Origin of the sequence: uncultured Veillonella sp., assembly GCF_963522475.1 — a bacterium.
Lineage (GTDB): Bacteria > Bacillota > Negativicutes > Veillonellales > Veillonellaceae > Veillonella.
This window is the reverse complement of the sequence record NZ_CAUQYW010000009.1, coordinates 1-56784: the sequence shown is the minus strand read 5'-3', so window position 1 is coordinate 56784 and position 56784 is coordinate 1. Positions and strand designations below refer to the sequence as shown.

Below are 56784 nucleotides of genomic sequence, written 5' to 3'. Positions count from 1 at the left end.
AATTCGAATGTCTTTAATAATCACGACGAGCGCAATAATCAACAAGCTAATGACTAAACCCAACATGTTTCCTCCTAAAGTAATCTGTAATCATAAAATAATAATAACACTTTATATAATGTCGTGCAATAAACATTCTATAGATTTATTATATAAATTTTTAAAGTTTACCATATATAAAAACTATAGCAATAATAAATAATACACTACCTGTCTAATATACATAGAAAATAAAACGATAACAAACTAGTAAATAGGTAAAACAAATAAAAAATCCCTCACTGCCGTGAGGGATTTTAAAACATTATAGGATACCAAATAGCCACATACCAAGGGTACCACCCCAGAAATGAATTAAGAAACTAACCACAGAAATCGTCAGACCTACACGCCACCATGTTCCTTGTGGTACATAACCAGCACCAAAGAAGATTGGTGTTACACCAGAACTATAATGTGTCAATGTACAGCCAGGGCTATTCATCAAACCAAAGAGCAAAATCGTGAATGGAATTGGCGCCCCCATCGCTACTAAAATAGCTGCAAAGGCGGAGAATAAAGCTGTGATACGAGCTGTACCGCTAGCAAAAAAGTATTGAGAGTAAACAAAGGTTGCGGAGATAATAAAAGATGCCCAGAACCAATCAATCCCTACAAGATGTTGACTCACAAAATCTGCAAATACAGCTACAACACCTAATTTGCCAAGCAAGCCAGCCATACCTACGAGTGTGCCCATCCAGATAAGAATATCCCAACCTGTACGTTCACCAAGAATATCTTCCCATGTGAGAGCCCCTGTAACTACACAAGCAAGTACACCCATCATTGCAACTACGGTTGGATGTAACTTCGTCCAAATCGCTGTGGACCAAAGTAAAATACAAAGCACAAAAATAATAGCCACTGAAATTTCAGCCTTTGTAATAGGACCTAGTATATCTAGCTCTTTTTGGGCCATTACCGCTGCTTGAGGTGTCTCCTTGATTTCAGGTGGATAGATTTTATAAATAAACCAAGGCATCAAAATCATACAAAGTACACCAGGGATGACACCTGCTTGGAACCATTCCCACCACGAAATATCATAGCCAAATAATTTAGCACCTAATGATGTAATCAATAAGTTACCGCTACAGGCAGTCAAAAAGATAGTTACCGTTATGGTATTGATAGTGTGGGCCGTAGTCATCAAATACGCCCCTATACGACGTGCCGTATTCCCATACGGTTCAGAATCAAAGGCTAACGAAATATTTTGTACGATTGGGAAAATAATACCCCCTCCACGTGCCGTATTAGATGGTGTGGCAGGAGAAATAATAAGATCAGTACAAGCCAAGGCATAGGCTAACTTTAAAGAGCTAGTACCAAAGGCACGAATCAATGTATAGGCAATACGCTTACCAAGGCCAGAATTAATAATACCTCTAGAAAAGAATACTGCTGCTACGATAAGCCATACATTAGCTTCAGCGTAACCACCTAATGCTTGCACCATGGTAATAGAATTTGTTGCTACTGCCGCAACAATACCAAAGAGTGCCATAATGCCTGTTGGCCAAGGTCGTAAAATAAAACCTACAATTGTAGCCGTGAAGATAGCTAATAAATGCCATCCTTCAGGCTTAATTGCCTCCGTATGAGGCAAGAACCAGATCACTAATCCTACTAGTACCGTCAGGGCGGCGCGTGTAAAGGTATTCATAGAACCTCCCTATCAAACTATACATATCAATAGTTACAGTTGATTATAAAAAACTATATGGCGGTCATCACACATAACCGCCATATAAATTAGCAACTTTCTAAAAATTCTTTAATCTTTGGATTAGAGCGCAACGTATCCATCTCTTGAGGGGTTAATAATTTTACCTTGTCCCGATCTTGGTTAACCAAGCAAAGGAACCCAATATAATCTCCTTTATTAGCCCGGAATTGATGTATCGTTTTACCTGGAATTTCAATAAAATCACCAGCTTCTACATCATGGATTTCATCGCCTAATAAGACTTGACCCTTCCCACGGAATATCATAACCATATGTGTATGTTCATGATATTCTAGTGTGGAGTAACCACCTGGCAAGCATTCAAAATAGCGGAATTGGCATGGAATATCAAAGGCTCCATCGTATAAAACTTGACGTGTTACATCTTTAAAAGGGCTACCATCTTGCTTGTATACCAAGGTATCAACGCCATCCCACTTGAAATTTTTAGCATCAAACTTGCGTATCATTGTATTACCTCTTTACACAAAAAGGGCTGCATCGAAACAGTGTTTCAATACAGCCCTATCGGTTCGATTATTTAAAGAAACGTTTCAAAGTCCCTAATAAACCATGACTATGTTTTTGTACACCATCTGCAACGCTTTCTACTTCAAAACCTGTACGTTCAATAGCTTTTGTAATAACATCAACAGATACTTTTGCTGGATCAAAAGAAACAGTCGCTGTTTTCTCTGGCAAATTTACCTCTGCGCTCAAAACGCCAGGTAAGCCAAGGGATGCACCTTCAACAGTTTCTTTACAGTTATTGCACATCATACCAGGTACAGCAAATACCTTTGTTACAACGCCATTATCTTCACCGCAACCACAATCTTTACACATAGTGATACCTCCTATTAATCATTAGCTTCTTTATGTTTATCGTCGTTTTTAGCCCCTGCTGTTACGTCAATCGTAGTCGCCTTTTTAACGGCTTCTTTCGTTTCATCAACAGCTTTCTTAGGGCCGGAAATAGCATCTTTGAATTCATTGATGCCCTTACCAATTGCTTTACCTACTTCAGGTAATTTACCAGGTCCGAAGATAACTAAAGCGATCACTAATATAACTATTAATTCAGGTGTTCCTATAGATCCCATATGTATCTCCTTTATATTTACTAAAACTTACATCTTTTAGTGTACATCATTATAGGCCGCCTTGTCCACATACCAGGTTATGGCCTCTTGTGAAAGTACAGCACCAGGCAATGTGCGACCAATGCGTTTGTCCCACGTTAAATCTTCATAATCTTCGCGTTGATACAATACCTTTGTCAATGCAGTACGCTTACTTTCACCAGTTACAGTAAACCAAACAGCATCGGATTTAGCTAAGAACGAGAATGTCATAGAAATGCGTTCCCATACCTTGCCATCCTCAACAGCCACTACCTCTTGATTAGCAACACGCAGTGCGTGAGAGCCTGCAAATAATCCCGCCGTATGACCATCCTCGCCTAGATCAAGCAATGCTAAATCTAAACCAGATTTCTTACAAGCCTTGAGGACATTACGAACCTCTTTCTCATATTCTTCAGCCGCTTCCACAACGGTTTTGGAATCCGTATTGATAGGTAAGAAATGAGCAGCTCCCTTTGCTTTGCATAGCAAATGAGGTTTTACGCGATTAAAGTAATTATCCTCATGTGCTTGCGGTAGAAAACGTTCATCAGTCCACAAGAAGAATATGCGTTCCCAATTGAGGCGCTCAATATATTCAGGAGAGTTAAGTAATTCTAACAAACCATTTACAACAGTGCCCCCTGTAATACCCACAACGCATGTATCGGTACGGCTAATTTCATCATTGGTGAAAGTAATGAAATCCTCTGCCAAAGCTTGGACTACATCACTAGGACTGTCATAACATTTAATTGTATCTTGAGCCATGTAATAATGACCTCCTAAAACTATTCTAATAGTACTATTATATACACTTTTGCTTCATAATAAAAGCAAAAACCGATGTAACTCAATATATAGAGCCACATCGGTTCGAATTATATTAGTAACTGATTATAAAATACATGATATTTCATAGAATTACAAGAGAATAATTATTATTTTTGACCAAATTTAGGACGACGACGTTCTGTAAAAGCTCGTACACCTTCTTTAAAATCTTCAGAAAGGCCTAGGGAACATTGATTTTCTACTTCAAATTTCTTATATTCTTCCCAACCTACTAAGAAACTATTCCACATCATTTCTTTCATAACGCGGTAAGATTGCGCAGGGCCTTTGGCTAATTTCTCAACAAGACGTCGTGTAGCAGTCTCTAGATCCTCTGGTTCACACACCTTATATACAAAGCCCCATTCCTTACCTTTTTCAGCAGAAACAGCTTCTCCAGTCATAACAATATGCATGGCACGGTTCATACCAATGGAACGAGTCAACAAGAACAAACCGCCTGCATCAGGAACAAGACCTACATTTACGAAAGCTTGTATAAAGCGTACATTGTTAGCAGCTACTACAAAGTCTGCAGCTAACGCCATGTTGAACGCTGCACCTGCTGCAGCACCTTGAAGACTCATAATAACAGGTTTAGGTAAGCGTTTTATAGCCATAGAAATCTGAGCTACTAATTCTACGATTTCAAATAAAGACTCTGTATCGCCATCATTTACAGCACGTTCCATTTCTGTTAAATCACCGCCAGCAGAGAATACTTTCCCCTCTGCATTAATGAGCAATGCACGAACACTTTCATCATGATGTGCATTGTCTAAGACCTCAAGGATCTCCTTACACATTTCGATGTTAAAACCATTCGCCACCGCTGGACGATTAAATGTTAACGTGCCAATACCGTTATCTACTACGTATTGAATTGTATTATAAATCATATGAGTTCTCCTATATGAAAATCTATTATTCGAAAAATTTCGATTATATATTTCTATTATAGGGGAATTAAATATAGATGTAAATGTAATCTTATAATCACAATACTATGTACCCTTTAGCAACCCACGTTAGTATAACAAACCTTTGGTGCGTAAGTATCGCTCAGCAACATCATGAGGTTTCTGTCCTTCCGATTCCACCTCATAGTTCATATATGACATATCCTGATCCGTAATCGTATGTGTCAATTTCAGCAATACCGCTTCTAGCTCAGGATGCTTCTTTAGCACATCCATTCTAACCACATTACCACAAACATATGATGGATATAAATGTTTATCATCCTCAAGAACGACAATAGACGCATGACTCAACTGACCGTCAGTGGTAAATATAGGCATAGCATCCACATGTCCGCTTTTAATAGCCTGATATTTCAAACCTATATCCATATCTTTCGTATCTTTAAAGTGCATGCCATATACCCGCTGTAACCCCGAATACCCATCTTGGCGCCCGAAGAAATCATATTCTCCGCCTAAAATTAATTGTGATGAAACCTTCGCTAAATCTGAATATGTTTTCAAATTATATTTATTAGCAATATCCTTACGTACAGCCATTCCATATGTATTATTAAAACCGTACATACCGACCCATTTAAATTGATATGTATCCTCGTAAGCGCGCTGTAATTCATCAAATAAATCTTCACTATATTGCGTGTCTCGTTTTAGTACTGCATTCCAACCGGTGCCTGTATATTCAGGATAGATATCGAATTGACCGGACTCCATGGCCGGTTGAATATTAGAGGTTCCTCCACCCACTCCGGCTGTTACTTCAACAGATAAATCCGTATCCTGTTCAATAAGAAGTTTCAACATATCGCCCAAAATTAACTGTTCTGTCATCGGTTTTGTAGCTACGTGAATTACGTTGGTTTGTTGCGACGGCCACATAAACACACCAATACCACTAATTATCACAATTGAGGCTACAATACCAATACGTTTAAAAGTACGTTTGCAATGACCTCTATATAGTATGATTTTCTCAAAAAACCCTAACACACCATCTATAATCAATGCTAAAAAAGCAATCAATAAACTGCCAGCTACGGTCATAGTCGTATTATTTGTAGTAATACCTCGATAAATAGCTACCCCAAGACCTCCGGCACCAATAAAAGATGCTACCCCAGTAAGCGCTATAGTCATAACTAGCATATTTCGTATACCGACCATGATTACCGGAAAGGCTAAAGGCAATTCAATATATAGTAAACATTGTACACGAGATAACCCTAGTGATGTAGCTGCTTCTATCATTTCCTTATCAATACCACTTAACCCAGTATATGTATTTCTCACCATCGGTAATAATGCATATATCACTAGAGCAATCACTGCCGTTGCGTTACCAATCCCAGAAAAGGGAATCAAAAAACCTAGCATGGATATGGATGGTATGGTATACAAGAAATTAATAACCATCATAGTCGGATTAACTGTTCGACGATACTCGTTAAGTAAAATACCCGAAACTACTCCTAGAATAATAGCAATTACACTGGAAAGCAAAGCTATGCTAATATGCTCCCATAATAGACCTGAGAAAAAATTCCAATTCTCTACTAATAAATGATATATATTTTCTATCATACACCCTCCGATACTTAGGTAAATATATATTATGAAATATATTTATCGGTAAATCCTCAAATTCACCGGCATAAATAGTAAAGAAAACTCCACTAATTGCTACCGACTAACTCTAATACACCATCTACACTATAAAGTGCGATTTCTTGTATTTGCTTATCCAAAGTACCATCATCTAGCACGACATGATCAACACCATATTATTTTAGTATATCGATATTGAATAGCTTTCATCAATTCCATAGCAATATCTCCTATCATTTATAATACTCAGATTTCATATTATCCAAGATACGCTTTCTTTTATCATTACAATCATCATAACAGATAATTATTAGTGTCACCATAATCTAAGCAACCAAAAACACCTGCAGACATTGTCTGCAGGTGTAATAACCTGTTGTCCAAATATTAACGTTTGGAGAATTGGCTTGCTTTGCGGGCTTTTTTAAGACCGTATTTTTTACGTTCTTTCATACGTGGGTCACGAGTCAAGAAGCCAGCTTTTTTCAAAGATTGACGAAGTTCGCCATCTACGTCCAATAACGCACGGGAGATACCGTGACGAATTGCACCAGCTTGACCGGATGGACCGCCACCAGCTACAGTTGCGATTACATCGTATTGTTCAACTGTATTAGTCAAGTTCAAAGGTTGTTTTACGATCAATTCCAAAGTTTGGCGACCGAAATATTCATTAAGTTCACGTTTGTTAACAGTGATTTTACCTGTGCCCGGTACCAGACGAACTCTAGCAACGGAAGATTTTCTACGACCAGTGCCGTAATATTGTGCTACTGCCATTATATGTTCCTCCCTCTAGATTATCGTACGGAAATTTCTAAAACTTCTGGTTTTTGAGCTGCATGTGGATGCTCAGGACCAGCGTATACGTTTAATTTACGGTATTGTTGTGCACCCAATTTGTTTTTTGGAAGCATACCACGAACTGCCATTTCAACAACACGTTCAGGTTGTTTTTCAAGCATCATGGACAATTTAGTGAAACGGGAACCCCCTGGGTAACCAGAGTGACGGAAGTATTCCTTTTGTTCCAATTTTTTACCAGTTACGCGAATTTTTTCTGCGTTTACAACGATCACATGGTCACCAGTATCTACGTGTGGTGTGAAAGTTGGTTTATTTTTGCCCCGAAGAACTTTTGCAACTTCGGCAGCAAGGCGTCCTAAAGTTTTACCTTCAGCGTCAACAACATACCATTTCCGTTCGATTGTGTTCGGATTGGCCATAAATGTAGTTTTCATGCTGCATATCCTCCTAATAACGTCATAATTCTACCAAAATCAGCTTGTCCTTTGCTTCCGGGGCTAATGGAAACACGACTAAAGCTTACTCAAAATAGTATACAGATTTTAGTGTTCTATGTCAATTGTTTTTTACACTGTTATAGCCCTTTAACAGTGACATGTCATAAAGAAAAAACCACCCAATTCTGAGTGGTTTTCCCATAAGCGCCAAATTATTTGGAGTACATTTTTTATAGTCCTACAAAACCGCTTATTTACTATGTTTATAAGGCATTTAATTTTAAAAAGTTGAGTAACAGTTGAGTAACGCTTGAAATTTCAGAGCGATTTTAAGCGTATATATAATATATACTATTATATAAAATTACTTATGCTACTTAATAATACTCATGACTTCTTTTTCCAAAGCACTCGTATTATCAAAAATATTAAACCCTATCTCACGGATCAATTTCATTTGATAACTTTGCTCTTCTCTTGTACGTTTTAGACTAGTTAAATGTTTTAACATGCCTTTCATTAATGCTAACTCTGATTCCAGCTCTTCTATGCATTTTGTTGCTGTATCAGAATCTATAAATATTTTTTCTTCTATCGGCAATATCTTGGTTACTGGCGCTAACGGTTGCTTTCCAAAATACTTAGCAAGGGCTACATTAACAGTATCCGTATTATTGTACATTATTTTAGCCATTTTATATGCCGTAGGTTCTGTGAATACAATTAGCTTGGAAATAGCACTATGCATAAGAATATTGTTTTCATTCTTATAGGCAGATACTTCTTCCTTTTCCAATAGTTGATATGACAAGCCTTTATCTTTTAAATGCCATAGAATACTTGTTCTATTTCTTTTTACTATTTCTGCAAAATCACCAATGGTTATAACAGGTACACCTTTATATGTCTTACAATGTAGTTCACTTGGGTTTACAGGCTCTTCTAAGTAGCCTTGTTTTAATGTTTCTTCCATTTCATTGAAAGCTTCAATATATTTTAGCTTCCATTGTAATGCTTTCTTTCCTGTAAATCCCATAGCAAGGAGTGAAAATCCATCACGGTTCATTAAGTACATTGGCAACCGTCTACCATTGTAAGAATATGATTCTTTATGGAAAAATTCATTGGCCGAATTTTCGGCTGATAAAATATCTCTTATATTTTCTATAACATGCTTATGTTGTTTTCCAAAATGTTCTGCTAAATCTTTACTAGATACAACGATTTGATTATTATTAATTACTACTAATTTATTCATGATACTCTCCTTTTTCTTTAAAGGAACATAGCATTCATGATATAATATTTCATGAGGACTATGTTCTCTAACCTATAAGGTACAGTTTACTTTCCACGGTGCTCTGTACCTTATTTTTTTATGACCATTTCAATTCCCAATCTTACTACTTCACCTTTTGTAGTTTTTTTCTCTTTACAATATTTCTCTAATTGCTCTGATAACTCTTCACTAATTCTTATTGTTAAATTCTTTGAGTTTGGATTAGAAATTGTTGGTCTCCCCATTTTAGGCTTCATTTAATCACCTCACTTTATGCCTTGCATTTAATATACTTTATGTCTTGCATTTAGTCAAATAAACAATTTTTAAACTTTCATAATAAAAATAAAAACAGCCTATCAACCTAGATGTAATTCTAAGCTGATAGGCTTTTGTTATGTTATTCAGTTATAAACAAGCACTTTACAACTGTCAACTAATAGTTGATAGTTGCGTGTATCCACCATTACACGCTATGGAGATGTAGGGATCACTTCCTTAATGTTTGAACGCTACACCAATAATTGCACCGCCACCTAATACTTGAGACAAATTGCGTTGCATCCGTAACCGTTTAATGGTTTTCTTGTCGTTCTCTATTTGCCCTTTCAATTCGGTCAAAGAGTTCTGCATTTCGTTTAAGGTAACTTCTTGCTTCATTGATTGAAGCTTGGCTTGCGTCAATTCGTTCTCCAATTTGTTGATTGTATTGTGCGCTTCGGTCAACTCGTTCTTTTGCTTCATGACTAAGTTCTGAGCTTCGGTCAATGGAACGTTGGATGCTTCGATTAAGTTCAAGGCTTTCTCGTTGTTGCTTTTCAATTCGTTCCACTGTGTTAAGGGTATTGTTATCGTGGCTTCCTGTTGGTTCGTGGAAGATGTACCAGATGCAAAAGATAGAGATGAACACAATAACACCGATAATAAAATAGCGGTAAGTATGGTTATTAAATAATACTTTGATTTTGTCATACATATTTACCCCCTAATACATATAATTAACATCTACTTCTGCCCCTGCTACATATCCACTGTCACTATATTGCCAAATCTTAACATCTGGATAGTCACATTCTGTTGCGCCATATTGTGCACACCATACAGGAACACTTGGCATTTGACTATATGCATATGTTTCATCCCACAATAGGGAATAACCACTATATACACCTACATTTTGAAAGCCTGCGCTCCATAATGTATTTACAAATCGACTAATGCAATTCGTCATTCCTTGGCTTGTTAATGCACCAGCATTAATCATATTACGTAATTGTCGATGCTCCTCGTAGTCATACCAAATGCCATCTTGCAAATGGTAATCAGTATACCCATAACTATTGAGCGTGTTAATCACCCATTCCGCCTCTTGTACTGCGGTTGCCTCATCGTAAGCATGGCTAAAATAATATACACCAACTTCGAGGCCTGCATTTAATGCTGCAGTTATATGTTGCTCAAAGAATTTATCAACGTTATAGTTTTCACCTAATTTAATGATTACAAATTCATTGCCTTCTTCTTTGGCTTGTTGCATATGGCACTCATCATAATAAGGTGCTCCGTTTTCGTCCTCTTGCCATGCTGAAATATCAAATCCTTTTTTCATTCTTATCACTCCTTTCTACCATGTTTGGTAATGGTGGTAACTTAGGCTGTTCTTCCAATTTGTCAGGAATGCCATCACCATCTTTATCAATCCACAATGCAAGGAATCCTACTAATGCAGTTAAAACAGACGGAATAAAGATATGATCTATGATATTAATCCCAACATTAATCAACTTATTCATATCATCTGACACATATCCTTGAATGAACACCATAATATACTCAACCACTACTAACAAAATAGGCACTAGCATGGTAAATACTAGTGCCCTTGTAGCAAGAATACCTGTAGGGTGGAAGTTAGCCACCCTAACAGATTGATATGATTTTTTAACCGTATTGATGAGATTTGGTGGTATGTTCATGAAGTTCCTCCTTAATATCATCAACCCTATTATCAAGGGCATCAACACGCGCAGATAACTTAACTCGTTCAGCGTACTCCTTTGTTCGTTGTTCCCTTGATAGTTTAATTTCATCCTTTAAATCGACAAGCGTTTCATTAAGCTTATTCATACGCTCTGTGAATAGTAGATTATCTTGCATACGTTCTTCACTGATTCTAGTTAATATAGGCAAAATTAAAAGGCGGTAACTTGCACCGCCTATAATTGCTACGATTGATAATGTAGTTAGAATATCATCCAATTGAAATTGCCATGTCCACATAGACACTCCTTTCTTTTATAAATGGTCCGTTCCATTTGAAACTACCATTACGCCATTAGATCCATCAGATTGTAATGTATTTACATCCATCCATTGATTAAATCTTGCAGCACCATTAACCTTAATTTCTGTCGGTCCGTTGGCAGAGCCTTTAAAATTAATCGAGAACGGACTGTTTTGTTTAACATAGTTCTTGATGTTAACTTTTGTTGGGACAAAGTAATAATCAACAGGATTATAGGTGTGATTGTTTGGCATAGAACAATCAATTTCAAGAGTTTTAACATCGCTGAGTTTAGTTCTCAATGCATCAGGCATTTCTAGGCTAGTACCAGTCGGTTTAATCTTAATCGTAAGCTTACTACCTTTAAGAATAAATGTGGCAGCATCCCCCTCAAATGTTTCAGCCACTGCCGTTGGGTCGTAATCAGAAAGGTCTCGATTAACATTCACTTCCTGTACAACCTTACCTACCATATTAATATATTTAACATTAAATGTTTGTGTAGCTTTATCGATTGGTATAGCAGCAGCTCCATTGACAATCTCGACCGGTTCGCCATTATTAACTTGCGCTTTGTAATGGTCATATCCGGATACGACGAGTGTTACATCATCACCTTCAACCGAGCCAACAATAAATGGATGTGAGATATTGATGTTGTAATACGGTTTAGCAAAGTATGTAGTACTATTAATAGCTTGTAGAGCAGCCATCAATACGCCCTCAACTGTATTGTCTTTCACGAATACATTGTTCTCCAATAACCAGTCATGGGCTTTATCAACGGTAACAGAGGCGCTGTCTCCTGGGTCGCCTTTAGGGCCTTTAAGAGCGTTAAGCTGTTCTTGCGTAAAGTCAGAATATCTGAACGGCTCTCCTTTAGGGCCCGGTGGGCCTGGTGGACCTTGTTCACCATTTATTCCATCAATTCCATTTCTCCCAGGTTCGCCCTGTGGTCCTTGGATACCGTCTGCACCTCGTTGCCCAGGAGTCCCTGGTTCACCTTTCGGTCCAGGAGGGCCTGGTTCACCTTTTGGACCTTGTAGACCGTCTTTACCAGGAGGTCCAGGAGGTCCTTGAATACCTTGTTCACCATTACGACCAGGTTCACCTGGAGGACCGGGAGGACCCTGTAGTCCAGGGTCGCCTTTAGGACCTTGCAACTTAACGAGTTGAATATTGTCTTTGACTTTAATACTTTCGCCGGTGTCATTGATGTGGATGCTATCAACAGCAGAAGGTTTTAAATACACGTTTTCTTCGCTCATATCATTTCCCCCTATTACTGATGCCTTCAATTACATTAACTTGACCCTTAACAAGGCATTTAATAGGACGGTCGCCGTTCCATAAGAACAAATCCCATTGGTATTTGCCAGCTTCGAGCGTATTTGTATCTAAAGAAAGAGTGATTTTACAAGCTTCATCATCTTTCAAAGCATCAGTAGAGACGTTAATACTAAACTTCACTTTATATTCTTCGTCGTATGGATATTTACGAACACAAGCAAAGAGATTTGTCTCGTCAACAAGATTGTTGTATCCGATATTAAGAGAAATCACTTCCCCTTTAATTGCATCCAAATTATGTAGGACTGGTAGTTTCATCTTTGTGTACCTCGTCCATTAAATCATTATGGACACAGCCCTGTGTTGGGCATGTTCCGTCTTCGTTTAGTACTTCCCAACAATATTCGCAGAATTCCATTACTGGTACTTTACTTTCGCCAATAAATTTAGGCATATTACTGCACCTCCTTAATACGAGTTACCATTTCGGTATTTAACTTGATATATTGTGCGCTAATGGCTGTAGTAGGTTTACCCATTAATAACAATCTACGTTGTGCTTCTTCTAAGGATTTGAAGCGAGGTTCGTATTCAGATTTAATAGCGTTAATTTTATCTTCCTTTGTTGGAACATACGGATCAGGCGCAACGAATTGTCCGTTTACATACACTTTACCGGCCATGAATTCATCAAGCCACGCATCCCCATCTTCGGAATATACATATTGTGCATTTGGGTAATCGTGTTCAGCTTGCGCCATAATATCTTCACGACTCAACGTGTTATCACAAAGGGATGTAATTCGCTCCCCTTTGTCGTTTATTATAAATACATATTGATTCATAGTAGTATCCTTTCGGAGGTGAAATTATGCGCCGTTACGCCAATATTCTAAAACGTAGACAACGCAATATGATTACGTTAAGGCAACTATTTAACGAGTGGTTGCCTATCCACTCACAATATATTTCTGATAGCGCTGTTAAGTCTTATTACATTGCTTTTAAACACATATCCAACATATCGGATATGCCTATCACGAATATTCATTTCCAGAACCTTCAGAACGTGATTAATTCCATGCATGTAAAAGGACTTTCCTACTCGTCATGTAAGAAAGTCCGCACGTTGCTTAATCAATTATTTAATTACGCCATCATTAAAGATTACCATATCACTAATTACGCCCAGCACTTAAGCCTAGGCCCTAATATCCCAACGATTAAGAGAAAAGTATTTACTCGTCAACAAATCAACAAATTATGGGCGATAGATACATCTTATTCCCACATGATTTTAATACTGCTATACACAGGTCTCCGCATAGGTGAGCTTCTTAATTTACGCAAGCAAGACCTCCATAGGCGATCATCATACCTCATCGTAAGACACGCTAAAACGAAAGCTGGTGAAGGTCGTATTATCCCCATACATCACCGCATCATGCCCCTAATTGAACAGATATACTATTGTGTTGACGATTACCTATTTACTATCAGTTACACAACATTTCGTAAGCATTTCCAGAATATTATGAAGCAGCTTAACTGCAAGCATACTATCCATGATACCAGACACACATTTGCAAGTTTACTTGATTCCGTAGCCTCGCCTAATGCATTACGCTCATTACTAGGCCATAAACAAGGCGATATCACCATTAGGGTATACACCCATAAAACTATTCGTGAGCTACGAAAAGCTATAGAATTATTAAAATAACTCCCCAGTGGGGACTTTTATACAATTTGGCTTATAACAGCGATGTCAGTTTCCCAATAGCGTTCAGAACTGTGTTCAGCATATCTGGTAATGACACCAATACTGAGGGAGACCCTTTGGTATTGTCAATGAATTTTCTAGATAATACAAAATTCAAAGTAAGTGGTAGACGCATCCAAAGAGGTATCGGAAACATCTGGGGACACTGGATAGCCGTTGGGATAGCTTAGTACCCAGTGGGGAATTGGTGGTACTGATAATCAACAAAAGAGCACAGTTACATATCCTATACGATTTTCAACGGTATTTATAGTAGGTGCAATGGATGCCTTTTGGGAAGGTTCAGAGACACCTAAATATATATCGAATGTCGGTAGAGAAAGCAACAATACAAAAGCAGTATTTATCGGAAATGACCAATATGTAGGTAGCTATTATTGGTTCGCACTAGGAATTATCTAATTACCTATGATAATGAACATAATCTGATCACCGACACCTTGCTGTCCTCTATAATCACTATCTTTATATGTCAGCTGATTTCTAGCCGTTGATAAAATGATTTCAGAAAATGCATATTCTCCGTTATATCTATTAGCAGAAACAGCGATAGTTTTATTCCCAAATTCTATCGGATAGCGCACAGTCCAAGGCTTGGGTTGATTATAAGCATTAAATAATATCCACTGGGTATCAAGCCTTCCCTACGACTGCCCAAACAAAGCTACCTGTATCAGCTCTATTGGTTAAGAATCGGATAGTGGTTCTATTAGTTTGAGAGAAACCACTGTTCCAAGTAATAAAGCATTCTGCGCCAGAAGTAGCAACACTAACAGAGTCATCGGTAGCTAAGGCAATTAGTACAGTGACGCTAATCGGTAGCGAAATATCTTTATAATATTTATTGGCATCAAACCACGATATTCCCCACTGGATAGTGAAACCGTTGGCGAACTTCACGAAACCCGCATTAGCATCGAGTTTAGATGCCACGATAGCGCCTTGGCCGAGAAGATTTTTTATATCCTTCAATGTAGCAACTGGATTTTCTTGCCAGTTAGTTGCACCAAGGATTTTGGCAATCATAGCCGTAATCGCTGGATGAGATGAAATATCTGTGTTATGTTGCTTAACTGCTTCTGTTAACTGCTCACGTGTTACCAACGCACCCATATTAACAGTTAACGATACATTTCCTGTATTACTAAATACCATTCCGATGGTTAATTCTTGAGATACAACTACCGAGCCACTTTCTGCCGGCATTCTGTCCGGTTCAGGGTCCGTAAGGTATGCATACAATATTTCGCCTTTATCAGGATCTTGTGCAAATAACCCGATTTCAGACATTCGGAATGCTTCGTGCACGCCTGTATTAGTTATAACTGTATCAACACTTACAATTTTACCTTCTAGCTTAACTACAAAATTAGTAGTCTCCCATTTAGAGGAGATTACATCAGTTAATGCCAATGGATTCGTTGCATTAACACCACTACCGACTTTGATTTTCGTGAATGTCAGTTTAGTCTTGCCCGCATTTACCTTTGCTTGCAAAGCAGCACCAACATCAGTCATGGTTGCATTTGACCATTCTGCCATATATTCCTCCTATCTAACGCTATTATCTAGCGCTACATTAATCTTCGTTTTCTTTGATTCAACTGTGTAAGACGTTACATGGGCATTCAAATTAATACGCCATGCATTTGTAAAGTCACACTTGATATTCACTTTTTTAGCTACACCGCACCACCCGGCAAAATATTTATTGAAGTTAATTCGACGAATGAATTCAATACCATCTAACCAGGACCGTACATTCTTGGCGGCATTGATAGCGCGTATAAGCTTAACAATATCCGATTTACCGGTTAATGGCGCTGTAATGAGCGTAACCTTAAAATAATAAGGCTTACTTCCATACTCGAACCATTCTGCTATTTTCGAATCTGAATATATAGTCTGTACGGCTTTTTCAACAGCATATGGCGTGCCTTTATGGCGGTGAATATCAATTGAATTCTTCACCATTTCGCGTTTAGTCGCTATCGGTAGCCCGCTGTCATAGTCATCCACGTGTAATTGATATGCTAAATGATCAATTACACTCTCTGATTCAGTATCAATAGACGACCATAATAGTAGAGTAGATGTATTCATAAATTCGGCCAGCATATCGTCCCAAGTTTTAGCAAGGGACTTAATTGGTTCCTTATCGATTGAGGACGGAAGATGATCCGCACTAGAATACTTACTATCAAGTATCATTCTTCCTCACTTCCTGCTAATACTACAGCGATTGTATTAGCTACTGCTACTCCACTTTGCGCTGCAATAGGAGTAAATACGGGCGTCGTTACTTCAACACGTTTAATTCCTGCTACATCCATAAGCATTTGCACCAATCGGCTAGGCACTATATCACGGCCTAATTTTGACTTTTGCCATATTACATAATCATTGACCGCTTTATCTGCCTTAGCTTTTACTACCGTGGCATCAGCGCCTTTTTCAATGTAATACTTAGCGTCGATGTTATATTGCGTAGTAGTAGGTGCTAATACAGTCAGCTTATCAGTCAGAGGTCTACGTTTCTTATCAGATAAATAATCCGTAATAGTCTTGAGCAATTCTTGCCCTGGAAGTCCTCCTCCTGCTAATAAGGGATAAATATTAACCTCCCCTGGACGTGGAGAAGATACTCCTACATCTGCCACAAGGTGCGATGCAGATTTTGTGAAATATTCATACGCCCCTTCAGGTCCTGCTACAGAAAACGATTCTGGAGCCTCATGAATACGTTCGCGATACGATTCGTCATCCTCTGTATCCGAACCGCCTTCAGATAAAGTTATATTACGCATCGTATCCACGTAAGCTATAGGGTCAATGATTGTGCTTATCTCACCTGGCTTAAACCCATTGCCCCGCGCCCCGGCAATTTGTGCCTCAGCTTTTACAGAACCGCTGAGTTGTCCAGGTAAAATTACCAAGTCCTCAACAGTAGCAAAATATTCGCCACCTCCAGTAGATACCCTAGTCCCCTTTTGGATAATAACTGAGCTTGTACGTACTGCAGACAAGGTGGCCTGAAGCGTTGTGGTAGCTTTTGTTGCCTGTAGTCGCTCAACGGCGGCAGGAACAGCTCCTACGTGATCCAAGTTATCACCTTCTGCGTAGGCTAATAAATTTTGCTTTGCTGCATAATTGGCATCGTTTAATAATCGGATTATAATTTCCGAAATTACATTTAAAAATAAAGTAACAGGGTCGCCCTCTCCCAAGGTTCGCCCTGTTATTGTTGTGTAAATATCAAATACCTTTTGTTGAATATGCTCTTTATCTGTATTAAAGAATTCAACATTAGGTAAATCAGATAGTTTCATATAGTCACCATCACTTTCGGAATCAACGCACCATTTTGTGTGGCAGTAAATGATATATCACTAATTTTGGCACGAGGCTCGTACCGTTTAATTTGTTGAAATATGTCATTAGATAGATGCGCTTGAGCTTGATGGATAGGCATATCAATAATACGGCCATCAATACCAAACTCCCTATCTAGTGGCACACTTCCACGAACAGTAGAAATAATCGTTTGCACATTTTGCAAAATCTCAGCAACTTCACTTTCAGGTGCTAGCGATATCCTATTATCCGTAACTGGCTTAATTTCATACGTTGCTGACATAGCTAGAACCTCCGTAATATCGTATTAACCTTATTAAATGTATTACCATATTTATTAAGAAGAGATTTTTCCTCTACGGTGTTCTTGTCCGGATATTCTTCAAGGGTTAGAGATACCTCAATGGATTGTGTCTTACCGTAGGCATCTGTGAATAGATTATCTTCGCTCATAGACATGATTACAAAGTAGTTTTGACTAACAGGCTTACCGCCGATAATAAACGGCAATACGGCCCCTGTATCACGATACTTTCGCAACTTCTTAACAGTACTATCCGGAGATTGGCCAAGCGATGCAGAAATAAGAATCTTACAGGTAATCTGTTCTACGTCCGGACCACTAAATTGTTTAACCGGCTTTTCTAGCATCAAATTGTGCTTTTCCCATCTAGCACTACCTGAACGCGTTACGTCAGATACAGTAAGAACATTGTCTAATGCGGTATAGAATACTATATCCGCTAAATATCCGATATACATCTATACCTCCTATTCTGGTCCTGATGTTGTAGAACCGCCAGACACTACACCGCCATGAACATGATGAACTAAGGAAATACCATTAACCACTACATCTCCACTACTTGCACTAATTGATAAAGTGCCTCCAACATTGATCGTCATATCGCCAGGAACAGTGAGCACACGTTTACCATTATCTGCGCCGCCTGGAGTTGGATCCGCACTACTAAAGAATGTCCCAATAATGAATCCATCAGAAAAGCCACGACCTGACCGATTTGGTAGCATAATGCATAATACCTGGTCGTCGATAGCCGGCATCCAATAGTCCTTATCGTGTGCTGCACCTCGATTAATGACAGATAATGGTGCCGTTACGACACCTTCTCTATCGAGGCGCGTAACTACGGCTTTACCCTCTTCTGGAATTGTACTTGCTACATTTCCGATAAATATCATATCCGATAATGTCGATAATATAGAATCAGTAGCCATTTAAACACCTCCTTACATCAATCGACGTAGAATAATTAGACCCTAATGTATGTGTCGCTTTAGTAATTAAATAATTACCATCGAACACCCCAAACCCTTCGAGCTTAACAGTAACCGATGCCATAATAAGAGGATTCCCAGGAAAACTAAAAGACATTGTATCCGCTTCTTTATTAGCTTCTCTAAGCTTCTTCTTAGCAAGTCTAGTTGCTTCAGCCTTGTCTTTTACCTGCTCATTAACCTCTAATACAGCAAGGTACGTATGGCCCTTACGGTCAGGATCTTCAAATGTATCCTCAATTACAGTTTTCTTATCTTTGTCTGTATATTTCACATGGCATGCTCGATATACTTCACGAGTTTTACTTTTATACGAATAAGATATTGCCCTAGTAATAATCAAAGGTGGTTGTTCACCTTCTTTAGTTTGTACAGGTTGATATTGTCCACCTGGTCTACGAATTATAACTTTAGGCTTCACGTTTTCGTATTTGTAATCATCGAATATAATCAACTGCTCGGTGGATACCTTAAGAGAAAACCCCGCATCATTGCATAATTTCTGCAAGAATGCGAGGTCTGATTCAGCACTTTGAGAGGCATCTTTTAACGGTGGGTCAAAATCAGCGTCCCATACTAACTTTAACTTATTATCTTTTGCTTTTTCGGTAGCAATCGCTTTAAGCGTTGTATCTTTCCACGATTTGTCTTTCTTCTTCTCCCGTAAGTCAGTACTACCGATAATAGCGACACCTTTGATTTTGACTACATCCGGAAGGCTACTTCCTTCGAATTCATCGATTTCAAATTTGCCGATTGGTAACGTAAATTGTTCATCCCCTAATTTCTCCCATGCTACTGTATTAATAGCGACTTCTAGTAATGATCCTTTCACAGGATACCAATCACCGACCCACAGACGCCCCCTATCCTCTAATGAGATAGCCACGTCATCTACAGTGCCTGAAAGGTTATCCGTGAAAGTTACATCAAGAAGATATTTACTAATATCGTCGGTGATATCCTTTGACTCCTTACTCCCCCAATGTTGGTAGCCAATTGTACACCATGCCCGCCGTGCTAGCTTCGTTTGTGGGGTTAAATCCTTTTTCCATTTTTGGACCTTAGCTAGGCTCTTTTGTAAGCTCATAAACTATCGCCTCCATGGTGGTAAGAATTCAGGTAAAGAGTCAGCAGGAACATCTGGGCATGTTAACACAACACCTGCGGAAAATATCGCCGTATTACGGTGCTTTTGATTGGCTTCTAACAATAAATTGATATATCGTTCGTTACCATACACCTTATAGGCGATTAAGTCCCACATATCCCCTTGTATTGTTGTATAACTAGTCATAACTCAACCTCCGTTGCCCAGTGGTATAGCTACGCATCATTTGTTTAAATTCACGCATTTTAGCGTCTAATGCTGACATAATATCATCTATTGAGCCATTACCTGCGTTAATGACAGGTGCGAATGTGATTTGCACAGGCGATCCGCTATTACTACTAGCTGAAGTCTTAGGTAAGCTAGGGGCTAGAGATACAGTAGGTGCTGCAGCAGTCTGCGCTCCACTCACACCTAGCATTCGTCCAGCCGTTTGCCATAAATTCATAGCATTTGCACTACCATCAATAGGAACTACAACTTCTGGATAACCAGCTTCGCCTATCCATGATAATTCTGGGGATGTAATAACACCACCGTTTGCTCTCTTACCAACCTCTCCAGCTGCGGAAACGCCAACAGTAAAGCCTCCACTAAATTGAGCCTTAATGCTTTCCCATGCCCCTGCAATTGCGTTAGATACCGCACTCGGGATTTGACTTACCCAGTTTACCACAGCATTATAGGCGTCACTCGCCCATTGCTCTGCAGCCGCTACAAACGCCGCTCCGGCTTCTGCACAGGCACTAGGTAAGTTCACAAGGAAATTAATAACATCATTAACTAAATTACTAATCCAAGAAGTAGCCGTAGCGTACGCTTCAGAAGCAAACGAAATAACCGCTGATACGAATTCAGCCCCCAATGCAATCATGTAGGTAGGTAAATTAATTAAGAAGTTATAAATCCTATCAACCATAGCCCCAAAAGTAGTAACTGCGAAGTTATAACACTCTGTGGCAAATGATACGACGGCAGATATAACAGCAGTACCAACTTGTACCGCAATCTCAGGCAATCGCATAATAATACCTATAATAAATCCTACGGCCATACCAATATATGTTGGTAAGTTAAGCCATAAATTTACGAAGGCTATTACTGCCGCTTTCAACGCATTGAACACGCTTAGTCCTATTGATAATAGGCCATTTATCACAGTCATAATACCCGATATAATGGCGCTCCATGCAGAACTTAAAGCAGAACACACACTATCCCATATCGAACTTAGTCCAGAACATACACTATCCCAAACAGATGTTAAGGTAGCACAGATAGTATCCCAGTTAGTTACTAATAGGTATATCGCTGCAATAATCGCCATAATAGCAATCACCCAAGGCCCACCTATTAAAGCACTCGCCGCTTTGAAAGCACCCATTGCCGTTTCTACACCTTTAAAAGCTGTAGTGATTGTAGTAATACCCGATGCCAGTTTTGTAGCAGTACCATATAGTAAGGCTAATTTCAATCCATTTGTAACTACGGCTGCAATAGCTTCCTTATTATCCTTCATGAACGTTACAACAGCTTGTAATACCGGTATCAATGCCGGTAATATTTGCTGGGCAATCGGTATAAATGCTTGCGCCAATCCTAATGCAACCTGCGTAGCTTCCGCTTTCAGGATGTTCATCTGTAGCCATATTTCATGGAGTGATTTAGGATCTATACCAACACCTTTAATTTGTGATGCGGCTGCTTGTGCATCTGCGTAATTTTCAAAGACTTTAGTAAGCTCCATGCCTTTGGCACCTAGTGTTTCAAGCATGAATTCTTGGCCGCGCCCTTGTGCTACCGCATTTTGGTACCCTTTAGCCATTGCATCCAACTGTTGATTCATAGGCAATAATTTACCATTGGCATCGGTCAAGGACACACCAAATTGACTAAGATATCCTTGCAATGCTTCAGCACTTTTACCACCACCAGCCAAAGTCTTATCCATTTTGGCAAAAGATTTGGCAGCTACTTCTACATCCACACCGCTTAACGTCATAATCTTTTTAAATTGAGACGTCTCAGCAGTTGTCATATGTAGTTTATTGGACAATTGGTATAGTGCCTCGCCCGCATTTACAACGTTATCTATAATTGCACCAATTCCAAAACCACCGGCTGCGACCATAGCAAAATTTGCAAGCTTTCCTGTAACGCCACTTACTGCGGCGCTTGCACCTTGCGCGGCGGATGCTGCTCCTGCTAAAGGGCTTGCACCTCCCATTTTACTGATAGCATTTTGATGCGCGGTCTGACTTGCAATATTAGACCGCAACTGGGCCTGTCTTTGTAACATAGAATTCAGTTTTTGCTCAGCAGCAATAGCCGCATTTCTATCACTAACATTCCCTGACTTTTGTGAGACAGCTTGCAGTTTTCTGTATTGTGCTTGTTGTTCCTTGATTGCGTTTGATAGTTTGTTGAGTTCCTGAGATGCTTTTGATACAGAGGAGGATAACCCGCCGTCGAGTTTACCTTTAATGGCAATCGCCATTTCTAAGACTTTATTGGCCATTATTTTCTCCCTTTCATCGCTTTATTCTCACGCTCGATACCATCACTAATGAGCTGAACGTGGACTATGAACTCATCCACGTCTAGCTCTCGAATAAAGTAATCCATTGACGTGCTTGTGTATTTACTACACGTAATCGCACACTCTGTAAAATACCTTTCTAGGTCAGTTATTTTTCGGAATTGAGCAAAAAATTCTGTACCTCTAAGCACACTCTAGTGAAATCAGCAGCCGGAAGACTATAAATATCATCGACTTTACAACCGCATACAGCAGCTGCTACATGTGCTTGATACGTCATGGATAATGCAGGAACTGTGATAGTTTTATCTTCATGCTTTGCAGACTTCTCACATTTAATTAATGTATAACCGCTGATTCCTTCAAATTGTAAGGAATGCCCTGCTTTTACTAATTCAATACCAGTTGTTTCGTTCATAGTACTTTGTTTACTCATTAGTGATCGTCCTTTCTACAGACTAAATACCGAGTGCAGCACGAACATCGCCAAGGAAGTCAGTGCCATCAGAAATAGAATCCTTATATGCGTATTTATCGATTTCACGAACTACCTTGCCATTTTGTTCTAGTTTCAAATATGTGGTTTCGATTGTGTTCGTTGCATCAATTGTATTGCCAGATTCATATGTGCCGTTTTCTTTAGATTTAGCACGGCCACGAATAACAGCACGTGTAGGCACAATTACATATTTATCTTTACCGCTATCCCAACATTGGATAGCACCGCGTACTTCTAAACGCACGCCACGTCCACCTGTAAGGCGGTGTGTAGTTTCGGTTGGAGTGTTCCAAGTAAGTTTAGTTTCCATAGAAGAGTAGTGCCCAATAACTGGCGCTTCTACTTCACCTGCTATGCCCACACCTTTTACAGTTTGAGTCATTACAGATTCACTAGGTAATTCCACTTTGGCAACGCCTAAACAGTTGTCAGAACCTTCTTCATATACACGGAAGTCATTAAGCACTTCCGGCACTTGGTTGATAGATGCCATGATTAATTACCCCTTTCTATACTGTTTGAAATAATGTTTTGAAATAGGAAACATCGTATTCAGAAATACTTTCAATTTCTTGCGCTGGAATTGGAGGCGTACGGTATTTATGGAAGCGAATAATACCATTCAACAAGTCTGTTGTAGGGTTTTCTGCTTCTTTAAATTCAATACGACCGCCCAAAATAAAGCCTCGAGAAGTAAGACCGTTAAGACGGATTGTTTCACTATCAAGAATTGTTTTGATATTACGTGGCAAAACAGGCATATCCACTTTTTGCCAATACGTTAAGATGAATGTTTGGTCATCCCAATCATTGAAACGACGTACACAAATAAATGTATCCTTAACATCAGTTGTGCCTGGATATGCGCCTGTATAGTTGCCCCAAGATACCCAACCATTGATGTTAACAGCCGTCATAATACCTTGAGAGTTCAATAAGTTCGCTTGGGAATGTGTAAGCATAACTTCCTTACCATTAGCCAAACATAACCCAGTGATGTTCATAGGTTTATTAGAAGGAGATAGCGTAGGAATATCGCTATTAGATGCATCGCATTTACCCATAATGCCCATAATATGCGTAGACATATGGAACACATAGTCGCCATTGCGAACTTTTGGCCAACATACGACTTCGGATTCGCCTGTATAGCTATTACCTTTCTTCCATTCATAAGCATCTGTGTATTTAACAACTTGCGTAGTATCGATATCAACTAATGTTGTCGCTCTAAATAAGTTATTAATAACACGAGATTTTGCTTTCATAACGGATGCTACTGTAGGATTTTGAGAGAAACCCGGTGCAGCAATAAGACCTGGCACAATGCCGAAATGATGATAGATTGTATCAATCAATTCAAAGCCGGTTGCTTTATCGTTGCTATCCACACCGCCGATTACATTTCTATAATCAAAGTTTTCTACATCAAGTTCATCATAAGTAAGGTTTAAGGTAGTAGCTGTATCAAACTTTCCACCTTTTACAACAGAGATAACCAATTGATTTTTGTCATCAAATGCTGCCGTGTAATCTGTGTTAGCTACACCTGTTTGACCACCACTAGATACTTGTAAGGTATTAAGCAATACGGCTGCTTTTACTACACATTTCTTTTCTGCCAATGTAGCAGTTGTTGTAGTGGATTTCTTATGCTTAGCAGGATCCAATATATTAACAAATACGATTGGAGCTACACCATACAATTTGAATTGTGCATACATCGCTTCACATAATGTGAAATGTGCCCAATCTTCAGAGTAGCCAAGTTGTTGAACAGCTTCTTCCCAGCTGTAGCAGATGATTGGCTTGTTGACTACCGCACTAGGGTCTTCTGTAAGGTGTACAGGTGCAGTACCGAACACAACTGGAAGACCGGCAGTAGTTTGGACAGGAGCAATTACAGAGGTAGCTTGCTCACTTGTTTTGACGCCATGATAAAAGGCCATTTACTTCACTCCTTTATAATTTTTCAATGCGTTTACATAAAATACATTTAATTGCGTGCCTTGTGTTTTGACATCAATCATTGCCTGATTAAGCTCGTCTAAAGGCACGAATAAATGCATAAAAACAGGGTCTTCCGCTTCCGGCAGTGGCGCGCCATTGCTAAATACCATGAATTGATTTAGCCGGCTACCTCGGAAAGAAGGCCCAACATATACAACAGGGTTCATTGTTGTCTCCTATTCAATTGCTTTGTTATACGCGAATATCTCATTTAAGTTTCTACGAATAACTGGAATATACACTTCAAATTCAAGATATCCGACCCATTGAGGGTACGGTTGGTCATCAGGAATGGTTGTATTAACGGTATTATCCTTAATTTCATATTTAAGTGCTACTGGATTATCGGACAATAACCGCTCACGTACCGTCTCTAATAAGTGATACAGTCCAATATGTCCTTTAGTTAAGGCTTCATCATAAGTAGTCACCAATACAGTAATACCTACAGTTGAACTATCCGCATCACTAACAGAGTACGGATGCACTACTACCGCAGGGCATAATTTGCGCTTGTCTTCATTCTTATCCACTCTTGGTAAGAAACCGCTCCATACTCGAATAGGGCTCGTGGTAACATCACTGGTTTCATTTAGCTTGCGCAACTCTTTCATGAGATAGGTAGCAATGTCGTCTGATACGTCTAATGGTGTCATTAGTTACCTCCTAACGCGCGCTCTAATTCGTGATATAGGCGCTTTTCATACATTTCCATGCCTTCTTTTTGCATGGCATTCATAACAGTTTCATTACCAAACATTTGCGGTAAAGCCGGTCCATATATTCCCTTTAGTGGATATCTGTCCTTGCCTTGGCGTTTTATAAAGATACCGGATGTACTAACAAAGCCATTGGGCACCTTTGTTTCTGTACCTTTTTTAATCGATACAAACACACCTTTTCGCTTAAGTGATTTAATTTTGAAGTACTTTTGAGCGCTAGTATATCCACCTTTGATACGCATTTCTGTGCCATCATTCAATTTATTGATAGATACACCGGACTTTACAACCGATACACCTTTAATAGCATAGATATTCCGTAGTGCTTGCGTACCTGCTTTTCTTGCAGTCGTTGCAGCGCGCTTTGATGCGGCTTGGCAGACACGTCGAACTCTATCTTCTTTTAACGTTTCCAGTGCTTTTTCAATTGTTGCTACTGCACTTTTATCAAGTTCTAGCTCAACCATCCGTCAACACCGCCTCTAGCTTCTGCTCTTAATTCAATGGATACTAACCCATCTTCTTCCATTGCACTTTGAACGACGTAAACATCTCCGTCTAATCGGAATACGTTCCCCTGTGATGGAATTTCAGGGATGTCCGTTAATTTGCAATGCACAAATACAGACACCCCGTGCAATCCGTCATTTGATACGTGAGAGCCATTCGATAGGAATGACTCCCTCGCCGTTGGCGATTGGATAACCGCTTTAGCTACTGTGCCATTTAGATTATGCCCTTCGGCGAATTCGTCTTCATTAAGGAATACATCGTCAATATCGCTTTCTAGGTAATCTCTAAATCGCATTATTTTTTCACCGCAGCTTCCGCATCAACTTCAGGTAATTCCATTTCTTCTTCCGGTTCATCAGGAACGACTTCCAATGGCTCCGGTACTTCAATAGGATCATCTTCAGCAGATTCAAACTTTTCAGATTCAAGCAAGGATAACGCAATCGCTTTCTTTTTGATGTCGACTACTTCACCTTTGCCATACATCTCGCCTTCATGTGCTAAATAACCCTTTAATACTCTGATTTTCATAAGTAGGTTACCCCCTATTTAGTCTTAATAGTAGCCCAATCGTCGATAGTTTCAGGAATCAATACACAACGGGAGTATACAGACAATGTTAATTCTTGTGTAGCTTTATTAGCATAGTAGTAAGGAACATAAATACCTGCATATGTAGTGAATTGATTATCATCGTTAAGCAATGTTACTGCCGCATGTTGTTGACGACCACGACCTGGAACACCTAATACCGCAGCATCATCACCGATAAAGGATTTTAATCTGCCTTCATCATCTTGATATGTTTCAAGATATGCGTATACATCAATATTCAAGGACATGATACGGCCAACATAACGAACTTGTGGAGATAAGTATTCAGGCGCAAAGTTAAACATTGTCATGTTTTCACGATTAGGAATAGCCAACATTTTGTTGATAGCTGCATTATCAAGAATATATTTTTCAACATTCTTACCAACAACTAAAACAGTTGGTACGATACCTGCATTTTCCTGAATTTTTTCGGACGCCATTTTCAAGTCACCATAAATATCAGCGCCAGCTTGGTCCCATGCAGTAGTAGGTGTGATGTCTTGTTCAAATTCAAAATCAATTTCATCAGTTAGAACAGTTGCACCATCATCAGCATAGCCTTCAACTTTACATTTACCAGTGGTAAGCAAATCGGCCGCCATTTTGTTTTTACGATTGATGATTGTACCTTGCAAATAAGACAAATCTTCAGCTTGCATTTGTGCTGCACGTTGCGCAGGTGTCATTGTAGATACAATATTTTCCGCAAATGCACGTTGTTCTAGCTGCTCAGGATCAATTACTGTACGAGGGCCCATCATAGGTGCTTCATATAAAGCAATTTTAGAGCCGGCACGTTTAACATTTACACCAGATGCGCCACGAGATACAAAAGGTGCTAGAGTGCGACCACGTTTACGAGTTTCTACTGCGATTTTTTTAGAAGTTGCTACTGCTGGAACTTGTGGGAAGAAAGTATCGAGCAAGAAACTTGCCGGAGTTTTCATTCGTTCTACAGCTTGCATTAAAGATAACGTATCTTTGAAATCAATTGCCATTATATAGTTCCTCCTATTTAATGCTAGTTAAGAATAAGTGAGCGTCCTTGAAGTCCGCTTCATGATCATTAATTTTGTAAGCTTGGTCAACTACCAATACTTCACGATTAAAGCGACCAGAGACATATACAGTCACTACATTGTGATCAGTAGTTGTAGTAGTATCAGATACCACGATACCTGCAGGTTTACCGCTTGCAATTTTTTGGAATGTGCCAGCGTTATTTTCAAGAACTTGTCCGCGTTTGTACTCGCCAACTGCTGCTTTTACATTTTGAGTTAATACAGGCACACCGCCACCACCTAATAGGTAATCAGCTGCGACGCCATTTACTTGTTCGAAATACGCCATTATTTACCGCCTTTCTTAGCATTTGCATATGCTACAACTTCATCAACTGCACTAGCTTTAGCTACTGCATCATTAGTTTCTGGTGTAGATGCGCCTTGAGGTGCCACTTTATCTGCACCGGATTCCATTTGATCGATAACCAATTGTCGAATTTGGTCGACTACTTTGTTATCAGTTACAGGAATATCGGATACGGCGGAGATGAAAGGTGTTACTTCATCTACAGTTTTACCTTCTTTAACAGCCACATCTACTAAACGATTGATAACTTCATTGTTACCTTTTAGTGCGTTTAAGGTTTCAACGCGTTCGCGTTCTGCTGTTACTGCTGCATTTTCCGCAGATTCGTTTGTAGAAATACCGAGCAAACCTTTTAAGCTTGCCATGAATTGGTTTTCAGTCATAGGTTTCTCCTTACTTGTTAAAAATTGTTTGATTTTGGCTTCATTTTTGGCAGAATATTTGCAAGATACCTTGTTCACTATAACCATTCCGTTATTCATAACTGCACTATCTGTAATTGCCATATCTACTTCATCAATTAGGCCATAGGACTTCGCCTCGTCCGCTGTAAGCCACGTTTCGTCATCCATAAGTGTATTTATCTGCTCAGGTGTCAAAACATCGCTACGGCTCAAATAAACGTTTGCAATAGTTTGTTTAACACTTTCCAAATAATTCGCCATTTTAGTTAATCCGTCTGCGTCAAAGCTATCACCTAGAAATACAGATGGATTGTGAATCATGTAAAGGGCATTACTTGGCATGATCACCTTATCAGCCGCACATGCAATAATTGTAGCTGCACTTGCGCATAAGCCATCAATATGTGCTGTTACTTTTCCAGTATAGGCTTTGATCATATTGTGAATAGCTTGTGCTGCGAATACGTCACCACCTCCAGAGTTGATGCGCATTGTTAATTCATTACCATTACAACTAGCTAAGTCACTTGCAAATTCACGTGGTGTAATTTCATCGCCCCACCAAGAGGTCTCAGAAATATCGCCATACAAAATCAATTCGGATTGACCAGTACCATCTTGATTTACAAAATTCTTAACAGACCAGAATTTATTCATCCTCCTCACCTCCTTTCGCTTCAGATTTAGAGCCAACGGAAGGATTTACCGCATCAGCTAGCCCCATGCCGTATTTCTCCATGAGTTGCTTTTCAAATGCAAGTTGTGCAATATTTTCTTCAAGGTCTGTCCCTGTCATTTCAGCCGCCTCGCGTTCACGAGTAGAAACTCCATTCTCAACACGAAGGGTACTACCATTCATATCCTTAACAGGGTCAAGGATGGACATAGTTGGTCCAAACCAATCAGCATTGCACCATGCTTTTCGAATTAATGGATCATCAAAAAAACCAGGCGCTTCAATTCGTCCATTGGCTACGGCTTCCATTAGCCAAATCTCATAGATAGGCTGGCAGAAATCACGAGCGAACCACTTGCGCCGTAGTTTATACTCTTCCCACGCCTGTAGCATTGCTGCACGGCTCGCAGAATACGAGGAGTTGAAGTTCTTCATCAATACTTCGTAAGGCTGGTTAAGTGCAGCACCTACTTGTTTGATAAGTTGGGTACTAAATACTTCAAAAGTAGATTGGGCATTGGAAGCATCCACGCTCTTTACATCCACACCTTTCGGTAAGGCATTTAATGTGCCGGGCCCTAAGTTATACTCTGATACATCAACTACTGGTTCCGTTGGATCATCAACACCATTATCGGCCAACATATCATTTAACGACCCGGAGTTAGTAACGGCTTCAGTAAAGAATAGTGCAAAGTACGATTTAATAATCGCAGATGTAAGTTCTGCATTTGTGTACCGATAAACTTGCTTCAATGTTTCAATGACTGGGGCTAAATAAGGCACCCCTCTGTACTGCTCAGGTCTAGTATCGTTACTAATCTGTAATACATTTGGAATGCTTGTACGCTTTCCGTAGGCCTCAACCCTTGCCCATGACGTTAATATACTTGTAATTGGTTCGCCAGGTACCTGATTAGACACCCAGTAAGCTACAATTGCGCCGTCAGTATCAATTTCCACACCATTCAATATGCGATTTCCGTTATCTGAATTAAGTGCTTCAACTCCAGTTGGGTCGCCTGTAGCATACGTTGAAGTGGTGAGCGGGTTGCTTACTCTATTCCCTTCAATTAATTGAAGCCGTAATGTATATGGCATATCTGGCGTAGTGGGCTTACGTCTGAACACTGCAAAACTATCACCATCAGTAAGATACCCTTGATATGCGATACTTTGCATATCGTACAAATTATTTTTGCGATAAATATCACAGTCTTTTGAGTCTGCCCATAAATCGAACTCTGCACGCACCTTACGTGCCCACGCTCTGGCATCCTCTGCAGATATTCCCAAGATTTGAAATTTAGGTTTAGGGAATACATTGAGGCCTGCGCCAACGGTATGGGTAGTACTCGTGTTGATCGCAGCCGTGCCGACTGGTGTATTTATGGCTAAATCTGCAGACCTATCCCGCAAAGTTGATAGATTTGCGCCAATATCAGCCTTATAACCTAGTTTTTTAGGATTGTACCCCTTCAATGATTTGTTATTATGAGAGGCACCACCCTCACTATATCCGCTATTTTGAGCCCTCGGAGTGCCTATTTTAGCGCTAAATTTCTTGTTTTTTCTCGCCATTTTAGCCTCCTAATCTCTAAAAACTACCCGTTTTGATCTGTTTCCGCGCCCATTATCAGTGTCCATATCTGGTAATTTAGCACCCCGTGCCACTAAATCATCAATCATTTTTCTTACTTCAGCCAAATTTGCCCTTGTAAGAGTACGATTTCCGATTGTATAGCTTTGCCCGGTCAATATTGCTTCCTCAGCTTTGACGTACCATTCTAATCGCACATCAATCAGCCTTGGCTTTTTTGAATAACTAGTTGCCATACATCCTCCTAAATATCTGCTACTTTACTAGCTCTACGAACGCGTTTCCTCATTGGTTTCTTCCGCGGGTTAGTCGCTGTTGTAGTAGAATGGCCTCCGCCTTTGACTACTTCCGCCAATCTATCCCAGTCAGGATGGATTGAGTTCATACAAGCTAGGTTGTATACGCGTAAGTCCAAAGGTTCATTTCGAACTCCTGCAGTAGGTTCCCATATCTCGTGAATAACGCCCTTACGTTTTACTTTCTTTTTGTGTTCTGAAATAATCCCCTTGAAGTACAGTTCATCGTACCCTCTTGTTCCTAAGAATTCTTCATCCAACGGGAAATGAAAGTACTTAGCACCAGGTTCATCGATGGCTAACCGGTTCATTACCTGTTGTTTCCCATCGTCAACACCTAGCATCACAAGCGGAATCTTACTTCCTGAAGCTTTACCAATCTTATAATTTAACGGTATACCAGGTGTTCCGGCCGTACCTTTGATGGCAAATCGTTGCTTACTGAAGTTCTTTTCGCAATATTCATATACTTTGGAAGTGTAGTGACCGCCTGAGTCAATGAAAGCACGCGCTACTTTAAGGCCTGTGCCGTTCTTAAATCGGTATACCTTATCAAGCACCGCATCAAGTGCATCCCATGTTGCTTTATTATCAGGCTGACCTAAGATAACGCCCTTACAGATGCCCCAACATTCTTCACCATACCCCCAACCGGTGATTTCATACTCTAACCGATTGTCTTGTGTATCGACGGCACCGGTTAGCAGTAATACACCATCAGGAAGGTCTGCGCCGTACTTTTCACGGCGCCTAATGAATTGTTGATAGTCTTCGAATGCACCTTGTTGTGCATATGATTCACCGAAACGTGTATTCATAACTACCTTTTCACGAGTAGGGTCACCTTTAGCCTCTAGCCATTCCCTCATGATGTCATTCCATGTTAGCCACGGAGACGTGAATCCATTTACAAAAAAACTGCGTATGCCATTATGCAACGCAGCAGGGTTTTTCGATATGTACTTTTGAGGAACTTTCCGCATTTCGTCTTCAGAAAATGTAGATCCGCAATCTGGACACCGCCATTTTACATCACTAACTACTACAATCTTCCGACCTTTAGCGTCCTTATGTTCCTCTGTCTCACATTCCATCTCAGTATGTCGTATCAAGTGGTACTCACCACAATTAGGGCACTCATGTTGCCACTCTTCTTGTGTGCCTGTTTGATACTCTACATCGATTCGTGAACTACCTTCATTTGTTGGAGTAGAAAATAACCCCATGACCCTGTTCCAAAAAGTTGTCATACGTTTGGCAGCAAGGTCTACTGGGTCACCTTCTGTGCCAGCGCTATCGGGGAAGCGGTCTACTTCGTCAGCCAGTAGAACTCGCACAGGACGTGATGCCAATCCTGCCGGACTATTAGCACCGCACATGATAAGACGACCACCAGGGAAGAGTTTAGATAAGATTGTGTTCTTACCATCTCTTGTCTTGGCGCCGTCTTCTGATTTTGTTTCGTAGAATACTTGTGATAGTACTTTCGTATCACGGATCATCGGAGAGATACGAGACTTTGAATAATCTTGAGCCAATTCAATAGTCGGTTGAATCATCATGACCGCACATGGGTCAAGATGAGCGTATCGACCTAGCACATTATTCATTATGTCCGAGTTATGGGTAGGAATAAGATTACGGCCAGCTAGGAATAAATGTGTTGGACTATCGACTTCGATACACACTGTTGCACGATTCGTAACAGGTGTTATGGATACTATTTGTCTGCTAAAAGTTTCGTGTATCCATACTTTCGAATTTAACCAATAAATAATTTTATAAATTGATTTTGTTTCTAAGATAAAGGTGCCATCAGTATCTACATCAACATACCAATCATGATTTTCATCAGCAATTATAACTGCCCCGTCTGAAAACTTAACTTCATAGCAAGGTCTGTTATTCCACACTTCACTAACTGCTACTATTCGAACAGGATTACCATTTTCATCAAAAACTTGATCATTAATGGTTAAGTCGCCCATGCGTTTCCATCCTGTAGTTGTCATAATTGGTGTTTCTACATCAAGAGCCTTCCCGACCTGTGATGCTGACTTAACCACTACCCGATTGATACCAGGTTGCGTGAAAGCATCCATAATATCCTTTTGATATGGTGCTCTACTCGTTTTCCAACGCCCTGGTTCAGCAGAAAGGCCTTGTGATAGCATGCGATAATCGTCAGCCCATTGGCTAACACTGGTTTTTGGTAGTGGTTTTAGTCCCATTTTAGATACATATTGCCATAATTCTTTTGCCGTTTTCATGCTATCACCTCCTTTTTTGCATTAAAAAAGCGCCTAATTTGGCGCTTTTTCATCGTCTAATTCATCACTATCCATGAATAATGACGGCGTATATTCACTTAATTCAGATAATTTATCCTCAATTTCTTGCGTTAACAGGTTATATGCTTCCTCTTTTGTCACATTCTGTAGTTGTGGCGCCAGTTTTGTTGGCAATCCTAACAATTGAGTGCGCAAATTGACAAGCATTTCTGTCATAACCTGTTCTACAGTATCTGCTGAGTACACCTCGCCGTTCATTTTGGCTAGTTTCAACTCGGCAATCTTGCGTTTCGCGCGTTCATTTTTGGCCTTTTCAACCTCGAATACCGCATCATCGGAACTACTTACCTCTTCAGCAGAGGATTGCCCCTTATATTTGACATAATTGATAACGGATTTGATAACCAGGATATTATTCTTTTCATCGGTAGCTAAAACCCCTTCTTGGAGCAGTTGCGAAACACGTTGACGCGAGAGTCCAAGTGCTTTTGCCAGGTTCGACTGAGAGGCCGTTGCTGTTTTCAAATCATCTGTAATTTTCACTTATCAATCAGCCTCCTTTCATTACCTGTATCACTAGCAAGGTCATAAAAAAATTAAAATCTAGGCAATTTTTGGGGTCTCGGCCACCGCAAGAATTTATTTTTCTCTGGAAGAACCTACTCCAAAAAATTACTCAAAAATTCAACGAAACGTGTAATATTTTAAATTTATTTTTTATTATTTAGCGCGCGTACTGCCCCAAAAGCTATCTTAATACATCACGGCTGTTTCTCTTAAATCTGCCGTGTGAACGCGTGCATAATCCGCAATTGCTTTTGTGTGCGTGGTCGTGTGTGATATACGTTTGACACAGGCCGTCATATTCAATTAGTTGTGCTGTGCAAACGCCGTTCTTGTTATTCAGGCATTTACGTTTAATACATTTGACTTTTGTGCTCATACCTTCTCACCTTTAATATTTTGTACGCTCAAATCCGATGACTAGTTGGTTGTTGTTAGGCTATATAGTTATTGGAGGACTACTAGTTCCAGTCATCAGATGTCAGCGTACAACGATACAGGGCAAGCTCATAATGTATAAGCTTAGTATTATTCTGTGGACAAATTCGGCTCGCCCTGGTTTCATTGTGCGGTAAATTTCATTTTTACATATTCCCTCTCCTTAGCTTACGCGATCGCCTACATCATAAATACGGGCCCCTGTATTTACAATGCTACATACAACAAAAAGCACGGTCGTCATCACCGTGCTTTTTGCCGAGTTGTGTATAAGAGAGGATTTGTGTTAGATGACTAATGACACCTTTCACAACTACATTATACTATGTCAAGTCGGTTCATTTAAGTCCAAAATACTCCAAAACACTCCAAAGTACTCCACTATGAAAGGAGTTCCCCTAATTCGTTCAACGCTTTATTTTTTAAATTGAAGTAACTGCTCTTTTCGTAATATATCATCGCTTGTACTTTCTTAGGGAATGCCCCGTTAATGTACTCTTGCGATAATATAATACGCCCTGGTATACATTCTATCTTTTCGATCAAAGCCCTTGCTTCTTCCCTTTTAGCAATAAGCTTTGCTATCTCCCGTTTTTTGGTATCGACTGTATCAACAAGTCTAGCCACATCGCCTTCAAGCCCTACTGGAGTACCGCCCCCTGATACTCTGTCTTTGGAATAATCAATCGCCGATAGGGTGATGATATCGTACTGCAGTTTGCGAATGTCCTGCCGTAGCGATTGAATTCGAATGGCTATCATCTTTATATCTTGCAGATACGCAGTCGCCTTTTCTTTATAGTCACTCATGCTGCATTGCCCCTTTGATGTATCTATCCAAATACCATCTTGCTTTTTTTAGGTCTTCGAGTTTGTCACCCTTATACCCTGCTCGTGCAATGTACTTGATAACATTACCGAGATGATATGGAAGCTGTTGATCCTCGATAAAATCGATAACCTCAATCTTACCGCGCGTGTAGTGTGAAGGATGATTGATAACATCTTCTTTGAAGGCCTTAGCTTCAGACTCCTCGATAGTTTTGACTACCTTTTCTGCAATAGCTTGCACTTCCTTCTTCTTAGGTACCTTAGAGTATTTAGGTAGACACTCCGGACAATATTTAGGCCAACGACCTTGCGCTTTTTCTTTTTTGTGAATGAAGGTTGTGCCACATCCCTCACATGTTATCTCTTTACTCACGCCTGCGCCAGGTGGTGTCATAACTTTCTCACACTCAGGACAATAATCCTCGTGTGTTTTTACTGTAAATGTGTCACCGCATCGTCTACATTTCTTTTGCATTATTTATCCTCCTTGCTACCAATTTCCGCCAAATCCGAGGCAGCTTTTCGTTCCTCTTGTTTCAAGTAGTTTAAATAAAGTTGACGGAACTCGTCATCTGTCATTATTCGGCACACCTCCACGTCTATTGCTTCATATTGCCCCACATTAACCATTACTGCCCCGAGTTCAAGGTCAAATATATTCCCATACAAAGCAATCCACTTTCTACTGGCTATGCTCACAAGTACTTCTTCTATCGCCATTCGCTTAAGCGCATATGATGTATACGCATCCTCCTCTTTAGGAGGGCCAAAAGCGATATCAACTATGTGATACCCGCTGTAGTCCACGTAATTATCATCTGCTTTACTTCTAATGTTAATATCCATTATAGCTTTCATGTTTTTACTCCTTATACAATTCTTTACGATATTTAATAGCTTCTAAGAGGGCATCTTGCCCAGCTTCTTTACGTTCTAAGGCTTTCATGACTTGCTCGTCCATCGTGCCTTTTGTTACTAGATGGTGGATAATCACGGGTTGTGTTTGTCCTTGCCTGTGTAGTCTCGCATTAGCTTGTTGATACTGCTCCAGGCTCCAAGTTAGCCCATACCATACGATGATATTACCGCCGGCTTGTAAGTTTAAGCCGTACCCCGCTGATGCGGGATGGGCAAGTAACATTTGAATGTTGCCTTTGTTCCACTCAGCTACATCATCATCGGTTTTAAGCTCGACAGCTTTTGGGAATGCGTCTTTAATCGATTGAAGGTCATGTTTGAAGTTATAGAACACTAACATCGGTTTTCCTTCGTTTGTCTCTGCCAATTCTTTCAATCGTTCAATCTTCTCGTTATGGACAACTACGATTTCACCATCATCGTTATAAATGGATCCATTCGCTAGTTGTAACAATTTACCGGCGAGTGCTGCTGCATTGAGGGCACTCACATCGTCATCACTGGCCAAGCTAAGCACGTGCTCACGTTCCATCTGTTTATAGAGTTCCCATTCTTTCGGGTTCATCTCTACTGTGATAACGTTTTCGATACGTTCAGGTAGTGTAAGATAGTCCTTCGCTTTTAAGCTCATACAGATATCTTGCATCTTACTGAATATCGCCTTATCACCGCCAGGCAGTAGTCGGTAGCTATACACGACGTGCCCGTTTGTTTTGTCCGGTGTAAAATACCGGGTGCGATATTCGGTAATCGTCTTACCTAATCGTTCACCGCCATCTAGTAGGTACATCTGCGCCCAAATATCAAGCAACGTATTCGGTGCCGGTGTACCTGTTAGTATGACGATACGCTTAAACAGAGGTCGAAGTTTACGAATTGCCTTAAACCGTTTAGCCTGTGGGTTCTTAAACGAAGAACTTTCATCGATAACTAACATATCGAAAGGGAACGATTTTTTCTTATGATAGTACTCATATAACCACTGCACGTTTTCACGATTTATCACATAAACATCAGATTCACTCTCTAAGGCGTGTATACGTTCCTTCTCGGAACCTAATACCTTAGCCACCGTTAAACGTCTTGTAGCACTCCATTTTTGCGATTCTTGGGCCCATGTAGATTCCGCTACCTTCTTAGGTGCGATGAGTAATACTTTTTTAATATCAAAGTAGTCATACATAAGCCGGTCAATCGCAATAAGGGTAGATATGGTTTTACCTAAACCCATATCCAGTAACAATCCGTAATGAGTGTTATCAATGATTCGTTGTATTGCAATGCTTTGATACTCGTGTGGATGAAAGTCCATGTATCGCCCTTTCCATATCTTCAACAAATAACTTGGCATCAGACATCCCGGTTACCACAAACACCAAAGCGCCTTGCTTTCGTAATCGTGAAATCTGTACTCGTTGGTTAGCCATTAGCTTCCCTTTTGTATCCTTTAGTTCGACGAATATAACACCGCCTCCAGGAAGTACAATAATCCGATCCGGGACACCATCATTTCCAGGTGACACGAATTTCATATATATACACCCCATTTTTTTGAGTTGATTTCCCAACCATCGCTCGATGTCTTTTTCTATCGTTCTCACCTCGTTCTCATTTAAATAATCGGCAACACGCACGAACCTATATGAATACTGGCTTCATCGAGGTTGTGTTGCCGATGTTGGCGTTTTTTTTGCTATATATATATATACGCGTATTTGCGTTTTTTACGCTTATATATATACACCCATTTATTCATATATTTATTATTTTTTATTAATAGTAATTAATCGGCAACATCGGCAACAAACAGTATTTAAAATAGACAATATCTACCTTTTTCGTGTTTCCGATTTTGTTGCCACACGTGTTGCCGTTGCCGATTTTTTAGATTATATCAAAATATATCGATGTATAGAGTTGAATAAAAATTATTTCGATACTTTTCAATATTAGAAAAATACCTAATCGGCAACAAAAATCGGCAACACGGCTATTTACGATTTTTAGCCATCGTTTTTGCTTTATTTTGGAGTGTACTGTCCTCCCTAATAAACGCTCTTTGCACACCATACATTTTTCCAAATCGCATCTTACCAACGCTCTTAGAATAAGGACTCCAACCTTTAATAGATTGCAAAATGTCAATGATTTCTCTTGCCTTTGCGTTCTGCAGGTTCTTCCTGTCGCCCTCCATTACTTCACACCATATCTCAAGGGCACAAACCCGCTCCCGCTGCACTGAACCACAATAATCGTCATCGCCATAATTCCGGATATACTCCCTGCGATCGTAGATATCTTTAGACTCCCAATCTTCAGGCAGTTCCATCTCTAGGTATTCCTCAATGAGCCCTACGAGTTCACCGCCTTCTGTATGGGATAATTGAATTCTAAGTGCTTCTTCTTCAAGTACTCCTTCAAGTACTAATGGTTCACCTTCAGTCCAGTAGTGGTAAGCTTCTGCCCATAATTGGTCAATTTCATCCTTTGACAAGTCCCAGGAGTTCTTTGTCTTCCGGTCTTTGTCTCCAGTAATTGGCCAAAATCGGCGGTTACCGGTACGGTCTTTTAAGAACATAAGATTGTTAGTGGAACCGGCGAATACACACTGGCGAGGATACTCTTCGGTGCGTCTACCATACGGAGAACGGAACCGGTCAGAGGTACGGCTGATAAAGGCCTTAACGATTTCATTATCGTTCTTGTAGGTCGGTGCCAGTTCGGCAAGTTCGACTATCCAAGACCCTTGAATTTGTTCCAAAGCATCTTTTGTTTTGATATCAACTAAAGAATTGTTGAACCATTTACGTCCTAACCGCTCCAAGATAAGGGACTTACCTAAACCTTGAGAACCGTATAGCACAATCGCCGTATCAAACTTAACGCCTGGATCCATAACACGAGCTACGGCACCACACATCCATTTACGGGTAACCGCTCGAATGTAATCGGTATCCTCGGCGCCGATGTAATCGATAAAGAGAGTATCAAGTCTACATTCGCCGTCCCAAGACAATTCCTTTAAGTACTCACGCACAGGATGGAATTTATTATCTTGCGTTACTTCCTGGAGGGCATCATCGATGATGCCTTTACCCTTGATAAGGTATTTAGTAGCGAAGTAGTTACGTAGGCACGCATCGTCGGTATCCGTCCAGTAAGGGGTTTCGTCCTTATCGCGCCACGGTAAATCGTCAATCACGACTAAGCGGTGTGCAAATTCGTCAAGTCGAATTTTACCTTTTAAAGAAGGGTCCTGTTTAAGTACTACTAAACAGTTGAACACATCAGACTCGGGAGTACCGTTTTTATCACGCTTAAGCTTCGATAAAAAGTCCTCGTCATCGTCTGTGATATCCTCGAACTCCATATCCGCCATACGTTCCTTATCGAGCAGGATTGGTGCTGCGCCGTCTTCGTTTACAAAGTCAATCATGTCTTTGTAGCTTGGTAATTTGGTGACGCTGGTCTCATCTGCTGGGTCCTTATCTCCGAATAAGTGGATCCGGACAAGGTCAAACGCATTAACGAGCTTGCCACTGATAGGGTCGGTCGCATGGTTGGAGTAAGCAAAGGTATCGTTATCGTAAATCACTAACCCACCTACTGAGCTACCGGCTACGTATGTGTATCGGTCTTCGACTGCTGTAGGTTCATAGACTTCAGGGAGAAACTTTCCTATCGCTTCCGTGATACTGTAGCATCTACAAAAGGCACCAATAAGGCCTTTTTTCTCTAAAGGGTTGCCTTGTTTCTTGGCCGCATCAAGGCGAATTTGTGATTCCTTTTCCGATGTTGGCCAAAGGCTCGTATCACGCCAGTCTCTGTAAGTACTCAAATAGGTATCTACTGAAACAAGTGAACCTTCGCTATGCTGGTAAACATACTCAACGTCCTTAGGATGGCTAGGCCAGTACATAAGGCGTTCAGCCTGGTGCGTAGAAGGGTCGAAGAACTCAATGCCGATGTTATCCGCAATCCGTCTCGAGACTGCCTGGTACTCATCTGGTGTCATAGGTCTATCGACGGGGATGATTACGCGATATCGTGGATTGTCAGCTGTGTGGCTGTGCGTACTATACAGTACGTATTCCATACCGCCTAATTCCATATCAAGGTCTACGATGAAATCTTCACCAGGGTTATCTGCATCAAGAGTAATCAAGTACCGCTCTTTAACAGCACCTCTAATCCGTCTACCTTTATTAGGAATATAACCACCTACAAAACCGCCGACGTCTTTCTTTTGACCTTGATCAGCCTTAGACATCTTGGCGTATTCAGCGGCCGTTTCATTCGTTACAGTAGGCTCGGCCAATTTACTGACCAAAGCACCCCAAGTCATTTTTTCAGACTTCCAGCTACGGGCGGAGCGACTTCTGCCCGTAGCTATGATGATATTAGTATCCATATTACATCGCTCCTCCCTTCGCAAACTGGATATCTCGTACATACGCCGGAACGCATAAGCCGTGAGATGTTACCCACTGTGTTACAGCTCCGTTGATATCGTGGTCTTCATAGACACCACGATTATTTTTAAGTTTAGCCTGGTGTATCTCTACGAAGTCGTCCGCATCACTCTTCGGATTAACTTCGATACACGCTACAGGCTCGTTACATTTATAGACACCTACGATAGCACACGTTTCAGCTTTTACTTTTTTGATATAGGAGCTAACACAGTTATTAAGCTGAATTCCCATATCAATGATGCCGTGAGTAGAACCGATGGCCATGAAGCGGTACCCGTTAACCATATCAGCTAAAGCGCGATGTGCTTTACGCTGCTGCACGATTTCGTCTTCCACCTTATCGAACTTTTGCATTCTCGAGATGGTGTCGTGTAGGTTACGCACCTGGATGCGACTGCCCCATACCTCTTTACGACGGCTCCTCGATAACTCAAAATACATATTAGCTGTATCTCTGATATCGTGATAGGACGGCGCATTTCTAATGAATAAGAACGCCTGGCGCTCACCGTATTGATGGCTAAGGATGTTAACAAATTTACGGATGACAGATAAATCACGGTCATCACGCCATAATGGCCAGGACTGAATATAACTTGTATTATCGGCGTTATTCTTGATAACATCGACCATAGCCTTTTGATAGTCCTTGTTCTTAAATAACGTAGCCATAACTTTGATGATCTTCGTATAGAAGAAAGGCCTATCGTGTAGTAACCGTCGAACCCATCGGGTATCAGGTAAGTTATGAGCCTTGATTAAGGCCTTTACAAAGGAATCACCTTTTATCGTTAACTCTAATACGTTATCCATACCGAGTGTCTCATTAGGGAATTTCCGATTATAGTAATCGTCATAATCTCTTTTAAGGCTATCATTGATAGCTGGTGCATCAGGGGCTTGTAATTTCCATACTAAGTTATGGAGTAGGTTATCGAAGGCTCCGTAATTGTTAGACACTTGTACGCCTTGTCTAATGCGTTTGACTTTATAACCTACGACCTTTGAAAGCTTCTCGAAGAACACTTCTTTTAATACCTTAGCGAAACGTTTCAGCTCTTCTTGGTGATTATGTAACCTGCAGTCAGGCGTGGCTACAAACCACTCTAATGATGAAGGGCTGTTGCTTAAACGCGTAGGGGAAACCGTCGATTCTTCGACGACATCAATGCGTGAGCGTTTCTTAAGTATGATAAAGGTTTTTCTTTGTTTAAAGTCAAACCGCACCACATCAATGACATGAGATTTATAGCCTTTGTAGATCATCCCTGTATCTCCGTCGGCATACACTGTGTCGTACTCAAATTGCACGTCCAGCTTATCGCCCCTATCTATAATTGATAGGTCCAGGGATAAAGGAACGGTGGCGCTATATCCAACTTCCGCAGTAAACCCTTTAGCGTGGATCCGCTCTCCACATCTTGGGCAATAGAACTCTTCTGATTCCCGGCAAGGCACTATTCCAAACCCATTAGATTCCATTGGCCAAAGATTAGCGAAGGAGTGTTCGCAAGGTACATGGTAATAACTTGCAGGGTTAAAAGGTGATACTTGATTGCGCCGTACCAGGTCGTACAGCCTTTGTACTTGTAGATTGAATAAGACCTTCATAAGGCGCTATCCTTTCTTATAACAAATCGTCTAAATCATCTTCTTCAGGAGTTTCCTCAACTACTGGGGCTTCTTTCTTTTTAGTAGTACGTTTACGTTTTGGCTTTTCTTCGGGTTTCTCTTCTACTACTGCTGGAGTAGCTTCAGGTTCTTCCACCTTAGGAGCTTCTGCTTTCTTGCCATTTAATATCTTAAGCGCGAGGTCGCAAGCAGCAATACATCCTTCGCAGTACGCCATAGCTGTATCTTTACGTTCACTAGCTGGTGCATCTTTTACGAGTTCGTATAAGCCGTCGATTGCTTCGCGTTGTTGTTGAATTTGTTGTTTTGAGAGTTTCATAAGAATTGTCCTCCTAATCCTTCATGTAGTAAGGGTTCTCAAACCCTGCTGCGTTTAATATGAGCCCTTCGTTCCAGGGTTCAGGTTCACACATAATATCTATTACTTCTTCTAAACTGCCTTCGCCTATTGGCGCTTCGATAACCACTTCGTCGTGGATATGGGCTACAATGTTGTATCCTGCTTTTGAAAGCCGTAGCATTGATGCGGCTAAGCAATCTCTCGCCACTGCCTGTACAATGTTTTCGACGAGCTTTCCGCCATAGGTTTCAACTCTGCCCCATGTATTCTTAACCTGATCCATACCGTCATACTCAATCGATTCGCTACCGAACCGGTTAAGCCCAAGTCTAGGTCTTGCATAAGCAAGTCTTCGACCGGACGGTAATTCGATGAACAGGAAGCCTTTCGATTTAAAGAATTTAATATTGCCTTGTCTAATTCGTACGGTTTCTCCTGTTTTCACTACTTGCTTTGCTGCGCTGTCTGCATCTTTCCAAAATTTCGTAATTCGTGGACTAGCTTGTCGCCAAGCTTCGATAATACCAGGTAGTTCCTTCTCAGGAATTTCTCCTTTTGAGTCCATCGCTTTCATAGCTCCTACACCGCCACCATAGCCGAGTGCTAATTCAGCTACCTTGCCTTTTTGCCGTAGGTGTCCATTAACACCGTGCTTCTCAACTGGTACGTGGAACATACTAGATGCGGATGCACAGTAGATGTCACCACCTTGCGCAAATACATCCTGACGCCATTTCTCGTGAGCAAGCCAAGCGATAACACGTGCTTCAATAGCACTAAAGTCAGCCACAATAAATCGGTGCCCGTCTTCTGCTACAAGAGCAGTACGGATAAGTTGCTTAATCACATCACCAGGATTTCCATATAGTAGGTCTAGCATTTCTACGTCTCTACTTTTAAGTACTTCCCGTGCTGTGTCTAAGTCTTCTAGGTAGTTACGAGGTAGGTTCTGTAGTTGTACTACACGACCCGCCCATCGTCCACTACGCATAGCCCCATAAAACTGAAGCATACCGTGGATGCGACCATCTGAACATACAGCGTTTTTCATGGCCAAGTATTTTTTGATGGAGGAATTACCGAGCACCTGTCTATTTTGTAGTACCTTGCGTACATCGGAGGGGATATCCTGTTCTAAGAGGCTTGATACATCGTCTTTTCGCAATGTTTCTAGATCATATCCTAGCCTTGCAGTTAGCCACTCTTTAAGTTGCATAGTACTGTTAGGATTCTCTAATCCTGTTAATATCTTGGATGACTCGGTAGCTTCTTCCACGATTTCGTCGTTACAAGCAAGCGCTGCATCGACGAGTTCCATATCTACTTTCACGCCTCGCCAGTTGATATCTTGGTCGAGTAACCAGTACCCGTGCTCGATAACCGGTGGTTTTAGCGAAAGTAAGCGTTTACGAATTGCCTTCTCAACCACTACGTCCTGGCGGTTATACTCAATGTATTCCGCCCATTTTTCAGGCGCATCCTCGGGCATATTTCGTGTCTTAGGATTCGTCTTAGTTGGTTTTCGTGGTACGGAAAAGAACTGAATTAATCGTTTACCTCTTGCGTCTTTGGCTTCACCTAATCGTAAAGCCTTAGACACATTATCGAGGCTTGCCGGTAAACTGCAGTATAACGCTAGTACAGAAGTACATTCCCAGTTCGTGTAATCCGCATCAGGGAAGTACTTTTTAAGACAAAGCATTTCGAATGCTGCGTTAAAGGCGGTCTTTGTAATTTCCTTGTTATACAAAGCGTCCACCACCCTTTCGGGTAGTGGACGCTTTGTCATATCAATTACTTCGACCGGTTCGTCATCGAAGCTATAGGCAAAGAGCAGTATTTCAAATGTTGTATCATCAACGTATCGCTGGGCCCCATATTTAATAGGGCAGTCGGAATACGTTTCCACATCAATACTGAGCTCCATATATGCCTCCTTAGATTAAATCGTCATCGTCTAGGTCGCCTAAATCGTCATCACCAAAGTCGCTAGCGGATACGTGAACACCACCTAGGCGGTCACCATCTTTAACTTTACGAACACCATTTAAGCCAAAACCTACACCTTTTTTACCATTGAAGTTGTAAGCGAATACGGATAATGCAACCTGCGCGTATACACCGGAGTAAATTTCTTCTTCGATATCGAATTGGTCCATCTTGATTTTGTCACGAGTGAATACGATAGGTTGCTTATCGCTATTCGCATTGATGAAGAACTTGCCTGCGTATGTTTCAGGTTGGTCTGCTACTGCTTCGTCTGTATCGCCATCGCGTAAGTTCAATTTAAGGTATGCGGCTTTACCTTCTACCTTAGCTACTGCTTTTGGATCAGCCTTAAGGTCTTCGATTGCTTTTTCAAAAGCACGGATTGTTTTCTTATCTGTTTTGTCGATGATGATTTGAGAGCTATATTTTGCTTTGCCATCATCATTTTTACGAGGTTGTGCGATATTTGCATAGGAAAGTCTTACGATACCAGTTGTTAATTTAGCCATGTTACTGTCTCCTTCTTTAAATGAATTATTTGTTAGCTTCTACTTCAGACATTAATTTGTTTACGAGTGCTTCGAGTTTAGAAATACGGCTTTGCGCATCTTTCGCTTCTGCTAGGTAGTCGCTACCTTTACCAGTTTTGAAAGCTACGTTCAATGTGAGTTGTGTTTCACCACCAAGACCAAGACTAACACCAGCACCAATCATTGTTCGTTCGTTTGGTCTGTAGAACGCACCCAACGCTACTGCATTTGCATTGCGGTAATGTCCATAAGACACCGCATAAGAGGCTTTGTCATTGCGGTTAAAGTCTAATGGATGTAAACCAGCTAATGCGGCACTAGATGCACCTAATTTATTAACACGTTGTCCGAGATTATTTACTTTGTTATTCAATTCATTATTAATCGCTGCTACGTTACCAAATTTACCTTTCAAGTCTGCAATATCTTTTGTATTGATATTCACTTGATTTTGAGTATTAGCTACATCAGATTTGATGTCTTTGTTATCTTGTTCGAGAGTTTGGACACGGCCTTCATGGTTAATCATTACTTTGCCATGATTATCAGTAACTTTGTTTAAATTACTAATAGCTTTTGTATTATTTGCAATAGCTTGTTCATGATCATTAACCACATCCCCTAACATATTTAGACCTACGGCAATATCTTTGATATTCTCTTTATTTTTAGCGATTGCTTTTGCGTTTTTATCAATATTATTAGCGTTGTTTTGAATTGCAGTTTTATTGTTAGCAATATTAGTAGCGTTTGTTTCTACTTCATCTACTACTGCGAATAATTGACTGCCATTGATTGCATAAGTAGAATCGCTAGAAATTCGACCAGCAGCAACATTAGTGATAGTTCTTTCTTTATTTGTATCGCCAATAGATACAGTACCTACAGGCATAGTTCCTGCAAAATTATGTGTTTCACTATTAATCACATAAGATGGAGTACCCATTACTGTATTCGCTTTAGAACTATGACCGATTGCTACAGACTCATCTTTGACTACAGAAGCACCATTACCAATAGCAATCGCATTATTACTATCTGTGGAGACACCATAACCAATAGCTACAGAGGATTCACCTTTGGTGATAACTCCATGCCCAATACCAATATTGTCTTTACGATGAGTAACAACTCCATTACCAATAGCAATATTGTTGTCAAAATTAGTAATAACGCCATACCCAATACCAATGCTATTCTCATGATGAGTAACGACGCCATTACCAATACCAATATTGTTAGTTAGATTAGTTGTAACTCCGTTGCCAATAGCGATATTATTGTCGTGATTAGTAATAACCCCCGAACCAATACCTACGCTATTGTTAAGGTTGTTAATAACACCCGAGCCAATACCTACGCTATTTTCATGGTTTGCAGTAACACTATTGCCAATAGCTACTGTGTTCTCAGAATGAGACTGTACATAAGCGCCAAAAGCAATAGAATTTTTACCATCTGCTACAGTAGAAGTGCCAATAGCAAGTGCGTTGTTAGCGTTGATGTTATTTTGGAAGCCCCATAATGCGGAGCTTGTAGACGTTGCGGAGATAGTATTATCTGTACCGCCAACTGTGTTATTACTAGTTGCGCCAGCTACGTTTACTGCTAACGCGGAAATTGCCAATGCTGTTGTTAAAGTTTTGTTCATCTCTTATACCTCATCTTCAAATTCATTCATCATTGTTTCAACTGTATTAATTGCTGGGCGTTTATCGCTTTCTGGTACAAGCGTAGGCTTGCCCTCCGGTTTATCGATATAGGCTTCTAAGTATTCGGCAACGCCCTTTTTGCCGAGTACCTTTTGTAGGTTAGTGATACCTTCGAGTTCTCGAGGCTTGAAGATTTCCTCTTCTTTGTAGCCGTTATCGAGTAATGTTTTAGCCGCTACCTCAGGATCCGTGATAGTACGTCTTGATGTACCTTCCACTAATTTATAGCCAGGCCATTGCTTTTCACCTGATAAGGCTTTTTCGTATGCAAAGTCGTAAACACCTTTAATCCATTTCGTGATTAACTCTTTCATCGCCAGGATGTCAGATACTTCTTGGTCAGTGAGTAATTGATTGAGCTTGCCTCCATTCTTATAGAATGTAGCAAGGCAAGTATCTGCTAGTGCTCGGCAGGTGTGTCGTGCTTTACAGAAGTTACAGTAATCGCAAGGCGTACATTCGCCGATTCCTTCCCAGGCACGTTGTGCGATGGGTTTGATATCTTCGCCCCAATCGAGCAATTCTTCAAGTGACATTTCATCGGTAGACACACTATCTAGCCTTGGCTGAACGATGGTCATACGAACTGTTTTAATGTCATATAAGTACTCGTTTACATCGTAAGCACCTAATGCATAGAGCCTCATTTGTGTATTTTCAACGGCGCTAACAGGAACGCCTTTACCATACTTCAGGTCAATCACTTCCAGGATGCCATCAGCTACGGTAACCATATCGCCTGTGCCGAAGCCCTCTGGAACCCACCTAGAGAAGTCAAGTCGTGCTTCAATCATAGCTTCCGCATCAGATGAACGGGCACGAGCCTCGTTCACCTTTTCTTCACAGATGTCTACATACCGATTAACCGCTTCTATCATTTCAGTAGAATAGCCATCTAGCTTAGGGGCTTTTTTGCCCTCAAGCTTATGCCGGAGGATTGCTTCTGCCAGGTCATGCGCTACAGTGCCTTCCGCAGCATACGGAGATTGTTCATCAGGGAACATCGCTTCTAGTCTTGCTGAAGGAGTACATACTAACCACCTGGCGCTACTGGATGCACCTAGTAAGGCGTGTTTCTTAGCCACGACTATTCACCCATTCCATAATTTGAATACGTTGTTCATCCGTAGCAGATGTTACCTTTTCTGCTCCAATGCTATCTAAGAAGGCTTTGAATTCGCCTTTAGCTTTCGTTTTATCGTCGGCTTTCGCCATTACGTCTTTTACTGCTTCACGAGTTGCTTCAAGGCTAGGAACTTCAACTTTAGGTTCTTTAGCTTTTTCAGGTTCCACTGTAGGCGCGGGTTCTTTTTTTACAGGTTCAGTTTTAGGAGCTTCCCTCTTAGCAGGTTTTTCGTCTTTAACTGGAACACCTACGATGGATTGATATAGGTCTTTCACTTCTTGTTCTAATTCAACTGCTTTATCTACTGTGATTTTTAACTCGATCATTGTTCTATTCCCTTTCGGTTTAACGATGTGATATACTTTAAATGGATATTTTTCTATGCGCCCTTTAGCATTGCCGTGCTTTGGGGTGCTTTTTTTTGTGCCCAGGTGCTCGCACTCATCAGGAATGCAGTAATCTCTATTAGGGCACGTTGTACAATCTCGCAATGTCCTCACCTCCTTTCACTAGGCACGTTTGGATAAACGTGCTATTCTATTTACACACGGGTGTATGTCTTTGCAGTTGTCACACACAATAAGGGGCTTACCAGTTAAGTAAGACCAATTTGTGTAAGGACTTTTAATCCTTTTATTACAGATGGAGCATCGCTTATTGTTCATACTCTTTTAGTTCCTCAATCCAGTATCCAGTGAGTAACCATAGAGTGATACCTAGTAACCCCTGGCACATACCAGTCCATAAATCGATACGGTCGATATCCATAGAACCAACTGCACCAACTACCAATATGGCTGCAATAATACGAATTACATAAATTACTTTCATCATATAATGTGTGCCTCCTTGAACTCTTTATCGATTTTGCTATCGGTCCATCCGAGTGTATTAGATAAGTAGTATCTAAAACCGTCCTTATCTATGGAAAAGGTTCTTCCCTTTTTCCCTTCGGTCTTCCAGCATTGGGCGAACTTGAACTTGTCTCGGGCGATGCATTCCCGAACTGCGGTTAATGTCCACCCGAGGACTGTGGCCATTTGGCTCACAGCAATAGTTTTAGTGATCATAAGTAACTCCTTCCTACCATCGATATGATGCACATCTTATTCATAATGTCCTCCTAAACGCTAAATGCTAGTCGAACCGTCCATACTAGGATGAATAAACTTATGCTAGAGGATATACCTAATGCTAAAATCCATAAGCATATAGAACATAATTCATAGAGGGATTCTTTATTCATAGCTACCTCCTATCTAATTTAGGGTTGTAGTAATCGGTTTCCCAAAAGTCGTGACTTTCAGTATCATCGACACACAACGCATAGCAGATACCAACGACCGTTGACATTTGTACTGACCGTCCTTTGATAGCTCGGTTTAACGTATCCATCGAGATTTCAGCTTGTTTAATCAGCGCCGTCTTAGTCATGCCTAACTCGTTCATGCGTTCCGTAATGGATTCGCCGAACATTCTGATTACGAATTGTTTCATAACCTATCCTCCGTAACGGTTTAACCGTAATCAACTATAAAAAAATAATGTCGTCATACGTCACATCAAATACTTCTTGTATCTTTTTTATGTGAGGAACATCAGGGTAAGAGCGTTTGCGCTCCCAATTCCCCCACGTATCAACAGACACTCCAATTGCTTTAGATGCCGTAAGTTGAGACCAGTTTTTTGAAGCCCTTAACATCTTTAATGTATACTTCATAAGCTACCTCCTTTCTCGATACTCACATCTTGTTTACAGTCATCATTCTACTACGGTTTATCCGTAATGTCCATAAACCAAACTTAAACTATCGTAAAATTTCCGTAAAATATTGATTTTATTACGAAAATATCGTAATATATAGGTATATTAATTAATATATTCTAGTTTTGAGAGGTTCTTATGGGTGATTTAGGTAACAAGGCTGTTATGGCCGAGAATATTCAACGACTAATGGATAGCCGCGGAATTGATCGCAATAAAATATGCGCTGATTTAGGGTTAAAGTATACTACGTTTACTGATTGGGTAAAGGGAAATACATATCCTAGAATCGATAAAATTGAACTATTGGCAAACTATTTTGGCGTTCCTAAATCTGAACTGGTAGAGAAATATACAGATGGCTATTACACCGACCCTGAAGCAGCTGAGTTTGCTGAATACCTACGCACACGTCCAGGGGCCCGTATGCTCTTCTCTGCAGCCAAAGACATAAGTAAGGAGGACTTAGAAAAAGCAGTTGAATATATAGAGCTTTTAAAACTAAAAAACAAATAATACACAAGGGAGAGTGTTATATTGGTTGTAAATTTGATTTACTGCGACTTGCCACATGCCAATGCCGTGTCAGAGGAATGTGAAGATATAGATACTCATAATATCTATATAAACAAAAACCTCCCGCATGACCGCATGCGAGAGGAAATAAAGCATGAGTTAATGCATATTATTAACGATGATTTTTACTTAGATGAACACGTTAATTTAGTCGAACGTATGGTTAGAATGTCTCAAGTTGAAGATGGAGACCTTAACGGAATCGACTTTTATCATCATATTATTTAACACAGGGAGATTTTAAAATGAAAAAATTGTTAGTATTAGCTGCACTAGTTACCACAATGAGTGTTTCCGTTGCATCTGCAAAGGAATTCAATGATGCACGTTGGCAGTGGTTCTATTCAAATTCTGACTACACAGGGAAAGTCGATTTAAACACATTGTCTTATGATCCTGAGACAGACACTGCCAAAGCGTGGGCTGCATGGATACGAACTACAGGAATTCAAGATTTAATTTCGTATAAGATTCATTTTTCAAATAATTCATTAGATGTATTCGATAGGAATACTTATATAAATGGATCTGATGAAATAAAGAGAAGTCAAAATTTCAATGGTCAAAATCATGTTGCTGCACCGGGCATGGGTGATGAAGCGCTTATTGCTTCTGTAAAAGGACTGGTAGGCCGTGATACTAAATTAGCAGACTACAAGAAACAAAAAGCAGATGAAGCACAGCTTCAGGAACAAAAACGCATTGAAGAGCAAAAAGCAGCCGAAAAGAAAGCTAAGCATGAACGTAATCGAGATATTTTAAGAGGGATATTTGGGATATAAAAGGATCTAATACAGGGAGGTTATTATTATGGGATTTTTTAGCAGTGAACCAAAAGTTATCGAAAGCCCTACAAAGGACTTTATGGGTCAACACTTATACCACTTAGATGGTAGAGGAGTTAATTTGTTTGTATATGATACCTGTGTTGTTATTGATCGCACACAAGGTGGTCTATTTAACTTGGGAAACCGTACCTACAAGATTATTCCGATAAAGAATATTTTGGCTATTCAAGTAAAATCTACGGGTGTTACTACTGGCTTTCTAGAATTTGCTACCTACGGGCACGAAAACACCTCTATGAAAGGCTTTGACCGTACCAACGATGAAAACAACATTAACTTCTCTAGTGAAGAATCTGTTAAAACTGCGAGAGAAATTGTTAAATTCATTGTTCCTAAAATCTGTTAGCAACTAAACAAGCCTCCTACCCTACTACTGGGTAAGAGGCTTTGTAATAAAGGAGAAAAATGGAAACACGTACAATAGTTATTCCTGAGATACCTTCAGGTCGTAAATACTGGTTCTTCAGGACAGAAGGTGGTGATTATTATCCTGACTTTAAAATTAATAACTTTATTGCATTAGGTTGGGATGACTTTTGCAATATAAATGAGTTAAAGAATATGACTGCTTATGACGATATTGAGGTACTAAAAAGTAAATTCAAAGAATCTTATCCTAATGAACGTCGCTTTGGATTGGCTGTTAATCAGATTCTTACATTTATCAATACAATGGAAATAGGTGATATTGTATTAATTCCTTCAAAAAATAGTCGGGATTTGGCCATTGGCGAAATTACAAGCGATGCCTATATTTATGCTGAGGATGATGACGAATTAAACGATGTAGATGATTTTCTTGATGATGAAGATGTTGGATACAAAATCTGTGGATACAAAAAGCGTAGAGACATAAAATGGATTACAACTATAAAAAAGAATAAGTTAGACCCTCAACTATTTAAACTAATGTGGGCTAGAAACACAATTACTGATGCATCATCTTATGATATGTATATAGATAGAAACTTACATTCAATTTATTATAAAAACAATAAGCTAAACGTAACCCTACACGTAGAACAAGAAAAAGGAATTTCTACTCGTAGTATGAACGCATTATTAAGCAATACGCTCTCTTATATAGATTGTTTTAACTTTGATGAAAAAGAAAATGAATTAGATGCACTAGAAATAAAAATGATGGTTGAATCTCCTGGAGTTATTCAATATATAGGAGGTGCTGCTGCTCTTACTATTTTACTTGGCGGTTTCTCCTTATTTGCATTTGGTGCAGACATTAATTTTGAAATTGCCGGCCAAAAATATTCAATTAATTCTGAAGGGGCCGTTAGTTTTTATAAAGAAATGAATAGACACGAAGAAGAAATGGCTAAAATTGAGTTAGAAAAATTAAAAAGCTCTATGAAAGATCTAAAAATTCAGACCCCAAAAGAGCTTCGTTAATTAATGTAAAGTTATTGTTACATTAGTTATAACTAATATTGCTGCAATAATACAAATTATATACTTAGTTATTTCAACACCAGCTATAGAATAATGCCAAATAGAAGGCATCCATATAAATGGTATCGCTAAAATTGCGGATAGTGCTGAAATAAATGTACAGTACCAAACAGCGTATCCAACATATTGATATAACATATTCATATGATTACCTTCCTTTCCTATCCTCATTATAATTCTTCCTAGCTAATCAGTGCAATACCATATATTGTAAAAAAAATAAGCCCCCACCGCAGTGAGGGCTACTAAAAACTACATACCTTAGAGGTATTTCATTTTTGTTCCAATATCATTATATCACATAAAACCTCTAAGGCGTATTTCTTATACCCAAATTTAAGCCAAGGAGGTTATTTTTATGGCAATGAAACGAGCCAACGGCTCAGGTACTGTATATAAAATGAAACATAAGCCACTACGCAAGCCATATCGTGCAGTAGTTACTTATGGCTACGATGAGAACGGTAAGTGTAAGCGCAAGACAATAGGATACTATGCAAAATCAAAAGAAGCGTGGGACGCCTTATCAGAGTATGGCATCTACCCAGAGAAGTTTGAAACTAAGAAGGTCCTATTTAGCGAATGCTGGCGGTGGATGATTGCAGACAAAGAACGGAAAGGAATAGACGTCAAAAAAGGCGGATATTCGACCGCACAAGCGAAGTTAACCTCGATTTGGAATAAACCTATACAAGAGATTAAGCTAGTGCACCTACAGGCTATAATCGACGAAAATAACCATTTAAGTCGTTCCTCTATAGCTATTATATTAAAAGGATTGAATGGTGCTTTTGAGTCAGCTATTAAGAACGATATCATCGTTAAGAACTACGCAGCACTCCTTGAATTAAAACCTGCAGAAAAGTCAGACATACATAAGCCATTTACAGAGGCCGAAATTCAAACCATATGGGAACATGCTCACATGGATATAGCCAAGCTCCTATTAATGTATATCTACTCCGGTATGCGCCCTATTGAACTACTATCCATTAAGATGGAAAACGTCCACCTGGATGAACGATATGTCATAGGCGGTGTTAAAACAAAAGCCGGCAAGGACAGAATCATACCCATTGCAGATTGTGTTATGCCTTTTTACCGCGAAATTTACGCCAAGGCGAGCGTTTCTAAATCTGATACACTTATCCCTCCTGGGTACACATCAAAGTACCTAGGAAAGCCAATAAAACGATTTTGTAAAGAGGTCGGTATATCTGACCACTTACCACACGATACTAGACATACGTTTGTAACCTTGGCCAGTAATTATGGAATGGATCGTTATGTGCTAAAAGCTATCGTTGGCCACACACAAAGTAAAGACATTACTGCAGATGTGTATACGCATAAAACGATTGAGCAGTACATCGAAGAAGTAAATAAAATACCGTCATCATTTAGTTAAAGGTTGTGCAACGGTTGAGCAACGCACACAAATTTTAACTATTTTTAAAAGAAAAAGCACAGTACCTATACGCATAAGTACTGTGCTTTGTGCATTTGTAGAACTGTATGTCTTATTTGGAGTACAATTCGACGATAAGTGTTTCGTTAACTTCGATAGGAAGTTCTTCACGTTGAGGAAGACGAGTGAATGTAGCTTTGAAGCCTTCCAAGTCTTTTTCAATGTAAGGAAGTTCGAAAGAACGAAGTTCTTGGAAGTTAGTTTTGAACATTTCGTTGTCACGAGATGCTTCGCGCAATTCGATTACATCGCCTGGTTTGCAGGAGAAGGAAGGAATGTCTACGCGACGACCGTTTACCAAGATGTGGCCATGGTTTACCATTTGACGAGCTTGACGAATGGAGTTACCGAAGCCGATGCGATATACAAGGTTATCAAGACGTTGTTCCAAAAGGATCAACATGTTTTGACCTGTAACACCTTGCATTTTTTTCGCTTTATCATAATAGCGTACGAACTGGCGTTCTAGCAAGTTGTAGTAAGCTTTAACTTTTTGTTTTTCTAATAATTGTGTGCCATACTCAGACATTTTTTTCTGACGTTGGTCTTTTTTGACGCGATTCAAGGCTTTTGCGTGACCGAATACGTTCACACCAAAGCGACGACAAAGTTTGAATCGAGCCTCTCTTCTCGTTGCCATGTGATTATCACCTCATAAGATTAATATAAACTTGTACCTACACATAATGGTACTCATGTATAATATCATTTTCATTTACTTATGTCAATTATTGATAATGGTGAAAGTCATTGAAATAAGTGCATAATAGCGAACTTATACCATACTTTTTTGCGATAATATTGCTCACTATATCGATTGTGCATGCTTCATCATATTTTATAGATTTAGATGAAAAAACAATTATTCTATGCTACAATATTAGTAAGAAAGGTAATAGGTATCATTGGAGTTTTATGTCAATATTGGGGGAATACTATGAAAGAGTTACCTACAATGCAAGAGCTACAAAGTTTTATTACCTATAATAAAACAGGAAGCTTTACATTAGCTGCACAATCTATGAACATTACACAATCAGCTTTCAGCGCTCAAATGAAAAAATTAGAGCGTCTAGTTGGTGTGAAATTAATATCCCGCTCTACAAGAGGTAGCCGTTTGACGCCTGAAGGTGAATTATTCCTACCAGAAGCAGAGCAAGTTCTTGATACATTAGAACGCGCTATCCAATCAATTCGTTTAGCCAGCAAGGTAGAGCGTCCAATCTTAAATATTGGTGTATTGCGTAGTTTAGGGGACATTCGTCTTAACGGATATGTATCCCACTTCTTCCAAAACCATCCTGAGTTTTCTGTCAGCATTTATGACATGGAAGAAGAGGAGTTAATGCTCGACTTACGTGAAAATCGTATCGATATTGCATTACTCTATTTACCAAACAACAAAGATATGTCCGCATACGAATCAACTGCCCTTAGAGAAGATGAATTCGTATATTATGCACCAAATTTAATTGATAGTATAGAAATAGCTAGTTTGAAGGCTATCCAGCAACACCCCCTACTTATGTATCCTCCTAAATACTTTATGTATCGCACATTAAAGAACTATGTAGGAAATGGGCAACAAAACTTACACATCCGTGGTAGCCGCTTATCTAACCCATATACAATGATTGACTACTGTAAAAAAAATAATTCTGGTTGTATCGTGGCACGTCAAATTTTAAATTCTTTAAATATCAGTGATGGCTTTATACCTTTAGAAAAACCATTTAAACTTCAAGTGTGTTTCGCCTTTAAGAAAAATAATTCTAAATCCGAAACAATGCATACTTTCATGGATTATGTACATAGCGAATCACCAGCACGTTTATAAACGCGAAACAAAACCCGTACGCATATTAGTGTACGGGTTTTGTTAATTTCGTTTACTTACGCTTTTTTAACGGCTATATTTAATATATTTTTCTTTACGACTAGTAACTATCAACCTTAGCCTATTAAATAATTGCTCTCTACCGTAACAAGTTGTAAAATAGAGAATAGATTTCAATTAATATTGTGAGGTTACTATGATCTTATCTATTTTATTTTTCATACTAGCTGGTATAGCTGAAATTGGCGGTGGCTATTTAGTATGGCTTTATATGCGCGATGATAAAAGCCCTGTATATTTACTGGCTGGTGCCATCATCTTATTTTTATATGGCCTTATCCCTACCTTCCAACCAGAAGCAAGCTTCGGTAAGGTTTATGCAGCCTATGGTGGCGTATTTATTGCTCTTTCTATCTTATGGGGTTGGCTCGTCGATGGTTTGCGACCAGACACATATGATATCATCGGCGGACTTGTATGTCTTGTGGGCGTTTATATCATCATGTATGCACCACGTTAATACCATTATTTTTATAACAAAAAGCGGTTATCCTAAGATAACCGCTTACGTTGGTGGACGATGACAGGATCGAACTGCCGACATCCTGCTTGTAAGGCAGGCGCTCTCCCAGCTGAGCTAATCGTCCATATGGTGACCCGTCCGGGAATCGAACCCGGGATACCGCCGTGAAAGGGCGGTGTCTTAACCGCTTGACCAACGGGCCATATGAAATTGGCTCCTCGAGTAGGACTCGAACCTACGACCGATCGGTTAACAGCCGATTGCTC

At 40.0% G+C, this 56784-nt stretch carries 70 protein-coding genes and 2 tRNA genes (1 of these 72 only partly in view); 9 read left to right on the top strand and 63 right to left on the bottom strand.

The annotated features are described in order from the left end of the window. The 20 genes from RWP19_RS06505 to RWP19_RS06410 all read right to left on the bottom strand — a co-directional run. Positions 1-66 carry the 5' portion of a hypothetical protein gene (locus RWP19_RS06505; protein WP_024066646.1) on the bottom strand. The gene continues 66 nt to the left of window position 1, outside the view, so 66 of the gene's 132 nt are visible here — the first part of the coding sequence; its start codon is at positions 64-66; its stop codon lies beyond the left edge, outside the window. Between the two features lie 238 nt (positions 67-304). Further along, complete coding sequence (locus RWP19_RS06500; RefSeq protein ID WP_314356955.1) at positions 305-1708, bottom strand: DASS family sodium-coupled anion symporter; 1404 nt, start codon at positions 1706-1708, stop codon at positions 305-307. An 89-nt stretch (positions 1709-1797) separates the two neighbouring features. Then, a complete protein-coding gene (locus RWP19_RS06495; protein ID WP_295210109.1) occupies positions 1798-2241 on the bottom strand; it encodes a cupin domain-containing protein in 444 nt (147 codons plus the stop codon). 67 nt (positions 2242-2308) lie between these two features. Beyond that, entirely contained in the window at positions 2309-2617 is a 309-nt protein-coding gene (locus RWP19_RS06490) for a heavy-metal-associated domain-containing protein (protein ID WP_295993490.1), read from the bottom strand. Positions 2618-2631: 14 nt separating this feature from the next. Next, positions 2632-2874: a twin-arginine translocase TatA/TatE family subunit gene (locus RWP19_RS06485; protein ID WP_004695192.1), complete on the bottom strand. Its 243-nt coding sequence runs from the start codon at positions 2872-2874 to the stop codon at positions 2632-2634. Between the two features lie 36 nt (positions 2875-2910). Next, positions 2911-3666, bottom strand: coding sequence for a 6-phosphogluconolactonase (gene pgl, locus RWP19_RS06480; protein WP_314356954.1), 756 nt, complete (start codon positions 3664-3666; stop codon positions 2911-2913). 170 nt (positions 3667-3836) lie between these two features. Further along, positions 3837-4628: an enoyl-CoA hydratase gene (locus RWP19_RS06475; RefSeq protein ID WP_295210118.1), complete on the bottom strand. Its 792-nt coding sequence runs from the start codon at positions 4626-4628 to the stop codon at positions 3837-3839. Between the two features lie 129 nt (positions 4629-4757). Then, a complete protein-coding gene (locus RWP19_RS06470; RefSeq protein WP_314356953.1) occupies positions 4758-6293 on the bottom strand; it encodes a glycine betaine ABC transporter substrate-binding protein in 1536 nt (511 codons plus the stop codon). A gap of 411 nt (positions 6294-6704) precedes the next feature. Beyond that, on the bottom strand, positions 6705-7097 hold the full coding sequence (rpsI, locus tag RWP19_RS06465) for a 30S ribosomal protein S9 (protein ID WP_005377846.1): 393 nt from the start codon (positions 7095-7097) through the stop codon (positions 6705-6707). Positions 7098-7117: 20 nt separating this feature from the next. After that, the gene (gene rplM, locus RWP19_RS06460; protein ID WP_005381375.1) at positions 7118-7558 is read right to left on the bottom strand and encodes a 50S ribosomal protein L13; all 441 of its coding nucleotides are present in this window, start codon (positions 7556-7558) and stop codon (positions 7118-7120) included. 376 nt (positions 7559-7934) lie between these two features. Then, on the bottom strand, positions 7935-8819 hold the full coding sequence (locus tag RWP19_RS06455) for a Rha family transcriptional regulator (RefSeq protein ID WP_314356952.1): 885 nt from the start codon (positions 8817-8819) through the stop codon (positions 7935-7937). A gap of 110 nt (positions 8820-8929) precedes the next feature. Then, positions 8930-9097 carry a hypothetical protein gene (locus RWP19_RS06450; RefSeq protein ID WP_314356951.1) on the bottom strand — a complete coding sequence of 56 codons (168 nt, stop codon included), beginning with the start codon at positions 9095-9097 and terminating at the stop codon, positions 8930-8932. A gap of 241 nt (positions 9098-9338) precedes the next feature. Then, positions 9339-9812, bottom strand: a complete 474-nt coding sequence (locus tag RWP19_RS06445) for a hypothetical protein (protein WP_314356950.1) — start codon at positions 9810-9812, stop codon at positions 9339-9341. Between the two features lie 13 nt (positions 9813-9825). Next, positions 9826-10449 (bottom strand): GH25 family lysozyme, encoded by a 624-nt coding sequence (locus tag RWP19_RS06440; RefSeq protein ID WP_314356949.1) that lies wholly within the window; start codon positions 10447-10449, stop codon positions 9826-9828. Next, positions 10433-10816 (bottom strand): hypothetical protein, encoded by a 384-nt coding sequence (locus RWP19_RS06435; protein ID WP_314356948.1) that lies wholly within the window; start codon positions 10814-10816, stop codon positions 10433-10435. Before RWP19_RS06435 ends, RWP19_RS06440 begins: the two co-directional genes overlap by 17 nt. Continuing rightward, positions 10782-11120 (bottom strand): hypothetical protein, encoded by a 339-nt coding sequence (locus tag RWP19_RS06430; RefSeq protein ID WP_314356947.1) that lies wholly within the window; start codon positions 11118-11120, stop codon positions 10782-10784. The genes RWP19_RS06435 and RWP19_RS06430 overlap by 35 nt, the downstream gene beginning before the upstream one ends. A 15-nt stretch (positions 11121-11135) precedes the next feature. Continuing rightward, positions 11136-12392, bottom strand: a complete 1257-nt coding sequence (locus RWP19_RS06425; protein ID WP_314356946.1) for a hypothetical protein — start codon at positions 12390-12392, stop codon at positions 11136-11138. Position 12393: 1 nt separating this feature from the next. After that, entirely contained in the window at positions 12394-12732 is a 339-nt protein-coding gene (locus tag RWP19_RS06420) for a hypothetical protein (protein WP_314356945.1), read from the bottom strand. Beyond that, positions 12710-12868, bottom strand: a complete 159-nt coding sequence (locus RWP19_RS06415) for a hypothetical protein (RefSeq protein WP_314356944.1) — start codon at positions 12866-12868, stop codon at positions 12710-12712. The genes RWP19_RS06420 and RWP19_RS06415 overlap by 23 nt, the downstream gene beginning before the upstream one ends. A 1-nt stretch (position 12869) precedes the next feature. After that, complete coding sequence (locus tag RWP19_RS06410) at positions 12870-13259, bottom strand: hypothetical protein (protein WP_314356943.1); 390 nt, start codon at positions 13257-13259, stop codon at positions 12870-12872. Positions 13260-13285: 26 nt separating this feature from the next. Here RWP19_RS06410 and RWP19_RS06405 point away from each other — a divergent pair, with 26 nt between their 5' ends. Further along, on the top strand, positions 13286-14137 hold the full coding sequence (locus tag RWP19_RS06405; RefSeq protein WP_314356942.1) for a tyrosine-type recombinase/integrase: 852 nt from the start codon (positions 13286-13288) through the stop codon (positions 14135-14137). A gap of 693 nt (positions 14138-14830) precedes the next feature. Here RWP19_RS06405 and RWP19_RS06400 read toward each other — a convergent pair. The 40 genes from RWP19_RS06400 to RWP19_RS06205 form a co-directional block, all read right to left on the bottom strand. Next, the gene (locus tag RWP19_RS06400; protein WP_314356941.1) at positions 14831-15739 is read right to left on the bottom strand and encodes a phage tail protein; all 909 of its coding nucleotides are present in this window, start codon (positions 15737-15739) and stop codon (positions 14831-14833) included. A gap of 9 nt (positions 15740-15748) precedes the next feature. Further along, positions 15749-16408, bottom strand: a complete 660-nt coding sequence (locus RWP19_RS06395; RefSeq protein WP_314356939.1) for a phage tail protein I — start codon at positions 16406-16408, stop codon at positions 15749-15751. After that, the gene (locus RWP19_RS06390) at positions 16405-17526 is read right to left on the bottom strand and encodes a baseplate J/gp47 family protein (protein WP_314356937.1); all 1122 of its coding nucleotides are present in this window, start codon (positions 17524-17526) and stop codon (positions 16405-16407) included. Before RWP19_RS06390 ends, RWP19_RS06395 begins: the two co-directional genes overlap by 4 nt. Continuing rightward, positions 17523-17834 carry a GPW/gp25 family protein gene (locus RWP19_RS06385; protein ID WP_314356935.1) on the bottom strand — a complete coding sequence of 104 codons (312 nt, stop codon included), beginning with the start codon at positions 17832-17834 and terminating at the stop codon, positions 17523-17525. Before RWP19_RS06385 ends, RWP19_RS06390 begins: the two co-directional genes overlap by 4 nt. A 2-nt stretch (positions 17835-17836) precedes the next feature. Then, complete coding sequence (locus RWP19_RS06380) at positions 17837-18313, bottom strand: phage tail protein (RefSeq protein WP_314356934.1); 477 nt, start codon at positions 18311-18313, stop codon at positions 17837-17839. Between the two features lie 9 nt (positions 18314-18322). After that, positions 18323-18790: a phage baseplate assembly protein gene (locus RWP19_RS06375; RefSeq protein ID WP_314356933.1), complete on the bottom strand. Its 468-nt coding sequence runs from the start codon at positions 18788-18790 to the stop codon at positions 18323-18325. After that, on the bottom strand, positions 18780-19940 hold the full coding sequence (locus RWP19_RS06370) for a contractile injection system protein, VgrG/Pvc8 family (protein ID WP_314356931.1): 1161 nt from the start codon (positions 19938-19940) through the stop codon (positions 18780-18782). Before RWP19_RS06370 ends, RWP19_RS06375 begins: the two co-directional genes overlap by 11 nt. A gap of 3 nt (positions 19941-19943) precedes the next feature. Further along, on the bottom strand, positions 19944-20147 hold the full coding sequence (locus RWP19_RS06365) for a tail protein X (protein ID WP_060924349.1): 204 nt from the start codon (positions 20145-20147) through the stop codon (positions 19944-19946). Then, a complete protein-coding gene (locus RWP19_RS06360; RefSeq protein ID WP_314356930.1) occupies positions 20140-22479 on the bottom strand; it encodes a hypothetical protein in 2340 nt (779 codons plus the stop codon). Before RWP19_RS06360 ends, RWP19_RS06365 begins: the two co-directional genes overlap by 8 nt. A gap of 169 nt (positions 22480-22648) precedes the next feature. After that, positions 22649-22936, bottom strand: a complete 288-nt coding sequence (locus RWP19_RS06355) for a hypothetical protein (RefSeq protein ID WP_314356929.1) — start codon at positions 22934-22936, stop codon at positions 22649-22651. 22 nt (positions 22937-22958) lie between these two features. Then, positions 22959-23492: a phage major tail tube protein gene (locus RWP19_RS06350; RefSeq protein WP_278914764.1), complete on the bottom strand. Its 534-nt coding sequence runs from the start codon at positions 23490-23492 to the stop codon at positions 22959-22961. A 16-nt stretch (positions 23493-23508) separates the two neighbouring features. Further along, positions 23509-24948, bottom strand: coding sequence for a phage tail sheath family protein (locus RWP19_RS06345; protein ID WP_314356928.1), 1440 nt, complete (start codon positions 24946-24948; stop codon positions 23509-23511). Continuing rightward, positions 24949-25176: a hypothetical protein gene (locus RWP19_RS06340; RefSeq protein WP_314356927.1), complete on the bottom strand. Its 228-nt coding sequence runs from the start codon at positions 25174-25176 to the stop codon at positions 24949-24951. It lies immediately after the preceding gene. Between the two features lie 9 nt (positions 25177-25185). Then, positions 25186-25665 carry a hypothetical protein gene (locus RWP19_RS06335; protein ID WP_314356926.1) on the bottom strand — a complete coding sequence of 160 codons (480 nt, stop codon included), beginning with the start codon at positions 25663-25665 and terminating at the stop codon, positions 25186-25188. Continuing rightward, positions 25665-26198 (bottom strand): hypothetical protein, encoded by a 534-nt coding sequence (locus RWP19_RS06330; RefSeq protein ID WP_314356925.1) that lies wholly within the window; start codon positions 26196-26198, stop codon positions 25665-25667. Before RWP19_RS06330 ends, RWP19_RS06335 begins: the two co-directional genes overlap by 1 nt. Then, complete coding sequence (locus tag RWP19_RS06325) at positions 26186-26539, bottom strand: hypothetical protein (protein ID WP_314356924.1); 354 nt, start codon at positions 26537-26539, stop codon at positions 26186-26188. Before RWP19_RS06325 ends, RWP19_RS06330 begins: the two co-directional genes overlap by 13 nt. Further along, a complete protein-coding gene (locus tag RWP19_RS06320) occupies positions 26539-26775 on the bottom strand; it encodes a hypothetical protein (RefSeq protein WP_314356923.1) in 237 nt (78 codons plus the stop codon). The genes RWP19_RS06325 and RWP19_RS06320 overlap by 1 nt, the downstream gene beginning before the upstream one ends. Positions 26776-26789: 14 nt before the next feature. After that, the gene (locus RWP19_RS06315) at positions 26790-27839 is read right to left on the bottom strand and encodes a major capsid protein (RefSeq protein WP_314356922.1); all 1050 of its coding nucleotides are present in this window, start codon (positions 27837-27839) and stop codon (positions 26790-26792) included. A 13-nt stretch (positions 27840-27852) separates the two neighbouring features. Continuing rightward, a complete protein-coding gene (locus RWP19_RS06310; RefSeq protein WP_314356921.1) occupies positions 27853-28191 on the bottom strand; it encodes a hypothetical protein in 339 nt (112 codons plus the stop codon). Then, the gene (locus tag RWP19_RS06305; protein ID WP_314356920.1) at positions 28191-29273 is read right to left on the bottom strand and encodes a head maturation protease, ClpP-related; all 1083 of its coding nucleotides are present in this window, start codon (positions 29271-29273) and stop codon (positions 28191-28193) included. The genes RWP19_RS06310 and RWP19_RS06305 overlap by 1 nt, the downstream gene beginning before the upstream one ends. After that, entirely contained in the window at positions 29266-30873 is a 1608-nt protein-coding gene (locus tag RWP19_RS06300) for a phage portal protein (RefSeq protein WP_314356919.1), read from the bottom strand. Before RWP19_RS06300 ends, RWP19_RS06305 begins: the two co-directional genes overlap by 8 nt. A 9-nt stretch (positions 30874-30882) precedes the next feature. Next, positions 30883-31128, bottom strand: a complete 246-nt coding sequence (locus RWP19_RS06295) for a DUF6148 family protein (RefSeq protein ID WP_314356918.1) — start codon at positions 31126-31128, stop codon at positions 30883-30885. Positions 31129-31136: 8 nt separating this feature from the next. After that, positions 31137-33458: a terminase gpA endonuclease subunit gene (locus RWP19_RS06290; RefSeq protein WP_314356917.1), complete on the bottom strand. Its 2322-nt coding sequence runs from the start codon at positions 33456-33458 to the stop codon at positions 31137-31139. A 33-nt stretch (positions 33459-33491) separates the two neighbouring features. After that, positions 33492-34022: a hypothetical protein gene (locus RWP19_RS06285; RefSeq protein ID WP_314356916.1), complete on the bottom strand. Its 531-nt coding sequence runs from the start codon at positions 34020-34022 to the stop codon at positions 33492-33494. A gap of 840 nt (positions 34023-34862) precedes the next feature. Beyond that, positions 34863-35291 carry a DUF1492 domain-containing protein gene (locus RWP19_RS06280; RefSeq protein WP_314356914.1) on the bottom strand — a complete coding sequence of 143 codons (429 nt, stop codon included), beginning with the start codon at positions 35289-35291 and terminating at the stop codon, positions 34863-34865. Continuing rightward, positions 35284-35787 carry a DUF3310 domain-containing protein gene (locus RWP19_RS06275; protein ID WP_314356912.1) on the bottom strand — a complete coding sequence of 168 codons (504 nt, stop codon included), beginning with the start codon at positions 35785-35787 and terminating at the stop codon, positions 35284-35286. The genes RWP19_RS06280 and RWP19_RS06275 overlap by 8 nt, the downstream gene beginning before the upstream one ends. Beyond that, positions 35787-36170: a hypothetical protein gene (locus tag RWP19_RS06270; RefSeq protein WP_314356910.1), complete on the bottom strand. Its 384-nt coding sequence runs from the start codon at positions 36168-36170 to the stop codon at positions 35787-35789. Before RWP19_RS06270 ends, RWP19_RS06275 begins: the two co-directional genes overlap by 1 nt. Positions 36171-36174: 4 nt before the next feature. Beyond that, positions 36175-37542, bottom strand: a complete 1368-nt coding sequence (locus tag RWP19_RS06265) for a DEAD/DEAH box helicase (protein WP_314356909.1) — start codon at positions 37540-37542, stop codon at positions 36175-36177. Next, positions 37490-37762: a VRR-NUC domain-containing protein gene (locus RWP19_RS06260; RefSeq protein ID WP_314356959.1), complete on the bottom strand. Its 273-nt coding sequence runs from the start codon at positions 37760-37762 to the stop codon at positions 37490-37492. Before RWP19_RS06260 ends, RWP19_RS06265 begins: the two co-directional genes overlap by 53 nt. A gap of 458 nt (positions 37763-38220) precedes the next feature. Continuing rightward, the gene (locus RWP19_RS06255; RefSeq protein ID WP_314356908.1) at positions 38221-39516 is read right to left on the bottom strand and encodes a virulence-associated E family protein; all 1296 of its coding nucleotides are present in this window, start codon (positions 39514-39516) and stop codon (positions 38221-38223) included. Positions 39517-40642: 1126 nt separating this feature from the next. Then, positions 40643-41665, bottom strand: a complete 1023-nt coding sequence (locus RWP19_RS06250; protein ID WP_314356906.1) for a PcfJ domain-containing protein — start codon at positions 41663-41665, stop codon at positions 40643-40645. A gap of 667 nt (positions 41666-42332) precedes the next feature. After that, positions 42333-42656 (bottom strand): hypothetical protein, encoded by a 324-nt coding sequence (locus tag RWP19_RS06245; protein WP_314356904.1) that lies wholly within the window; start codon positions 42654-42656, stop codon positions 42333-42335. A gap of 13 nt (positions 42657-42669) precedes the next feature. Next, positions 42670-44604, bottom strand: a complete 1935-nt coding sequence (locus RWP19_RS06240) for a DNA polymerase (RefSeq protein WP_314356901.1) — start codon at positions 44602-44604, stop codon at positions 42670-42672. Between the two features lie 10 nt (positions 44605-44614). Further along, positions 44615-45175, bottom strand: coding sequence for a DUF2815 family protein (locus RWP19_RS06235; protein ID WP_314356900.1), 561 nt, complete (start codon positions 45173-45175; stop codon positions 44615-44617). Positions 45176-45200: 25 nt separating this feature from the next. Further along, the gene (locus RWP19_RS06230; protein WP_314356898.1) at positions 45201-46847 is read right to left on the bottom strand and encodes a YadA-like family protein; all 1647 of its coding nucleotides are present in this window, start codon (positions 46845-46847) and stop codon (positions 45201-45203) included. Positions 46848-46850: 3 nt separating this feature from the next. Further along, positions 46851-47993: a DUF2800 domain-containing protein gene (locus RWP19_RS06225; protein WP_314356897.1), complete on the bottom strand. Its 1143-nt coding sequence runs from the start codon at positions 47991-47993 to the stop codon at positions 46851-46853. Then, entirely contained in the window at positions 47986-48525 is a 540-nt protein-coding gene (locus RWP19_RS06220) for a hypothetical protein (RefSeq protein ID WP_314356896.1), read from the bottom strand. Before RWP19_RS06220 ends, RWP19_RS06225 begins: the two co-directional genes overlap by 8 nt. A 163-nt stretch (positions 48526-48688) precedes the next feature. Continuing rightward, the gene (locus tag RWP19_RS06215) at positions 48689-48868 is read right to left on the bottom strand and encodes a hypothetical protein (RefSeq protein WP_314356895.1); all 180 of its coding nucleotides are present in this window, start codon (positions 48866-48868) and stop codon (positions 48689-48691) included. Between the two features lie 414 nt (positions 48869-49282). Further along, on the bottom strand, positions 49283-49531 hold the full coding sequence (locus RWP19_RS06210) for a helix-turn-helix transcriptional regulator (protein ID WP_314356894.1): 249 nt from the start codon (positions 49529-49531) through the stop codon (positions 49283-49285). Between the two features lie 34 nt (positions 49532-49565). After that, positions 49566-49754 carry a helix-turn-helix transcriptional regulator gene (locus RWP19_RS06205; RefSeq protein WP_314356893.1) on the bottom strand — a complete coding sequence of 63 codons (189 nt, stop codon included), beginning with the start codon at positions 49752-49754 and terminating at the stop codon, positions 49566-49568. A 183-nt stretch (positions 49755-49937) separates the two neighbouring features. On the opposite strand from RWP19_RS06205, the gene RWP19_RS06200 reads away from it, so the two are divergent. The 6 genes from RWP19_RS06200 to RWP19_RS06175 all read left to right on the top strand — a co-directional run bounded on the left by RWP19_RS06200 (position 49938) and on the right by RWP19_RS06175 (position 54098). After that, the gene (locus tag RWP19_RS06200) at positions 49938-50315 is read left to right on the top strand and encodes a helix-turn-helix transcriptional regulator (RefSeq protein WP_314356892.1); all 378 of its coding nucleotides are present in this window, start codon (positions 49938-49940) and stop codon (positions 50313-50315) included. A 21-nt stretch (positions 50316-50336) separates the two neighbouring features. Continuing rightward, complete coding sequence (locus tag RWP19_RS06195; protein ID WP_314356891.1) at positions 50337-50603, top strand: ImmA/IrrE family metallo-endopeptidase; 267 nt, start codon at positions 50337-50339, stop codon at positions 50601-50603. A 17-nt stretch (positions 50604-50620) separates the two neighbouring features. Continuing rightward, positions 50621-51157: a hypothetical protein gene (locus RWP19_RS06190; protein ID WP_314356890.1), complete on the top strand. Its 537-nt coding sequence runs from the start codon at positions 50621-50623 to the stop codon at positions 51155-51157. Between the two features lie 28 nt (positions 51158-51185). Beyond that, complete coding sequence (locus tag RWP19_RS06185) at positions 51186-51569, top strand: hypothetical protein (protein WP_314356889.1); 384 nt, start codon at positions 51186-51188, stop codon at positions 51567-51569. 59 nt (positions 51570-51628) lie between these two features. Next, a complete protein-coding gene (locus tag RWP19_RS06180; protein ID WP_314356888.1) occupies positions 51629-52630 on the top strand; it encodes a hypothetical protein in 1002 nt (333 codons plus the stop codon). A 424-nt stretch (positions 52631-53054) separates the two neighbouring features. Continuing rightward, entirely contained in the window at positions 53055-54098 is a 1044-nt protein-coding gene (locus RWP19_RS06175; RefSeq protein WP_314356887.1) for a tyrosine-type recombinase/integrase, read from the top strand. 112 nt (positions 54099-54210) lie between these two features. Here the strand turns inward: RWP19_RS06175 and rpsD are convergent, their stop codons facing one another. Further along, a complete protein-coding gene (gene rpsD, locus RWP19_RS06170) occupies positions 54211-54798 on the bottom strand; it encodes a 30S ribosomal protein S4 (protein WP_004695181.1) in 588 nt (195 codons plus the stop codon). 297 nt (positions 54799-55095) lie between these two features. On the opposite strand from rpsD, the gene RWP19_RS06165 reads away from it, so the two are divergent. Continuing rightward, a complete protein-coding gene (locus RWP19_RS06165) occupies positions 55096-55995 on the top strand; it encodes a LysR family transcriptional regulator (protein ID WP_314356886.1) in 900 nt (299 codons plus the stop codon). A 196-nt stretch (positions 55996-56191) separates the two neighbouring features. Then, a complete protein-coding gene (locus RWP19_RS06160) occupies positions 56192-56515 on the top strand; it encodes a YnfA family protein (protein WP_314356885.1) in 324 nt (107 codons plus the stop codon). Positions 56516-56566: 51 nt separating this feature from the next. Here the strand turns inward: RWP19_RS06160 and RWP19_RS06155 are convergent. Next, positions 56567-56642: transfer RNA gene (locus RWP19_RS06155), tRNA-Val, on the bottom strand. A 3-nt stretch (positions 56643-56645) separates the two neighbouring features. After that, a tRNA-Glu gene (locus RWP19_RS06150) sits at positions 56646-56720 on the bottom strand. Between the last annotated feature and the right edge of the window lie 64 nt (positions 56721-56784).

Coding starts and splice junctions, on each gene's coding strand:
- pgl (WP_314356954.1), bottom strand. CDS start 3,666: ATGGCTCAAGATACAATTAAATGTTATGACAGTCCTAGTGATGTAGTC.
- RWP19_RS06380 (WP_314356934.1), bottom strand. CDS start 18,313: ATGTATATCGGATATTTAGCGGATATAGTATTCTATACCGCATTAGAC.
- RWP19_RS06435 (WP_314356948.1), bottom strand. CDS start 10,816: ATGAACATACCACCAAATCTCATCAATACGGTTAAAAAATCATATCAA.
- RWP19_RS06270 (WP_314356910.1), bottom strand. CDS start 36,170: ATGAAAGCTATAATGGATATTAACATTAGAAGTAAAGCAGATGATAAT.
- RWP19_RS06245 (WP_314356904.1), bottom strand. CDS start 42,656: ATGAAACTCTCAAAACAACAAATTCAACAACAACGCGAAGCAATCGAC.
- RWP19_RS06290 (WP_314356917.1), bottom strand. CDS start 33,458: ATGAAAACGGCAAAAGAATTATGGCAATATGTATCTAAAATGGGACTA.
- RWP19_RS06325 (WP_314356924.1), bottom strand. CDS start 26,539: ATGCGATTTAGAGATTACCTAGAAAGCGATATTGACGATGTATTCCTT.
- RWP19_RS06305 (WP_314356920.1), bottom strand. CDS start 29,273: ATGAATAAATTCTGGTCTGTTAAGAATTTTGTAAATCAAGATGGTACT.
- RWP19_RS06500 (WP_314356955.1), bottom strand. CDS start 1,708: ATGAATACCTTTACACGCGCCGCCCTGACGGTACTAGTAGGATTAGTG.
- RWP19_RS06370 (WP_314356931.1), bottom strand. CDS start 19,940: ATGAGCTTACAAAAGAGCCTAGCTAAGGTCCAAAAATGGAAAAAGGAT.
- RWP19_RS06355 (WP_314356929.1), bottom strand. CDS start 22,936: ATGAGTAAACAAAGTACTATGAACGAAACAACTGGTATTGAATTAGTA.
- RWP19_RS06340 (WP_314356927.1), bottom strand. CDS start 25,176: ATGAACCCTGTTGTATATGTTGGGCCTTCTTTCCGAGGTAGCCGGCTA.
- RWP19_RS06235 (WP_314356900.1), bottom strand. CDS start 45,175: ATGGCTAAATTAACAACTGGTATCGTAAGACTTTCCTATGCAAATATC.
- RWP19_RS06240 (WP_314356901.1), bottom strand. CDS start 44,604: ATGGAGCTCAGTATTGATGTGGAAACGTATTCCGACTGCCCTATTAAA.
- RWP19_RS06310 (WP_314356921.1), bottom strand. CDS start 28,191: ATGGCGTATTTCGAACAAGTAAATGGCGTCGCAGCTGATTACCTATTA.
- RWP19_RS06190 (WP_314356890.1), top strand. CDS start 50,621: ATGAAAAAATTGTTAGTATTAGCTGCACTAGTTACCACAATGAGTGTT.
- RWP19_RS06350 (WP_278914764.1), bottom strand. CDS start 23,492: ATGGCATCTATCAACCAAGTGCCGGAAGTGCTTAATGACTTCCGTGTA.
- RWP19_RS06185 (WP_314356889.1), top strand. CDS start 51,186: ATGGGATTTTTTAGCAGTGAACCAAAAGTTATCGAAAGCCCTACAAAG.
- RWP19_RS06315 (WP_314356922.1), bottom strand. CDS start 27,839: ATGGCAATTGATTTCAAAGATACGTTATCTTTAATGCAAGCTGTAGAA.
- RWP19_RS06430 (WP_314356947.1), bottom strand. CDS start 11,120: ATGTGGACATGGCAATTTCAATTGGATGATATTCTAACTACATTATCA.
- RWP19_RS06385 (WP_314356935.1), bottom strand. CDS start 17,834: ATGTCAGCAACGTATGAAATTAAGCCAGTTACGGATAATAGGATATCG.
- RWP19_RS06440 (WP_314356949.1), bottom strand. CDS start 10,449: ATGAAAAAAGGATTTGATATTTCAGCATGGCAAGAGGACGAAAACGGA.
- RWP19_RS06260 (WP_314356959.1), bottom strand. CDS start 37,762: ATGAAATTCGTGTCACCTGGAAATGATGGTGTCCCGGATCGGATTATT.
- RWP19_RS06390 (WP_314356937.1), bottom strand. CDS start 17,526: ATGAAACTATCTGATTTACCTAATGTTGAATTCTTTAATACAGATAAA.
- RWP19_RS06410 (WP_314356943.1), bottom strand. CDS start 13,259: ATGAATCAATATGTATTTATAATAAACGACAAAGGGGAGCGAATTACA.
- RWP19_RS06425 (WP_314356946.1), bottom strand. CDS start 12,392: ATGAGCGAAGAAAACGTGTATTTAAAACCTTCTGCTGTTGATAGCATC.
- RWP19_RS06450 (WP_314356951.1), bottom strand. CDS start 9,097: ATGAAGCCTAAAATGGGGAGACCAACAATTTCTAATCCAAACTCAAAG.
- RWP19_RS06455 (WP_314356952.1), bottom strand. CDS start 8,819: ATGAATAAATTAGTAGTAATTAATAATAATCAAATCGTTGTATCTAGT.
- RWP19_RS06280 (WP_314356914.1), bottom strand. CDS start 35,291: ATGAGTGACTATAAAGAAAAGGCGACTGCGTATCTGCAAGATATAAAG.
- RWP19_RS06265 (WP_314356909.1), bottom strand. CDS start 37,542: ATGGACTTTCATCCACACGAGTATCAAAGCATTGCAATACAACGAATC.
- RWP19_RS06200 (WP_314356892.1), top strand. CDS start 49,938: ATGGGTGATTTAGGTAACAAGGCTGTTATGGCCGAGAATATTCAACGA.
- RWP19_RS06420 (WP_314356945.1), bottom strand. CDS start 12,732: ATGAAACTACCAGTCCTACATAATTTGGATGCAATTAAAGGGGAAGTG.
- RWP19_RS06470 (WP_314356953.1), bottom strand. CDS start 6,293: ATGATAGAAAATATATATCATTTATTAGTAGAGAATTGGAATTTTTTC.
- RWP19_RS06330 (WP_314356925.1), bottom strand. CDS start 26,198: ATGGTTGAGCTAGAACTTGATAAAAGTGCAGTAGCAACAATTGAAAAA.
- RWP19_RS06160 (WP_314356885.1), top strand. CDS start 56,192: ATGATCTTATCTATTTTATTTTTCATACTAGCTGGTATAGCTGAAATT.
- RWP19_RS06405 (WP_314356942.1), top strand. CDS start 13,286: ATGCGCCGTTACGCCAATATTCTAAAACGTAGACAACGCAATATGATT.
- RWP19_RS06395 (WP_314356939.1), bottom strand. CDS start 16,408: ATGATACTTGATAGTAAGTATTCTAGTGCGGATCATCTTCCGTCCTCA.
- RWP19_RS06490 (WP_295993490.1), bottom strand. CDS start 2,617: ATGTGTAAAGATTGTGGTTGCGGTGAAGATAATGGCGTTGTAACAAAG.
- RWP19_RS06215 (WP_314356895.1), bottom strand. CDS start 48,868: ATGATGAAAGTAATTTATGTAATTCGTATTATTGCAGCCATATTGGTA.
- RWP19_RS06415 (WP_314356944.1), bottom strand. CDS start 12,868: ATGCCTAAATTTATTGGCGAAAGTAAAGTACCAGTAATGGAATTCTGC.
- RWP19_RS06165 (WP_314356886.1), top strand. CDS start 55,096: ATGAAAGAGTTACCTACAATGCAAGAGCTACAAAGTTTTATTACCTAT.
- RWP19_RS06175 (WP_314356887.1), top strand. CDS start 53,055: ATGAAACGAGCCAACGGCTCAGGTACTGTATATAAAATGAAACATAAG.
- RWP19_RS06275 (WP_314356912.1), bottom strand. CDS start 35,787: ATGCAAAAGAAATGTAGACGATGCGGTGACACATTTACAGTAAAAACA.
- RWP19_RS06300 (WP_314356919.1), bottom strand. CDS start 30,873: ATGGCGAGAAAAAACAAGAAATTTAGCGCTAAAATAGGCACTCCGAGG.
- RWP19_RS06335 (WP_314356926.1), bottom strand. CDS start 25,665: ATGACACCATTAGACGTATCAGACGACATTGCTACCTATCTCATGAAA.
- rpsI (WP_005377846.1), bottom strand. CDS start 7,097: ATGGCAGTAGCACAATATTACGGCACTGGTCGTAGAAAATCTTCCGTT.
- RWP19_RS06180 (WP_314356888.1), top strand. CDS start 51,629: ATGGAAACACGTACAATAGTTATTCCTGAGATACCTTCAGGTCGTAAA.
- RWP19_RS06230 (WP_314356898.1), bottom strand. CDS start 46,847: ATGAACAAAACTTTAACAACAGCATTGGCAATTTCCGCGTTAGCAGTA.
- RWP19_RS06400 (WP_314356941.1), bottom strand. CDS start 15,739: ATGGCAGAATGGTCAAATGCAACCATGACTGATGTTGGTGCTGCTTTG.
- RWP19_RS06295 (WP_314356918.1), bottom strand. CDS start 31,128: ATGGCAACTAGTTATTCAAAAAAGCCAAGGCTGATTGATGTGCGATTA.
- RWP19_RS06210 (WP_314356894.1), bottom strand. CDS start 49,531: ATGAAACAATTCGTAATCAGAATGTTCGGCGAATCCATTACGGAACGC.
- rpsD (WP_004695181.1), bottom strand. CDS start 54,798: ATGGCAACGAGAAGAGAGGCTCGATTCAAACTTTGTCGTCGCTTTGGT.
- RWP19_RS06360 (WP_314356930.1), bottom strand. CDS start 22,479: ATGGCCAATAAAGTCTTAGAAATGGCGATTGCCATTAAAGGTAAACTC.
- RWP19_RS06485 (WP_004695192.1), bottom strand. CDS start 2,874: ATGGGATCTATAGGAACACCTGAATTAATAGTTATATTAGTGATCGCT.
- RWP19_RS06475 (WP_295210118.1), bottom strand. CDS start 4,628: ATGATTTATAATACAATTCAATACGTAGTAGATAACGGTATTGGCACG.
- RWP19_RS06205 (WP_314356893.1), bottom strand. CDS start 49,754: ATGAAGTATACATTAAAGATGTTAAGGGCTTCAAAAAACTGGTCTCAA.
- rplM (WP_005381375.1), bottom strand. CDS start 7,558: ATGAAAACTACATTTATGGCCAATCCGAACACAATCGAACGGAAATGG.
- RWP19_RS06495 (WP_295210109.1), bottom strand. CDS start 2,241: ATGATACGCAAGTTTGATGCTAAAAATTTCAAGTGGGATGGCGTTGAT.
- RWP19_RS06375 (WP_314356933.1), bottom strand. CDS start 18,790: ATGGCTACTGATTCTATATTATCGACATTATCGGATATGATATTTATC.
- RWP19_RS06445 (WP_314356950.1), bottom strand. CDS start 9,812: ATGACAAAATCAAAGTATTATTTAATAACCATACTTACCGCTATTTTA.
- RWP19_RS06320 (WP_314356923.1), bottom strand. CDS start 26,775: ATGAAAATCAGAGTATTAAAGGGTTATTTAGCACATGAAGGCGAGATG.
- RWP19_RS06345 (WP_314356928.1), bottom strand. CDS start 24,948: ATGGCCTTTTATCATGGCGTCAAAACAAGTGAGCAAGCTACCTCTGTA.
- RWP19_RS06365 (WP_060924349.1), bottom strand. CDS start 20,147: ATGACTAGTTATACAACAATACAAGGGGATATGTGGGACTTAATCGCC.